Origin of the sequence: Rahnella sp. Larv3_ips (assembly GCF_003697865.1) — a bacterium.
Lineage (GTDB): Bacteria > Pseudomonadota > Gammaproteobacteria > Enterobacterales > Enterobacteriaceae > Rahnella > Rahnella rivi.
The window spans coordinates 1,260,992-1,318,254 of the sequence record NZ_MJIB01000004.1 but is presented as its reverse complement, the minus strand read 5'-3'; the positions used below and the strand labels follow the sequence as shown (position 1 = coordinate 1,318,254).

Here is a 57,263-nt window from a genome sequence, read left to right as displayed (position 1 = left end):
CAGCAGAAGGCGCAACCGGTGTCTGATTGTCCGGCTGCACACTGTTGTGTGAGATACGCCCGGTGTGCCACAGCTGAACGGCGATATGTCCTTTTTTATCATGAACGCCGGCAACGATTTTCTTCCACGCAGCGACCTGCTCAGGCGTGTGCAAACCGGGCGCGCCCGCATAGCCTTTGGCCTGGAAAGAAACCTGCGTCGCTTCAGTGATGATCAGGCCAGAGGTGTGGCGCTGGGCATAGTATTCGCCCATCAGCGGCGTCGGGATATCACCCGGTTCAATGCTGCGCAGACGGGTCAGTGGAGCCATAAATACTCGATTCGGTAAGGTATTTTTACCGACAACAATCGGGGAGAAAAGCTTGGTCATGTCAAAAACTCCAACGTTAATGGACTGATCGGTAAGACGTTAAGGGATCTCACTCACGTCAAACGATCTTAAATAATGGTGTCTTTTTTATCCCATCTTCCTTGCCGGTGACTACGCGCACGGTGCTTTTTCGCGAAATATCTCTCATTGCCGGGTGTGCATGGCGGGTTCAGGAACAGAAAAAGAATAAAAAAGAGCCGGCGGGTGCCGGCTGAGGTGAGGGCAAATTTCTGTTTTCTTAATGAGGGCAGGCGAAACAGTCTGACCATTTCCGACAGGTGAAATGGCTGAACGGACGGTAGCAGATCAGTGTTGCAGTAATTTGAAGAATGAAATGCATGACGTGATTCACCTTGCGGGATGGCGGGAAAACGTCTTGAATAAAAGTTCAGCACTATTTGCGGAGGGCCTGTGGCTCAGCAGCTCGAGTTTTTTGACATCCCCAGCCCGTGCCGTGGCATCTGCCAGGCCGACGAACGGGGCTATTGCCGCGGTTGCCTGCGCAGCCGCGATGAACGCTTTGGCTGGATAAAAATGACCGACACCGAAAAACGCCATGTGCTGCGTTTATGTCAGCAGCGGTTGTTGCGTCAGCAGCGCGCCGGAAAAACACCCGATGAACCTCAGCCGGAGCAGCCGGAGCTGTTTTAATCATCAAAGCGGGCGTCTTAGCTTCACATCCTTCTGTTTCTGCCTGTCAGCATCAATACAGCGCGATGGCCGTTGTGTATTCTGTTGGTCGAAAATATCAAAAAATAAGGAAATGATCATGGATCCACGTACCCCTTTATCGCCACAAGGCCCGGTTTTCTCAACGCTGATTTGCGGTTACTGGCGTCTGATGGAATGGGAGATGACAGCGCAGCAGATTCAGACGTTTATGCAACAGCATATCGAACTGGGCATTACCACCGTCGATCATGCTGACATTTACGGAGGTTATCAGTGTGAAGCGGCATTTGGTGAGGCTCTGCGCTTAAAACCGGCGCTGCGTGAGAAAATGGAGCTGGTCAGTAAATGCGGTATTGCCACCACTGCCGATCCTGACAATAAAATCGGGCATTACATTACCGATGCGCAGTACATCATTGCACGCGCGGAAAAATCTCTGACCAATCTGCACACTGATTATCTGGATCTGCTGTTGATCCACCGTCCGGACCCGCTGATGGATGCCGACGAAGTGGCAGAAGCGTTCACGCAACTGCACAAAAGCGGCAAAGTAAAACACTTCGGCGTTTCTAACTTCACGCCAGCACAGTTCAGCCTGTTACAGTCACGCCTGCCGTTTTCGCTGGTTACTAATCAGGTTGAAATCTCTCCGATCCACCAGCCTGCTATCCTCGACGGAACGCTGGATCAGTGCCAGCAATTGCGCATCAAACCGATGGCCTGGTCTTGTCTGGGAGGCGGACGTTTGTTCAGTGAGGCCGGGTTCCAGCCGCTGCGCGATGAGCTGCAAAACGTGGCGAATGAAACGGGCGCCGACACTATTGAACAGGTGGTGTATGCCTGGATCATGCGTCTGCCGTCGCAGCCGTTGCCGATTATCGGTTCCGGCAAAATTGAACGCGTGCAGTCTGCGTATAAAGCGTTGTCTCTGGAGATGACCCGCCAGCAGTGGTTCCGTATCCGCAAAGCGGCGCTGGGTTACGACGTTCCGTAACCCTTTGCGGGTGAATGGTCAGGCGGGTTTTGTGGTGATTAACGCAGGATCCGCCGGGCCATCTTCCGTCGAAATCGCCTGTTGAAGTTGTGACAGCGAGCAGTACAACCGCCAGATTACCCCCGCCAGTTCACGCGCCGCAGGTTCAGGATGATGTGCCAGCGAGTTGCTCATGCGCAATAATTCCGCAAGTGTCGCATCCAGATTTTCATGACTGACGCCGCGCTCGGTCATTACACCTTTCAGACAATGGATACAGACGTCGCGCACCGCTGACAGCGGATCAGAGCGGGTTTCCCATTCGCGTAACTGCCAGACGATGTGACTGCAGTTGAGCAGCACCACGCCCCAGCGCAGCAGCCATGTGCGGGAAATCTGATCTTTACTCTGACTCAGCTGGTTCATCCTGTGATAAATCAGTGATTCAAACTGGAAATGGCTCAGGGAGGGTTTGCGGCTAAGTTGATCCATGAAATCCCGGCGCAACGCCCGGATTATGCGACGGCTTTTGCGCTTATCAGAGCTTGGCCGCAAAACCTGAAACGCAATGCCGGCTAACATTACGCCCGCGATTTTTGCCACGCCGTCGTTCATGAACGCACCATAGTCATAATCCGGCGGGTTAGTGACCGCAAGAAACGAGCCCATAAATACGATCATCTGCCCCCATAACCCGGCATAGCGTTTATATTGCAGTTTCATCATTTGCATGGTGACCAGCATTGGCAGGAAAAAGGCGCAGAACACCCAGAAGTTATCGATCTGAATCATCAGCCCGAACTTAAGCACAAAGCAGCCGATAAACAGTAACCCCAGGGATTTGATCAGCAATGTCACGCTGCTGATGGGAGACGCGGTGGAGGAGTAAAGCACACAGCTGACCGCCGTCAGCGCCACGGCACCGGCGCCGGAATCCCATTGCGTTGTCATCCAGAACGCGCAACCGATCACAATGCACAGGAACGTTCGCAGGCCGTTATAAGCGGCTTCAACGGTATCCGTATGCTGCGCCAGATGGGTGATTTTTGGTGGCTGGAGCGTTTCGGCTTCGGCCACATTGGCGTTCTCCACGCGGCGTAACCAACGTTCACTGCGCACGTACAGCCAGCAGAAATCGCGCAAACGCGTCCAGAACGCCTGATGGCGAAAATCGGCGGTGTCCTGAGGCTTTATCAGCAGAAGGATCTGCGAAAGCCGGTATTTGTCGGTGTCGGGTTTACGCAGTTCATCGAGCAAAATACTCAGGACTTGAGCAAGATTTTCAGGCGGCTGCGGCCAGTTCAGTAACATGCGGCGCAGGCTGGAAATAAAACTGGTCATGCGCAGTTGCTGGTGCAGCAAATAATTAAGCACATTGTTTTGACGACGTAGCCGGTAATGGCTCCAGACCGCCTGAATACGTAACAGATTCAGCGTCAGTATCTGACCGATCAGGCCCTCGTGAGAACTTCGGATTTGGTCATTGATTTCTGCATTCCATAACAGTTGCGCATGTTCCAGTAACTGGGTGTGCATTTTGCGCAGAGAGGTGAGCAGGGCATCGCCGTCCGACGTGCTGGGCAGCACCATCATCATGAAACCACCGCATAAAATACCGGTGATCACTTCACCCACTCGCGCCTGAGCGATGTCAAAAATTTGGGTAGGATCCGTGACGTCGACGGTTGAAAACGCAATGATTGCCGCCGTGTAACCGGCCAGCGCGAAAGCGTATGAGACGTTGTTTTGATAATGGTTGGAAACGTAAGTACACAGGCCAAGCCAGGTGGCGATGGCCAGCGTGAAAAGCCAGGGTTCATTGAGACAATGACCGGCGATAAAGACGGCCCCCATCGCACCGAGCAGGCTGCCAATAATACGGCCGATACTTTTACTGATCACGCCGCCCACGGTGGGAAAGCTGACTACCGCTGCGGAAGTTAACGCCCAGTAGGGTTCATCCATCTGAAATTCAAAGGCGATATACAGCGCCAGTATCATGGCGATAGAGTTGCGCAGGGCGTACCGCCATTGGCCGCCGGTGGCTTTTCCCCACGGGGTATTCTTCCATTCCAGCCAGGAGAAATTCACGGCATGGCCTTAATTAAGGATTGAAATCGTGCAGGTGGTGCCTGCAACCAGAATGGTGTTTGCGGGGACCGTGTCGAGCTTAATGCGCACGGGCACACGCTGCGCCAGACGCACCCAGGGTACGTTCGGTTTGACGTTCATCAGCAGGTCGTCAGAGGCGTCCAGGCTCTGGTCATAAATCGCCCGCCCAATACTTTCCACATGGCCTTTAAGAGGAATATTACCGTTAAATAAAGTGATGTCCGCCAGATCGCCTTCACGGATATTTTTCAGTTTGGTTTCTTCGAAATAACCCAGCACATAGAAAGAATGAATATCCACCAGGCCGACCAGAGGTGTGCCGGTGGTGGCATAATTGCCTTTGCGGGTTTGCAGATTGGTTATATAACCGTCAGTGGGCGCGACAATATTGGTTTTACTCAAATTCCATTTGGCCTGTTCTAATGAGGACTGCGCCCCCTGATAAGCCGCCTGCATGGCTTTGGCGCTAATATTGGACTCATCCAGTGACTCGGCAGAAATAACGTTGGTGCCCAGACCACGACGGCGCGCGGCTTCATGATTGGCTTTGGCTAAATCCGCTGCCGCTTTCGCCAGCGCCGCTTCGGCATTATCGACGGCAATTTTAAAGGGGACCGGATCCAGGCTGAACAGCGGATCGCCACTTTTAACAAACTGATTATCATGCACATTGATGTCAATGATCCGGCCGGAGACTTCCGGTGTGATATCCACAATTTCAGCCCGCACCTTTCCATCCCGCGTCCACGGGGATTGCATGTAGTAATTCCACATCCACCATCCGGCACATATTGCGACCGCGAAAACCAGCACAGTTGAGAAATATTTAAGGGTTTTGAATTTCATTTTCAGAGGTTCACCATAAGCAACAGTGCGGCGCAAATACAGATCACAAACAGGGATAAATCCATCAGCGTCGGATGCCAGACTTCGCCGGAATAAATCCAGTCACGTACCACCCGATGAATCAAAAGCCAAAAAACCAGTCCCAGTAAAAATGCTTTAAACATCGGGGGGAAATAAAGTGAGGCACCGACGACCAAATCGGGGAGCGGGAAGCCTGCGTGAAACATTTGCGCATTCACAATATTAATCTCTGCCGGTGATTGTGTTATAAACGAGTTTACCTTTGGAAGCATTGTGGCCGCTTCCGGATGCAACAGTACCTACCATTATATATAGAATTGTAATTTCTCGATTAAAGTTCCTAAAACTAAGCTAAACTCTGGGGAGTTATCTTAGCATGCTAATTATAAGGAGGGGATAATTGGAATCGAATCTGGGGTCAGATCTAGCACGATTAGTTCGTGCCTGGCGTGCGTTGATTGACGATCGGCTAAAGCCGTTAGAACTCACGCAAACGCATTGGGTAACATTGCACAATATCAATATGTTACCTCCGGAACAGTCACAAATTCAGCTGGCGAAAGCCATCGGTATCGAGCAGCCTTCTCTGGTCCGCACGCTGGATCAGCTCGAAGAAAAGAAGTTGATCACCCGGCAGACCTGCGCCAGCGATCGCCGCGCCAAACGCATCAAACTCACCGAAGAATCTGCGCCGATCATCCATGAAATGGAGACGGTGATTGACTCAACGCGCAAAGAAATTTTGTCCGGTATGTCTGCTGCTGAAATTGAACAACTGGGTGGGATGTTGTCTCGCCTGGAAAAAAATATTGCTGCATTGCAAAGCAAATCATAAATCACTTTTGTTCTGTTCACGTCACACAGCGTTGCTTTGACTCTTTCTTTAAGGGTTGCCCATAAAAAAACCGAAGCCTTTGGCTTCGGTTTTTTGGTTTCAGGCTGTCTTACAGACTGAGAAACTATCAGGCACCCGGAGAAACCGTGATAGTGCTGCCACTGCTGGCCATGCTGACACGTTGTCCGACGCTGAATTTAGTCGCACCGGCTTTCTGAACAACCTGAATCGTGGACCCGTCATCACGACGGATTTGCAGCTCTACACCGTTAGAACGGTTGAGGGTGCTTTGAACGCCCTGACCCGCCACGCCACCGGCCACTGCGCCCGCAGCGGTTGCCAGACTGCGACCGGTACCGCCACCGACGGTATTACCCAGGAAGCCCCCTAACACGGCACCGCCCAGCGCGCCGATAATGTTGGAATCATCGCCACCCTGAATCTGTACTGCACGGGTAGAAACGATGGTGCCGTAGGTGACCTGCTGGATTTGTTTGGCCTGCGAAGAGGAGTAAACGTCGCCAGACAGAGAATTATCGCTGACGCAGCCAGCAAGGGAAACGCCGGCAAGTGCGACGACCAGTAAACGCTTAATCATAAATAGCTCCTTTATATGCTGCTGCACATCTTTCAGGGTAGAGACAACAACAGAGAAAAACCGATACACAGTTCAACATCACTGTCGAGGCTGTCATATACCATATTCACTTAACTGTCTTCGAGTATACCGAAGTTCGCCTCAACTAATAATAAACGCAGGTTTAAGTTTAAGACAGCTTTGTGTTAAATCAAAAACACCGGCAGTTAACATAGTTAAATGTTGATTTTTACATTGTGGATATTTCTGAAAGAGGAAAACGTGGGATGAAAAACACGAAGTCATCACAAGGCGTAATAAAAATTCAGTAATTCATGGTGTTGTCATCGCAATTCTGCCTACTCTGTGTCAAACCCTGTCGGGCACTTTTTAGTGAGGAGTGAAGGATGTTATCTATAAAGTCGGGTCGCTATATCGGCGTGATGTCCGGCACCAGTCTGGATGGAGTGGATGTGGTGCTGGCGGCCATTGATGAACGCATGGTGGCGCAGCAGGCAAGTTATTCGCATCCCATCCCCATCGCGCTGAAAAATGCCGTGCTGGGAATGTGTCAGGGACAGCATGTGACACTGCAACAGGTCGGTGAGCTGGACACGCAGCTGGGTATTCTCTTCGGGGAAGCGGTGTTGGGCTTACTGAAAAGCGCAGGAATTTCACCCGAGGAAGTCACGGCGATTGGTTGCCACGGCCAGACGGTCTGGCATCAGCCAAAAGGCGACACCACATTTTCCATGCAACTGGGTGATAACAACCGCATTGCGGCCATGACCGGTATCACGACCGTCGGGGATTTCCGCCGCCGAGATATGGCGTGGGGCGGGCAGGGCGCACCGCTGGTGCCTGCGTTCCATCAGGCATTGCTGGCCGATACGGCCGAACGGAGAATGATCCTTAACATCGGCGGCATCGCCAACCTTTCAATGCTTCTGCCCGGACAACCGGTCCGTGGCTATGATACCGGCCCCGGCAACATGCTGATGGATGCCTGGATCTTGCGTCACAAGCATCAGCCTTACGACAAAAACGCGGAATGGGCGACTCAGGGGCGGGTGAATTTACGGTTGCTGCAGCAGATGCTTTCTGATGCCTATTTTGCCGAGCCAGCGCCGAAAAGCACCGGACGCGAATACTTCAACATGGCGTGGCTGGAGAAACAGCTGGCGCGCGGCCACGAAATCTCTCCGGTCGATGTGCAGGCCACGCTGACCGAACTGACGGCCGTCAGTATCGCCGAACAGGTTCAGTTGACCGGCGGCTGCGATCGTCTGATGGTGTGTGGCGGTGGTGCCCGAAATCCGTTGCTGATGGCACGGCTCTCCGCCATGTTGCCAGGCACCGAAGTGTGTACCACGGATGCCTTTGGCATCAGCGGCGATGACATGGAAGCGCTGGCGTTTGCCTGGCTGGCGTTCCGCACGTTATCCGGCCAGTCGGGTAATCTGCCCTCCGTGACCGGTGCCAGCCGCGAAACCGTGCTCGGTGCCATATATCCGGTGGTTTCCCCCCGATCCTGATGCGTTCTCGGTTTTATCTCAATGTGCCGCGCCAGCGGGCGTGGTACATAACTGAGAGAGACTAAAAACAATCAGGGAGCACAAAATGAAAAAGGCGATTTTCGCTGCTTTAGCAGGATTAACGCTGGCCGGATGTAGCCAGTTTCAACATCAGGCTGAGAGCCCGACGCAGGAGTTACATTATCAGTGCGGCACCTTGCCGCTGACCGTCACGCTCGATAAACCGGCGCAGCAGGTGAGCATGGTGCTCGACGGTGAGCAACTGAAACTGAAACAGGTGGAATCCGCCTCCGGCACTAAATACAGCGACAGCCGTTACACCTTCTGGTCGAAAGGCAATCAGGCCTTCGTACAGCGTGGTGATAACGTCATCATTGATGACTGCGTCCAGAAATAAAATCCCCCCTTAGCCTTTCCCAACCCGCCGCGTCAGGAACATTGAGATCCTGACGCGGCGGGTGCACAATGCCATTACCTTTTGTTGAGATGCAATTGAACCCATATGGCTGATAATAATGAATTTGATGTTGCTGACTCGCGCCGGGAATACACGCGCGGCGGGCTGCGTCGCGCCGATCTGACTGCTGAGCCGCTGCCTTTGTTTGAGCACTGGCTGAAACAAGCGTGTGACGCGAAACTGGCGGATCCGACAGCAATGGTCGTGGCGACGGTCGATGAACAGGGTCAGCCTTACCAGCGGATCGTGTTACTCAAGCATTACGATGAAAAAGGGCTGGTGTTCTACACCAATCTGGGCAGCCGCAAAGCACAACAGCTGGCGAACAACTCCCGCATCAGTCTGCTGTTCCCGTGGCATATGCTTGACCGTCAGGTGATTGTGCTCGGTCAGGCTGAGCGCCTTTCCACGCTCGAGGTGATGAAGTATTTCACCAGCCGCCCGAAAGACAGCCAGATCGGCGCGTGGGTTTCACAGCAGTCCAGCCGGATTTCGGCGCGCGGCGTGCTGGAAAGTAAATTCCTCGAACTGAAACAGAAGTTCAGCAAAGGCGAAGTCCCGTTGCCGAGTTTCTGGGGCGGTTTTCGCGTGAAAGTGGATTCGATGGAGTTCTGGCAGGGCGGCGAACACCGTCTGCACGATCGGTTCATTTATCAGCGTGACAGCGCCGAAAGCCAAACTGGCTGGAAAATAGACCGCCTCGCCCCTTAACCACGAAAAAACACGCGATTCCCTAGCGCTCGGGCGACGAGCGCTTTATTCTATGGCGTTCCCCTTAATGGTGAGAGAAAAGGCACATGCGCGGCATGATGCCGGACATGAATCTGCACAGGTTCAGTACTTAATAAATGGAGTCTTTGATGGCGAGCAGCAACCTGATTAAACAATTGCAAGAGCGGGGCCTCGTTGCCCAGGTGACGGATGAAGAAGCGTTAGCAGAGCGACTGGCGCAAGGGCCAATTGCACTCTATTGCGGTTTCGATCCTACCGCAGACAGCTTGCATTTGGGGCATCTGGTGCCATTGCTTTGCCTGAAGCGTTTCCAGCTTAACGGGCATAAGCCTGTTGCACTGGTGGGCGGCGCGACCGGCCTTATCGGCGACCCAAGCTTCAAAGCCACCGAACGTAAGCTGAATACCAACGAAACGGTAAACGAATGGGTTGAGAAAATCCGTCATCAGGTTTCCCCGTTCCTGGATTTCAACTGCGGTGAAAACAGCGCCATTACGGCAAACAACTACGACTGGTTTGGCGGCATGAACGTGCTGACTTTCCTGCGTGACATCGGTAAGCATTTCTCTGTTAACCAGATGATCAACAAAGAAGCGGTGAAACAGCGTCTGAACCGCGATGACAGCGGCATCTCCTTCACCGAATTCTCTTACAACCTGTTGCAGGGTTACGATTTCTCTTCACTGTACGACCTGCACAAGGTGGAACTGCAAATTGGCGGCTCCGATCAGTGGGGCAACATTACGTCAGGTATCGATCTGACGCGTCGTCTGCATCAGAAACAAGTGTTCGGCCTGACCGTTCCGTTAATCACCAAATCTGACGGTACCAAATTCGGTAAAACCGAAGGCGGCGCAGTCTGGCTGGATCCGAAGAAAACCAGCCCGTACAAATTCTACCAGTTCTGGATCAACACCGCCGATGCAGACGTTTATCGCTTCCTGAAGTTCTTCACCTTCATGAGCATTGAAGAGATCAATGCGCTGGAAGAAGAAGATAAAAACAGCGGCAAAGCACCGCGCGCGCAATACGTGCTGGCGGAAGAAGTCACCGGCATGGTGCATGGCGCCGAAGGTCTGGCTGCAGCCAAACGTATCACCCAGAGCCTGTTCTCAGGTTCGCTGAGCGAAATGACCGAAGTCGATTTCGGCCAGCTGGCGCAGGATGGCCTCGAGCTGTTTGAAGTGCCACGTGATACCGATCTGCAACAGGCGCTGGTGATTGCCGGTATGGCCCCGTCAAAAGGCCAGGCGCGTACCATGATTTCCTCAAACGCAGTTTCCATTAACGGCGAAAAACAGACTGACACTGAATACAACTTTACTGACAGTGATCGCCTGTTTGGTCGTTATACCTTGCTGCGTCGCGGTAAAAAGAACTACACCCTGTTGCTCTGGGCGTAAGCGTTACGACCGGCATCACGAGGGGCGTTACAGCCCCTCGTTTTTGTCCTGTGAACTCAGTAATACCGCCATCTCCCGATGACGTTGCTATCGGAAATTCCTCATGAAAAGCATTCTTTCTATCCAGTCACACACCGTTTTTGGTCACGCCGGTAACAGCGCGGCAGAATTTCCTATGCGCCGCATGGGGGCGAATGTCTGGCCTCTTAATACCGTTCAGTTTTCTAACCATACGCAATACGGGCACTGGACCGGTTGTGTGATGCCTGCAACGCACCTGACAGACATCGCTCAGGGCATTGCGGAAATCGATCGTCTGAAAGATTGTGATGCGGTACTGAGTGGGTACATCGGTTCGCCTGAGCAGGGTCAGAGCATTCTGGAGATTGTCCGTCTGGTGAAAGCAGCGAATCCTGATGCCTGGTATTTCTGTGACCCGGTCATGGGGCATCCTGAAAAAGGCTGTATCGTGGCGCCGGGTGTGGCGGAGTTCCATTGTAATCAGGCGCTGGTTAACTGCGATATCATCGCGCCAAACCTGCTGGAGCTGGAATTACTCGGCGGCCATGCGGTGGCGAGTGTTGAAGAAGCCGTTGCGACAGCGCGTGAGCTTATCGCCAAAGGCCCTAAAATTGTGCTGGTGAAACACCTGAGCCGCGCGGGGTATCACAGCGACCGCTTTGAAATGTTGCTGGTTACCGCAAACGAAGCCTGGCATATCGACCGCCCGCTGGTCGATTTCGGCGTACGTCAGCCGGTCGGCGTCGGTGACCTGACCAGCGGATTATTGCTGGTAAATCTGCTGAAAGGTGAAGCGCTGGATAAAGCGCTGGAGCACGTTACCGCAGCGGTTTACGAAGTGATGCTGGCGACCCACGCGATGGGCGAGTACGAACTGCAAATCGTGGCGGCGCAGGACAACATGGTCAAACCTGAACATCATTTCCCGGCCGTTAAGCTGTAATTATCTCTTTAGTTTGTGCCAGTAAAAACGCCCCGTGCTGAGTCAGCCGGGGCGTTTTATTTTTGCCGTCTGTAACCGCGACAAAATTCACATCACAAAAAACTTATTTCAGACCTTCGGCGGTCAGCGCAGCATCAACGGCAGGTCGCGCCGCCACTCTGTCGAGATAGGCGTTCAGCTCGGTCAGTGCGCTCAGGTCGAATTTCAGTGCTTTTGCCCAGCCCATGACGGTAAACAGGTAGGCATCGGCCACGCTGAAACGTGCACCCAGCAGGAAATGATTGTTTTTCAGCGACTCATTCACGTAAGCAAATTTCTTACTCAGCGCTTCACGGGTGACTGTTTTGAAGTCTTCCGGCGTTTTCGGATTGAACAGCGGAGAGAAACCTTTGTGCAACTCGGTCGCAATGTAGTTCAGCCATTCCAGTGCATGATAACGGGCCAGCGTACCCTGTTCCGGCATCAGCTGGCGATCTGGCTTCTGGTCAGCAAGATACTGCACGATCGCCACGCCTTCGGTCAGGATGGTGCCATCATTAAGCAACAGCGTTGGGATCTGTCCTTTCGGGTTCACCGCCAGAAAATCATCGCCGGTTTCCGTTTTCTTGGTTGCCAGATCGACCTTTTCGATACTGAAGTCCAGATCGGCTTCGCGAAGAATAATGTGCGGGGAAAGGGAACAGGCGCCGGACTTATAATACAGTTTCATAGTTACTCCATCTGATGAGGACTCAGGCCAACCCTGGCAATGCATTGGTGCACGGGCAGCGACAGGGCATAGACACGCTGCTTCTATCCTAGAACCGGCGGGAGTAAAAGTCAGTGTTTAAATTGCGCCTGCCGTGCTTATGTCGCCTTTATGGCGAACATTGAGGCGGTTCGCCAGGAGTCAGCAATTAACGCGCGTGCTGATTCAGATAATCGCGGACGACCTGTTCAACAGATTCGGGTGCAGGCAGCATAGGGGAACGTAATTCGTTCGCCATCAGCCCGTCCAGCGACAGAGCAAACTTTATCGCTGCCGGATTGGGTGCGGAGAACATCAGGCGAATCATGGGCAGCAGGCCAAAGAAAGTTTTGCGTGCGGCGACGATATCCTGAGTTTTAAACTCCCGGATAAGCCGGACAAACTCTTCCGGGAAAATATGCGAAGAGGCTGCAATAGCCCCGGCACCGCCGAGACTGAGCGTCGAGAAAATCTGCACATCTTCACCACACAACACATCCAGCTCACCGTCAGCAATCAGCGACAGCGTCAGATCAATGCTGCCGCCGCAATCTTTGATGGCGGTGATCCGCGGATGTTTCGCCAATTGACGCAGCGTGTCGATCTCCATCTGCACACCGGTGCGATAAGGAATGTTATAGATCATCACCGGCACCGTGGCCTGATCGGCAATTTCAGTAAACCACGCCACCAGCGCGGGCTGAGACGGGCGGATGTAATAAGGCGCAGGCACTAACAGCCCGGCCACCGGACGCTGTGAAATCGCATTCTGCATATCGCGGATAACCGGCATATGCGTGCCGGACAACCCCATAATCACCTGATGTCCGGGGACGATTTCCAGCACGGCATCTAACACCTGCAGCTGTTCTTCTTTGGTGAGCATCGGCGCTTCACCGGTTGTTCCACAGACGACAACGCCATCCACGCCCCGTTTGAGCAGCCGGGTGCACAATGATTTCAGTGCGGTAAAGTCGACCTCACCCTGATGGAAAGGTGTGACCAGTGGGACCCAGATACCTGAAAACGATGACATGATGTATTCCTTAAACGGCGTTATTTATCAGCCACGGATCATGTCAGTAAAACAGGGGCCAGTGCCAATTGAATGAATTAATAAGGTGTTTTGAGTTATCTATGGCGCTTATGAGAGCCGCCTCAGGAGCTGGCTAAAATATCCATTTCGGCGCCCAGGAGGTTTCGTAACACCTCAACCGAAACAGGACGGGAGAATAAATACCCCTGGAGATGTGAACAACCTGCTGAAACTAAAAAGGATTTCTGCAACTGATTTTCAACGCCTTCGGCGATGACGTTGAGATGCATTTTATTACCCAGCTGGGAGACGGCGGTCACGATGGCGGCAGTATCGTTCACTTCTGTGACGTACTGCACAAACGAACGGTCAATTTTCACGCTGTCTACCGATATATCTTTCAGCAAACTCAGACTTGAATAACCTGTACCAAAATCATCCAGAGAAATTTTGACCCCAAGCTTACGCAGTTCCATCAGATGGCTGAGGCTGGTGGCGTTCGCATTCATCACCGACGTTTCGGTCAGTTCGAGTTCAAGCCGCGACGGCGGAAAATCCTCTTCCTTCAGCAAAGCCAAAAGCCGCGCGCCGAAGTCGGGTTCACCGAGCTGTACAGCAGAGACGTTAATGGCCAGATTGAGCTTGTCCAGTGGCTTGATGTCGCGACATGCCTGGCGAAGAACAATGTCACCGAGCTGAATCACCAGGCCTGTCTCTTCGGCCAGCGCGATAAATTGCACCGGGGAGACGGCCCCCAGCACGCCGTGGTTCCATCTGGCCAGTGCTTCCACGCACACCACTTTCTCATCGAGGCTGCGCAAAATCGGCTGATAAACGCAGGACAGATCCCCTTCCCGTGAGAGGGATTCTGCCAGCGCTTTCACCATAATGCGTTTGCTGACCGTGCTGGCATCAAGTAATTCGGAATAATAAGAAAAGACATTTTTACCCCGTTGTTTGGCTTCCAGCAGCGCGGTATTTCCACGGCGCATGATCTCACCGGCGGTAATATTCTCGGCGCCAAACATGACTATTCCAAACGACAGGGTGATCAAAGGATTGGCCCGCGTCAGAGCAAATGGCTGGCGCATCATGACCAATATTTCGAGCGCCAGATTTTGCGTCATTTCATTTGTCGGGCTGTCGCGCAGAATAATAGAAAATTCATCCCCCCCGATACGCGAAACAATGCCAGTTGTTCCGACTTCATTGCGCAAACGCTGACCGAATTCACACAAAATAGCGTCGCCTGCCTGATAACCGTAGGTATCGTTGATGTAATTAAAATCATTCAGGTTAAGCAGAAAAAGGGCGTAAGTTTCCGGACGATACATTCTCTGCGCGGCGATCTGGCTGAGTTCTTCATTTAACGCCGTGCGGTTGGGCAGGCCGGTTAATACATCGTGACGGGCCAGATAGCGGATCTGCGCTTCGGAGTTTCGCAGCAAAGAAATATCCATGATCGACGTCAGAATATATTGCCGCTCTTCAAGCGTGACGCGGGATTTACGCACCAGAACATTTCGTCGCTTGCCCGCCGGGTCTATAAGCGTTTCTTCATGAACAGTTTTCTCACCGGTTGCCAGCACGTCGATATCACGTTCGCGCTGGCGCGCAGCCTGCTCCGGGTCGGTAAAAAAGGACACGTCTTCACCGATCAACTCTTCCCTGGGGCGACCATAAAATTCGCTCGCTTTTTGATTAAGAAAGACCAGCTTGCGCGAATCATCTTTTAATACCGTGGCTTCGGGAAGGGCATCAAGAACCGCCTGGCATATCGCAATATCAGTAAGCATGAGTTAACTACCCCGAGCAGAAAATGTAAGTGATGTGGCCCCGTAGGTCAGGCAATAAGCTCATCAGGTTTTTGCAATTATTACTCACAATTGGATGAGAATATTATGGTTGTTTTTAAATTTTAAAATTCAATTGGTTATCATGTGCTAAGTAAAGTATTCGACATTTTATTCGGGTGAATAACGTTCAACTGCCGTCAGCGCGTTTTTTTCAGGACGAAAACGGGATTTCCCCTGCACACAATCGTGCTGAGCGCTGAATAAAATACAAATTAGGATTTTCTTTATCAGGAGAAGGCATATTCACCCGTAAGGCAGGAATGATGACGGTAAAGAAATCAGGCGACCGACGTTAAACTTCAGGTCTTAACTACAGATGTTTCTTCGTACCGAATTTTTTGTCCCACTCACGCCGGTAACCGCGAGACTGTTTACGGCCTTTTAACCACAGTACGGTACAAACGATGCATACCCCCGCCGAGAAGACAATATTACGCATATCCTGATCGTAAAAAATGACCAGCACGCAGTCGAGCGCTGCCACAATCGCAAACCATTTATGCATATGAGACTGACGCCGGGTTTCGGCATTCATGCGTTTTAACTGACGTCCTTCATCCAGGACTTTACGTTTTTCCATCGGCTGTTCCTGGTGAGTCGTTTGAGTTAAGGGAGGCGGGGAGTGACAAAGCGTCTGTTAAGAATAACAAATTGGCGATCTCTTTTCCTCCCCGTTATTTTTGTACAGAGATTGATCTCCCGGTATCGCGTAGAGTATCTTTTAGGAATTATCTTAATTTCCGGTGCGAAAATGAGCGATTCGTCTTCACGAAAGATTGTTGATGGTGCCAACATTTATCAGGATTTCGAAACCCGTTTTTATGAATGGGAAGACGGAATGTCGAGTGCGGGTTTCAAACTGGAACTGCCCGATAAGAACCGGGAAGAGTTTGACTGGGGCGTTACCGGGTATAACTTTGGCCGCGTGATTGGCGGCGTTCTGACGGTGAGTGAGCACGATATCAACCGCCAGTACGGAAACCTGTTCTCCATGCCCGATCATATCGTGATTTTTATTGTGATTATCGGCGGTATGGATTGCCTGTGCTTCGGTGAACGTTTTCAACTGGCACAGGGCGATATCCTGATTCAGGATATGTCGCAGCCGATACAAATCCACGTCTATCCGGGAGACGTCAAACCGCGTCTGGGCACTTATCAGTACATCATTATGCCCAAACACAGCCTGCATTTTAATGTCGATATTGCCTCGCTGCACGGTAAGAGGGTGCCGGCCTCATCTCCGGTGAACATAATTTTGCGCAACCATTTTGCCACCATGGTGCAGGTATTTGACCAGATGACCGAGCAGGAAGTGCTGAGCACGGGTGAAGGTGCTGCCTCGGTGTTTCTGCAAACCTTGCATCTTATTGCCGGGAAAAAGGTGGAACATCCCTTCGAGCAAAGCGCACGCCTCGAGCGTATTTGTCTGCATATTGAAAAACACCTGAGCAAGCCTATCGGCATTGATGCCTTGTGCAAACACTTTGCTATTTCCCGTTCCGGGCTATACCGGTTGTTCGAACCCCTCGGCGGCATCGCTCAGTTTATTCGCAGCCGGCGGGTGTTGCTGGCGAAGCGTTTGTTACGCACTTCGTCGATGTCAGATCAGAGTCTGGCGGCCATTGCCCGCCAGTGCGGACTGGAGCTCAGCGTGCTTCGCCGCTACTTCAATGAGTTCTACGGCGCAACGCCGTCTGAGATGCGCGAACGATTCCGCCGCGATGCGGAGCAGTCTGGTCATCCGGGGGCGACGCACGTCAATTGGGTGAGTTCCCTTTAAAGAATTGATTTAACAACTAATGTTTAAAGGTTGTTAATAAATGAGATTTTTTATGTTCTGTCACTATTCTGATTTTGCCTGCACGTGGCGGAATCAGCGCCGAATTTTGAGGCAAACGCAGTAGACTTGTTGAGATGTCCAACGGTAATGACTGAGAGTCCATTATGTTAGTCCCTCAACAGGCAGTAGATGAACAGGCGCGTCTGACGATACTGGCGTCACTGGGCATACTGGATACGCCCAGGATCGAGGAGATAGACCGCATTACGCGTATGGCGGCCCGGCAGTTTCAGGCTAAGGCGGTCTTAGTCTCGCTGATTGATTCCGACCGGCAGTGGTTTCTCTCCCAAACTGGCCTCAATATTAATCAGTCTCCGCGCGACACCTCTTTTTGCGGTCACACCATTCTTGAAGCAGGGCCGTTAATTGTCAGAGATGCCCGGCTTGATCTGCGGTTTCACGACAATCCCCTGGTCTGCGGCGACCCGCACATTGTGTTTTATGCAGGATGCGCGCTGCATTCCAAAGAAGGTGTTGCACTCGGCGCATTCTGTCTGCTGGATGACCAGCCCCGCGAGTGGAGTGATGAAGATCAGCAAACTTTGCTGGATATGACAGCGCTGGTCCAAAGCTACATTCTGCATCTCGAAAACCGCCAGTACACCGCGACCGTGGAAGATAATCTGGCAAAAAGCGAAGCCCTGTTTGAGCAAACATTTGCCCATGCTGCCGTGGGATTCTCACTCGTCGCGCTCGACTGGCGCTGGCTGCGCATTAATCCGCAGGTCTGCAACATGCTCGGCTATGCGGAGTTTCAGCTGCGCGCCTGTCTGTTGCATGACGTAACGCACGCCGACGACGTCTACGCTGAAAACATCCTTATCCCGCGATTACTGTCGGGTGAAATCAACAGTTTCAGCGTTGAAAAACTCCTGCAACGTGCCAATGGCAGCACCCTTTGGGTCACCCTGACGGCGTCGCTGGTGCGCAATGCCGCGGGGGAAGCGCATCACTATATCGTGGTCATCAGCGACATAACCGAACGCAAACACATCGAACAGGCACTGTACTCCCTGCAGGGCGATCTTGAGCGCCGCGTTGCTGCGCGCACCGTCGAACTGCAGGTCGCGATGGATCAGCTGCATCAGGAGATTGCCCGGCGCCTGACGCGCGAAAGGGAACTGACCGAAAGTAAAAATCGTCTGCGCGCCATCACCGATAATATCCCCGCGCTTATCTGTCACGTGGACGCCAGCGAGCAATACACCTTTGTGAATCATTTTCATGCCAACTGGTATGGCGTGGAGGAGGAGAAGGTCAGAGGTCGGCAGGTGCGTGATGTGGTGGGCTACGCAAGTTATCAGATCATTCAGCCCTACATCAGGCAGGTTTTGCAGGGCATGACGGTCAGTTATGAGATCGAATTGCCGGATAATTCGGGGTTTGGCATGGGGGGCATACTGCATACCACGCTTATTCCCTGCGACGATGTCAGTAACGGTTACTACGGCCTTTCCACCGATATTACTGAGATCAAAAAACTTCAGGGGCAGCTGGAGTTTGAGGCCAATCATGATTCACTGACCGGGCTGCCAAACCGCCGGGCGTTTCAGCAGTCCCTGATGTATGCCGCAAAACAACAAGAAAAAGCAGATAAAGACATCGCATTGCTCTTTTTGGATATTGATAATTTTAAAGCTTACAACGACACCTACGGGCACGAATTTGGCGATCTGGTGCTTAAGTTTTTCGCAGACACCCTGCGAACCCATTTGCGTTCGCAGGATATCGTCGCGCGACTGGCGGGCGATGAATTCACCGTCTTACTCAGCCACCTGGGCAACAGCGAAAATGATGTCAGCCGCATCTGTCTCGGGCTGATAAGCGCCCTCACAACCATCGAAAAAATCGCCGGCGTGCCGGTCGCATTGTCTGCCAGCATCGGTGTCTCCATCGGGCGTGCGCGTCAGCCTATGATGCCCGACACGCTGATGGCACGCGCAGATGCCGCCATGTATCGCGCCAAGCAGGGCGGGAAAGGGCATTATTATCTGGGCTGACTGAAAGCGCGATTTACTCTGTTCTGACAATGATCTTATTGGTTTTTTCGGTATAGCAAACGACATCATCCGGAATGCTTTTATTGATAAAAGACATCGCACCAATCACAACATTATTACCAATCGTGATGTCGTTCCCAATGATGCAGCAGTTCGCGCCAATATCGACATTATCGCCAATGGTCAGGAGCACACCCTCCACATCATCTTTGATTCCAATCGTCGTATTTTGCCGGATGCGGACATTTTTACCTATGTTGCAATAGGGATTAATCACGATACCTGTGAAATGGGGCAGCCTGATCCCTTCACCAATTTGCGTACCCAGCATAATTTCAATGTTGTATTTTTTGATGAGGGAGAAGTTGATCTTCCGCGCACGGCTTTTACAAAAATGGCTGTCGGTTGAGTATAAGTAACTCGCGATCCTCCACCAAAAAATGTATCTGTGCTTAGGCTGTTTAATGCATCGCAGGATGATGCGTCGCCATGAGAACGACTTTTTGTTTTTGAGGATATCAGCAGCTAAACAGCGCGTGAGTCGTTCATATTTGGTGTAACGGTTGCTCATCAGAAAGGGCCATGTCCGCAGGAATAAACTTACACAATCCTAACACAATGAAGACCTTTGCTAAATTAGCACCAAAAAAAACGCCTCCCGACAGGAGGCGCTCTGTAACCATCATCAAACGCTTTCTGTGATTATTGCGCAGAAGCCAAATCAGGTTGTTTTTCGTCAGTGTCACGATCCAGCGTCATGCGGTGCAGCTTAGACGCGGTGATCAGCATCAGCGCGGCAATGACGGCGGTCGCCATACCAATCTGCAGGAACACATGGCTGTAAATGGCCAGCGAAGCGTGCGCATCCTGAATGTCGGAAGGAACGGCGGTCAGGTTAGCCACGTAGCCTGCAATAATCGCAGCGGCTGCGGTCGTCAGGAACCATGCGCCCATGATGAAGCCCATCAGACGTTGTGGAACCAGCTGTGCCACCATGGCCAGACCGAGGCCAGAAATCATCAGCTCACCGATACTCTGCAATGCGTAGCTCAGTACCAGCCAGTTAACAGACACAATACCGTTTTCATTCGCCAGGCTCGCACCCCACGGCAGCACCAGGAACGCACCGGAGCACAGCACCATACCGATAGCAAACTTGTGCGGCATTGGCATACGGTCACCGACTTTGGTGTAAACCGCAGCCAGCAGCGGGCTGGCAACCATGATCCAGAACGGGTTCAGCGCCTGGAACTGCTCAGGCTGGAAGCTGATACCCAGCAGATCATGACCGACGTTATGAATTGCAAAGAAGTTCAGAGACGTTGGCATCTGGCTGTACAGCACGAAGAACACCACAGCTTCCATCATCAGCAGGAAAGCCACGATCATTTTACGGCGTGCAATGCCTTTCATCGCGAACGTTTCTTTCGCAAAAACAATGATGATGCCGACAGAAACCACACCCAGAACCATACGTGCGATGGTTTGGTTATGCAGCAACCAGCTTGAAATGAACACCAGCGCGACAACACCCACCAGCACCATCAACAGTTTCTGGAACTGTAAAGGTTCGAAATCCGGTTTTGAACCCTGACGTTTTACCCATTTGCGGCAGAAAAGGAAGTTCACGATAGTGATAAGCATCCCGACCACGCTCAGAGAGAACGCCACGCTCCAGCCGTATTTGGCTGCCAGCCAAGGCGTTGCCAGCATTGAGAAGAATGAACCAATGTTGACTGACATGTAATACATGGTGAATGCGCCATCAAGACGCGGGTCATCTTTTGCATAGCAGGTAGAAAGCAATGAGGATGGATTTGCTTTAAACAAGCCGCTGCCGACGGCGATGGTCGCCATACCCAGATAAACCCAGAAAACTTCGTGGCCGGAATAGGCAACGAATGAATAACCTAACGCCAGAACAATCGCGCCCAGCACGATCACGCGTTTTGAACCGAGCACTTTATCGCCCAACCAGCCGCCGATGGCCACGAAGCCGTAGACCAGCGCACTGAATGACGAGAACAGGGTAATGGAGTCGGCTTCACTCAGGCCAAGCATTTTGACCAGGTAAACCGCCATGATCCCTTGCAGGCCGTAGTAACCGAAACGTTCCCACAGTTCGATGGAGAAGATCAGATAAAACGCTTTAGGTTGTTTGAAGGCGTTCAGACTCACGCTTTCATTGTTTGGTGTTTTGTTTGCAGTTGACACTCGTACCTCTGTTTATTCCTTCCGGCCGTATGGCGGAAACGCATAAGTGGCGCGAAATAAGCACCCTTTGCATTGTTATAAGATGGGGATGACGGCAGGTAATGTTCACTATCTACGTAAATGAGGCAAGGAGTTTGACATATTCCGTTACATATAACTTATCCGACCTGATTAAACTGTGTTCGAAATGTTATGCAGAATTAACGTTTATGTTTTTGAAATAGGCAACGCGAATATGTTGTATGAATATTCATCTTCAAAGGCATATAAGTTTAATTTTTCCATCGATATCAATGATGGTTTAAATCACTCATTCATCGTGAATAAACAGTGAATAAACCCGGTTAATTTGCGGTTTGTGGCATTTTATTCATTCTTAGTGCGTTCAAAAATCAGCGTTTAAAACGACAACAGGGGTAATGTGATCTACTTCTCGTTTTAACACTAAATTTCCGATTGAAAATAAGATTAGTACGACTTAGGGAGGTTAAACGGCGAGGGTGTTTACATTTGATGTCTCAGGCAGGGGTAAATCCTGCCGGAGTTGACGAATAAAGCATCAGTAGGAAAGCGGGTGATTTAGCCGATCATTTGCTCAGCGTATCGCCAAGCGTCTGAATCAGTCGATTCGACCAGCTGAACAGCGCCGTGGTCAGCAATATATCCAGAGATTGTGTTGCGGTATAACCGGCGTCAGACAAACCGTGCAGCAGACGCGCATCGAAACGTTCCGGTGTACGGGTAAGCGCAATGACACTTTCCAGCAATGCCGCTTCTGCACTGCCGGCCTGTTGTTGTGACACCGCATCCACAATGTCATCACGGTGAGTCGCCTCAAACAACTGTTCGATTAATTCCGGCTTGCCTTCGGCTTCCAGATACAAACGCCCGTGTATGCCCGCGCAGTACAGGCACCCGTTCAGCTCAGACGTAGCCACAGCGGCCAGTTCGCGCCAGGCTGCTTTCGGACGCTCGCCCGCCTGCATGATGTTATTGAACACCGCCGAGAATTCGCTCAGTGCATCGGCATTGTGAACCAACAGCGTGTAAAACGAAGAGGAGCGCGCATCAGGTGCAATCAGATCCAGCACATCCTGCTGATGCTGGCTGGCGCTTTCAGGCGCGACTTCCGGCAGCCGTGATGTCCATTGCAACATCGCCAGTGAAAAGCCCTTTTGCTCACAACCTTCAGGGGAAGGGAAACCCGGCAATACTGCAGCTGCGCGGCCACGTAACCCGTTTAAAATAGCCAGTACTCTCGCCTGATAACTCACAAAACCGATCAGTTGCGTAAAGGTGACAATATCCTGCGTGCTCAGGCCAATATCATTGAGCTGTTTCAGCATTGGCGCGGTGATTAACGTCGGCTGGGTGGCAAGTAATCGCGCGAACTGGGTGATGTGAGTCTGGCGGATGTTACTTTCACGGGAGGCGTCCGGGCTGGAGAGCGGTGCGAGGCGGGCGGCGTAATGGCTACAAAGTGGCTGTACGCCGCTGACCTGGGCCACGGTGAGCGCACTGCTCAGACGGTCATATAAAGAAAGCGTTTCAGTGCGCGACACGCGCAGGCTGTGCGGAAAAAGCACATCGTAACACGCTCGTGAGGCGTTCAGCAGCCCCTGACGTTCGTTGATCAAGGCGCGCAGCGTAGGGTCCAGTTGTGCATCCAGCCCAAGCAAGAAGCGATCCTGAGCCAACGCAGCATGCGGATCGAGCGGCAGATAACCCTGCTGGCTGCATTGTGTCTCGTGATACCAGCCGCTGTGTGCGGCCTTGCGTTGTTGTTCCATGATCGGGTCCTTTGCATCAGGCAAATTAACAGACCCTATCGTTGCCTATCCTGGTGTCGAGATAAAATAATGTTAAGCGATAAATCATAGCGAAAAGGAATAGATAAACGCAGAAATGCCAGCTAAATCTATTTATGACGAATATTTGTACCGCAATGGCTAAAAAAAACGGCATCAGATACCTGACGCCGTTTTTTCACAAACACGCCTGATGAGATTTATCAACGTCCGTTTCCGTCACGCCGCCAGGCGTCGGCGGTCAGCGCTTCACCAAAGTGGCTGGAAATCAGTCTCTTTGTGAGATCGTGCAGCGGTGCTGCCAGCACTTCGGCGGTATTACCACGCTCAACCACTTCCCCTTCATGCATCACCAACACCTGATCGCTGATGTGTTTCATCATGCCGAGATGCTGTGTCACGTAGATATACGAGATCCCCTGTTTTTCCTGTAATTCGAGCATCATGTTGATGACTTGCGATCGCATCGACATATCCAGCGATGCCAGGGCTTCATCGGCCACAATGACTTTAGGTTGCAGGATCAACGCGCGGGCGAGGGCGACGCTCTGCTTTTGCCCGGAGGCCAGCATATGCGGATAATAGTTAGCGTGGTCTGGCAGCATCCCCACCAGACGTAACGTCTGGTTAATGCGCTGCTCCCGTTGCTGAGCATCCATTTCGCTGTTCAGGCGCAGCGGGGCTTCAAGTAACTGGCCGATGCGCTGACGCGGATTGAGTGACGTGCTCGGATCCTGAAAAATCATGCGGATTTGCTGGCTGCGAAAACGGTAGTCACGAAATGCCAGAGGATGATCGTCAATCAGAATCTCACCGCCGCTCGGTTCCACCATGCCGGAAAGCATTTTCGCCAGCGTCGATTTACCCGAGCCGTTTTCACCGATAATCGCCAGCGTCTGTTTTTCCCGCAGCGTAAAGCTGACAGGTTTTACCGCCTCAAGATTCATCTTTCTGAACAGCCCGGTGCGATAGCGGAACGTTTTGCTCAGGTTACGCACTTCGAGGAAAGTTTCGGCCATTATTGCTCCTCCATGTTCAGCGGGAAGTGGCACGCATAAGCATGGGTTTTCGCCAGGCGCAGACGGGGAGTTTCAATGCATTTTTTCTGTGCATAAGGGCAGCGCGGCCCCAGACGGCATCCGATGGGCAGATGCTCAAGCGAAGGGATCGCGCCGGGCAGGGTATTCAGACGACTTTTGTGGGGCAGCGAGCGACCAAAGTCAGGCATCGCGCGGATCAGCGCCTGCGTATAGGGGTGGTGCGGCGTGGCCAGCAGATCTTCGCAGGTGGCGCTTTCGACGGTCTGCCCGCAGTAAAGCACGTTAATGCGGTTTGCCCATTTGCTCATCATTTGCAGGTCATGGCTTATCAGCAAAATGGTGGTGTTATTGTTCTGATTCAGCCGCGCCAGCAGACGAAAAATCTGTGCCTGCGTGGTTGGCTCCATGGCATTGGTCGGCTCATCGGCAATCAACAAACGTGGCTGATTCGCCAGCGCAATGGCAATCATCACTTTCTGGCATTCACCCTCAGTCAGTTCATAAGGATAACTGGCCATGATGTCTTTATGATCTTTGATGCCGACGCGATGCAGCAGCTCGATGGCCCGGTATTTACGCCAGCGAAAACGCTGATACCAGCGGCCTTTATAGGTCCAGCCGGGGATAGCCTGAATCAGCTGGCGTCCGATATTCTCGGAAGGGTCCAGACAGGACTGCGGCTCCTGAAAAATCATCGAGACGTTCTGTCCCACCAGCTTGCGGCGTTCGCGCGGTGTCAGTTGCAACAGATCGATATCGTCAAAGCGCATGCGGTCAGCCGTTACGCGCCAGTTATCTTTGGTCACGCCACAGATGGCTTTGGCGATCAGGCTTTTACCGGAACCCGATTCTCCGACCAGGCCGCGGATTTCCCCGGCACTGAGCGTCATGCTGACGCGGTCGACGGCTTTAACCGGCCCTTCTGAGGTCATAAATTCGATGGTCAGATTGCGGATATCAAGTAATGGCATTATTCCACTCCCGCATTGATCGCCCGACGCACACCGTCACCCAGCAGGTTAATCAGCAATACGCTGATAAGAATAGCGGCCCCCGGCAGCATCACCGTCCACGGCGCGACGTACACCAGTTCGAGCGAATCACCGAGCATGGCACCCCATTCCGGCGAAGGCAGCTGCGCGCCCAAATCGAGAAAACCGAGCGCGGCGATATCCAGAATTGCCATCGACAGCGCGCGGGTAAACTCGGTCGCCAGTACGGCCACAATGTTGGGCAGCACCGCGTAACGCAGAATTTGCCAGGTCGACGCACCGTCGAGGCGCACGGCGACAACGTACTCTTTCTCCAGCTCATCATGCACCGCGCTGTAAATGGTGCGGGAAATACGCGGCAACAACGCCAGCCAGACGGCCAGCATTGCGTGCTCAAGTTTAGGGCCGATAAAAGCCACCACAACAATCGCCAGCAATAAAGAAGGAATGGATAAAAGCGTGTCGAGAATATGGTTAAGAATGGCGGATTTCAGCCCGCGGGAGATCCCCGCCAGAACACCGATAATCACGCCGCACAGAGAGGCTGCCAGCGTAATCACCAGCGCACCGCCGATGGTCGGTGCCGCCCCGGTGAGGATGCGGCTCAATAAATCCCGCCCCAGATCATCTGTGCCGAGGAAGAAAGAGACATTGCCGTAGCGTGACCAGGATGGCGGCAGTAACTGATACCCTAAAAATTGCTGATCCAGCGCGTAAGGAGCCAGAAAGTGCCCGAAAACACACAGGAACAGCAACCCGATAACGCCGTAGAAACCAATCATCGACAATGTGTCGCGATAGAAAATTCCCCACGTATGACGCAACGGGCTGGGTACCTGTTTTTCGCGGTATACGTTATCGAAGGGCATACCATTCCTTATGTTTCAATGGATTCATCAGCGCACCCAGAATGTCTGAGAACACGTTAACCACAATGACCAGCGATCCGACCACCATCACGCCGGCGGAGATCGCCGCGTAATCTTGTTGGCGGATGGCGTTAATCAGCCAGCGCCCGATGCCCGGCCAGTTAAAGACCACTTCAGTGATCATCGCCAGCGTCAGCATGGTGGAGAATTGTAAACCGAGTTTGGGAATGATCGGCGGCAATGCATTGTGCAGCACATGGCGGCGGATAATCGTGAAGCGTGATAATCCCCGCGTCGCGGCAGCTTTCACATAGTTTTTTGTCAGGATCTCGTCGGTTGAAATCCGCATCAGACGGACCACTTCAGTGGTGGGCGCCACCGCCAGCGCGGCGATCGGTAAAACCATATGGCGAATGGCACTGACAATCATTTCATGACGATACGGAGAATCAGACAGCCAGGCGTCGATAAGCGTCAGGCCGGTGACGGTTTTCAACTCATACAACAGATCCAGCCGTCCGGACACCGGCAGCCAGCCAAGTTGTAGCGAGAAGAACAGCATCAGCAACACGGCCAGCCAGAATACGGGGATCGAGAAGCCGAGCAGGGCGAGACTGCTGATCGCGATGTCCGGCCATTTTCCGCGCATTACGCCTGCGAGAATGCCGAACGGAATGCCGACCAGCAGTGCCAGGGCAAAGGCCAGCACACATAGTTCCATGGTCGCCGGGAACACCGCTCTGAGCTGGTAGCGGATGCTTTCACCGTTAATGCTGGAAACGCCAAAGTCCAGCTGGCATAAGCTGGTGAAGTAAAAATGGTAGGCATCCCACAATGACGCCCCGCGCAGCGGTGCGTTTGGGGTGAAATAGCTCAGGCTGAAGGCCACCAGACTGAGAAAAAACAGCGTAACCAGCAGCAAAAGAACGCGACGTAACGTGAAGATGATCATGGTGCTTTCCTTCCTTCGTCATCGCGAAAGACACCGGCAAACGACGAGTTGCCGAACGGGCTTAAAACCAGCCCTTTGATGTCATAACGGTAAGCCTGAAGGCGCAGGGAAGAGGCCAGCGGCAGCACCGGCAGTTGCTGTTCAAGAATTTTTTGCGCCTGCTGATAAAACTCAATGCGTTGCGAAAGCTGCTGGGAAAGCAGGCCCTGACGCAGCAGTTCATCAAACGCCGGGTCACACCAGTGAGCATAGTTGGTCTGTGAAGGGATCGCCGCACAGCTGAGCATCGGCCTGAAGAAACTGTCGGGGTCATTACTGTCGGTGGACCAGCCGGTCAGGGTCAGATCGTGATTCATCTCCATCAGCTTGGCTTCCTGAAAACGTCCCTCGACCGGCACGATGATCACTCTAATCCCCACCTGTGCAAGGTCTGCCTGTAACAGTTCAGCGGTTTTAAGCGGGCTCGGGTTAAACGACTGCGAGGCGGTCGGCACCCATAAATGCAGGGTAAGCTTTTCCTGCCCTAAATCTTTGAGGATTTTCTGCGCTTTCTTCGGATTGTATTCCGTTACCTGTGCGTTGCTGTCATACGCCCACGACGCGCGCGGCAAAATAGAGGCAGCGGTTTCGGCTGTGCCGTAATAGATCGACTGCATCAGGCGTTGATTGTTAATAGATAACGCAACCGCCTGGCGGATCCGCGGATCGTTAAGCGGTGCTTTATTCGTATTGAAGGCCAGATACGCCACGTTCATACCGGGGCGCAGCGACAGGCGCAAACGCGGATCTTCACGCAGAATCGACAACTGGCTGGCGGCAGGATAGGCCAGCACGTCGCATTCACCGGTCAGGAGTTTAGATAAACGCCCGGTGCCGCCAACGCCCATATCGATCACCACCTGCGCCATGCGCGGTTTACCTTTCCAGTATTGCCCGTTACGCATCAGACGCACGTACTGTCCGGTCCGGTATTCACCGAGCTGGAACGGACCGGTGCCCACCGGCTGGCGGTCGATCTCTTCTTCATTGCCTGCTTTTTGCAGGCTGGCGGCATATTCTGCAGACAGCACCGGCGCGTAGTGCGTCGCCAGATGCCAGAGGAAAGAGGCGTCCGGATTGTTCAGGCGAAACTCAACCGTTGAGTCGTCAATTTTTTTGATGCTTTTGATGGTTTTGGCGAATTGCAGGCTGTCGAAGTAGGGATAATCTTCACCGTTGACGCCGTGATAGTGATTGTTTGGATCAATGATGCGCTGGAAGCTGAAGACCACGTCATCGGCATTCATTTTGCGCGAAGGCGCGAACCAGCCTGTCTGCTGGAAAGGCACGTCTTTACGCAGATGGAAGCGGTAGGTCGCGCCGCCATCAAGAACTTCCCAGCTCTGCGCCAGCTCAGGGATAAGACGATAGGTGTAGGGGTCAACATCCAGCAGGCGGTCATACAATTGTGCTGCGAGCGTATCAATGATCAGCCCGCTGCTGGCTTTCTGCGGGTTAAACGTATTGATCATGCCGTTGACACAATAGACAAAGCCACTCTGGCGAATATCTTTCACCGGCGCAGTGACGACCGGCGCGCTGGCGGGTGTTGGGGCAGTCTCAGCAAACACTGCTGTGGACAAACCGCTCAGTAAAAGCATCCACAAGGTTAGACGACGCATAAAGGCTTCAAAGTTAAGGTGCAATGCCTTAAGTGTACCGTACTCTGCGAGGTACCCCAATCCATTGCGCGAAACACCGCGTATTCCTGCGGCACATCGCGCAAATTTTATGCGGATAAAAATAAAACCCTTGAAGTTGGACTGATATTGTTATGTTATAATATAACAATAATCGCAGGCGAAGTATTCCTGCACTCTCCTTCGATAAGAGGTTAACGATGTCCTTACTTCCCGTTACCGTGCTGTCCGGTTTTCTTGGCGCGGGCAAAACCACCGTACTTAATCACATTCTTAATAACCGGCAGGGCATGCGCGTGGCGGTGATCGTCAATGACATGAGCGAAGTGAATATCGATGCCGCGCTGGTCGCCAACGAAATTACCCTCGACCGCCAGCAGGAAAAACTGGTGGAAATGAGCAATGGCTGCATCTGCTGCACGCTGCGCGAAGATCTGCTGATTTCGGTGCGTGAACTGGCGCAGGCGGGGCGGTTTGACTATCTGCTGATTGAGTCGAGCGGTATCTCGGAGCCGCTGCCGGTAGCGGAAACCTTCACTTTTGAAGATGAAAACGGCGAAAGTTTGTCGCATTTTGCCCGGCTGGATACGCTGGTCACCTTGGTCGATGGCGTCAATTTTATGCAGCAATATCAGGAAGCGCGCAGCGTGCAGGAGGCAGGCGAAAGTCTGGGTGAGGAGGATAACCGCAGCGTGACCGATTTGCTGATCGACCAGATAGAGTTTTGCGACGTTCTGCTGGTGAGTAAAACCGACATGCTCGACAGTCAGCAGCAGCGGGAAGTCATCGCGTTGCTGAAAAGCCTCAATCCTGACGCGCACATACTTCCGATTTCGCCAGGCAGTCTGCCGCTGGAAAGCGTGCTGAATACGGGGCGTTTTGATTTCGCCAAAGCGCAGCGGGCACCCGGCTGGCTGAAAGAGCTGCGTGGCGAGCACACGCCGGAGACTGAGGAATATGGCATCAGCAGCTTTGTTTACAGCGCCCGCAGGCCGTTTGATCCGGATAAGTTTTACCGCGTGGTGCACGGCGACTGGGGCGGTGGCAATCTGCTGCGTTCAAAAGGTTTTTTCTGGCTGGCGACGCGGCCACGATTCGCCGGGCAGTGGAGTCAGGCGGGGGGGATTGCCCACTACGGCATGGCGGGTATTTTCTGGCGCGCCCTGCCGGAAAGCGACTGGCCGCAGGATGAGGAAACGCGTGAACAGATCATGGATAAATGGGTGGAACCGTTCGGCGACATGCGCCAGGAACTGGTGTTTATTGGTCAGCATCTCGATAAGGCGGAGATTATCCGCCAGCTGGATGCGTGCCTGTTAAGTGAAGAACAGATGGCAGAGGGCATCGATAACTGGATGGCAATGGCCGATCCGTTCCCCGAATGGTAATCCTTAAGGAGGCTAAGGTTGTTCAATAAGTAGCCATAATGACGTTGTGGTAATGAGAAAAATTCTCAACAAAGTGCTTTACAGACGATACTGATAACCATTATCATTCTTTTCACCGGACGAGAGGTGTCCCGCCAGGGGCGTTAATCGCGAGGTACGACATTGCTCACATTGCTTCCAGAATGACTTAGCCAGCTCGGGTGCTGGCTTTTTTTTGTCTAAAATTCAGTCACTTTCCTGCGTATTTACCTGTATTCCATGCTTCTTCAACATGCCGCGTAACTGATGATAAGTCACGTTCAGTAATTCAGCCGCCTTGCGCTGGTTGAAACGTGCCTGCCGCAGTGCCTGCTCGATCAGATTTTTTTCCTGACCGGTCACCCATTGTTTTAAATCCAGCGGTAAGGCCGGCAGCGCCGGGTTATCAGCGGGCGTCTCCGGCTTTTCCGCCGCGGTGCGTTGTGCGAAAGGATTGAGAATGATGTTGTCGAGCGGAAACTCGCTGGTGCCGTGGCGGTACATCGAGCGTTCGACGACGTTTTTAAGCTCCCGGATATTTCCCGGCCAGCGATAACGCATCAGCGTGTCATGCGCATGTTCAGTGAAACCGGGAAACAACGGCAGTGAAAGTTCGCGGCACATCTGAATGGCGAAATGTTCGGCCAGTAACATGATGTCCTGCTGGCGCTCACGCAGGGGCGGCAACTGAACCACGTCGAAAGCCAGACGGTCGAGCAGGTCGGCGCGGAATTTTCCTGCTTCAGCCAGCGCGGGTAAATCATCATTCGTTGCGCACACCAGCCGCACATCCACCTGCAACGGCTGGCTGCCGCCGACGCGCTCCAGATGACCGTATTCAATCACGCGCAGCAGTTTTTCCTGCACCAGCATCGGCGCGGTCGCCAGCTCATCGAGGAACAGCGTTCCGCCGTCGGCGCGCTCAAAGCGGCCCAGATGGCGTTTCTGCGCGCCGGTAAATGCCCCAGCCTCGTGGCCGAACAACTCGGAATCCAGCAGGTTTTCATTCAGTGCCGCACAGTTAAGAGAAATGAATGGCCCCTGCCAGCGCGGGGACAGATAATGCAGACGATGCGCGATCAGTTCTTTACCGCTGCCGCGTTCGCCGGTGACCAGAACCGGTTTGTTCAGCTTTGCCAGTTGTGACACCTGTTCCAGCACTTCGATGAAGGAGTTGGCTTCGCCAAGTAAATTGTCTGTGTTATCCGTCATTTGGTCTTCCTTGCGTGGTGAAACACACTAACACTTAGTGAAAATCATCATCTTGAAAAATAAGCATAGCAGAGTCGTCATTAAAAAATTCAATTTATTCATGAAGATAAAAATTTTAAAAAGTTGGCACGGATCCTGATATAGGTTTATCGCCGCAGCTGAAAAATTTCCTGCGGATTTGACCGGTAATCATTTGGCCGGAAACCAAACAGAATCAAAGAGGAATTTCGATTATGGGTATTTTTTCTCGCTTCGCTGACATCATTAACGCCAACATCAACACGCTGCTGGATAAAGCAGAAGATCCGCAAAAACTGGTTCGTCTGATGATTCAGGAAATGGAAGACACGCTGGTTGAGTTACGTTCGACCTCCGCCCGTGCGCTGGCAGAAAAGAAACAGCTGATCCGCCGCATCGATCAGGGCGAGTCTCAGCAGGCCGAATGGCAGGACAAAGCCGAGCTGGCGCTGCGTAAAGGAAAAGACGATCTGGCGCGTGCTGCGCTGATTGAAAAACAGAAACTCTCCGACCTGGTCATTGTGCTGAAAAACGAAGTGACCGTCGTGGAAGAAACGCTGGATCGCATGAAGTCAGAAATTGGCGAGCTGGAAAGCAAACTGACCGAAACCCGTGCCCGTCAGCAGGCGCTGACTTTGCGTCATCAGGCCGCGTCATCTTCCCGTGACGTTCGCCGTCAGCTGGACAGCGGTAAAATTGATGAAGCGATGGCGCGTTTTGAGCAGTTTGAACGCCGCATCGATCACATGGAAGCCGAGGCTGAAACGGTCGGTATTGGCAAAAAGAAATCGCTGGATCAGGAATTCGCCGAACTGAAAGCCGACGATGAAATCAGCGCACAGATCGCTGCCCTGAAAGCTAAAATGAACGGTAGCCAGGACGCATAATTGCGCATTGCACCGTTGATTAACCTGCCTGCGGGCGGGTTCACACTGCAGGACAAACGCCTTAACCGGCACAAAAAAGACTCATAAGGAGAGACAATGAGCTTCCTGTTTTTAGCTATTCCGCTGACCATTTTCGTTTTATTCGTGGCGCCCGTGTGGTTGTGGCTTCACTACAGCAATCGCCAGCAAAATGGCACTCAGCTCAGTCAGCATGAGATACAAAATCTCTCCAGCCTTACGCAAGATGCGCAGCGCATGCGTGAACGTATTCAGGCGCTGGAAGAAATTCTGGATTCCGAACATCCGGGCTGGAGGCAATCATAATGACGAGCCGAATATCAGAACGAAAACTCTACCGCGTACCGGAAGAGGGCGTGATAAAAGGCGTCCTTGCCGGTCTGGCACACTACCTGGGCGTACCGGTAAAACTGCTGCGGATCATGGCGGTGCTGTCGATTTTCTTCGGCCTGTTTATGTTCACCGTGGTGGCTTACATCATTCTCAGTTACGTGCTGGATCCGGTACCCGCCAGTGAGTTCGACGGTGAAGCGGCACCCTCGCCACGGACGTTGCTGCAGGAGGCCGATCGTGAACTGAAAGCCAGCGAACAGCGTTTGCGTCAGGTTGAACGCTACGTCACCTCGGAAACCTTCGGCGTACGCAGCCGTTTCCGTCAGCTGTAAAGAACGCTTCTGGCCGCCGGACGTCGCGCCGGTTGCCACCTCCTTTTCACGTCCCCGCTTAAGGAATCTTTATGACCCGTTATCTGCATTCCTCGCTGCCGGGTAAAAGCAGCCTGTTGAAGAAAATTTTCGGCGTGATCGTGACGCTGGCGCTGACTTTTGGCCCTGCCGGGCTGGCGGCGCGCGTGCTGGGCGTGGTAGCAAAAGGACCCGTTCGTTACGTTTTAGCACTATTATTAGAACCGTTATTCAAACGTATTTTGACCGCGCTGTTTGGGCGCTACGCCAGGGAGAGCAATGAAAAGACTACAAAACGAGTTTAATTCACTGATCAATCGCGGCATGGACAGGCATCTGCGGCTGGCCGTCACCGGTTTAAGCCGCAGCGGAAAAACCGCATTTATTACCGCCTTCGTTAACCAGCTTTTACACATGCACAGCGGCGCACGTTTACCGCTGTTTTCGGCTGCCCGCGAGGAGCGACTGCTGGGCGTGAAACGCGTACCCCAGCGGGATCTGGGCGTCTCGCGCTTTGCCTATGATGAAGGGCTGGCGTCGCTTTTCGGCACGCCGCCTGCGTGGCCAACGCCAACCCGTGGCGTCAGCGAAATCCGCCTCGCACTGCGTTACCGCTCCAACGATTCCCTGCTGCGTCACTTCAAAGATACCTCCACGTTATATCTGGAAATTGTCGATTATCCCGGCGAATGGCTGCTGGATTTACCGATGCTCGAGCAACAGTATCTCGACTGGTCGCGCCAGATGGCGGGGCTGTTACAGGGCGATCGCGCAGAATGGGCGAAGCCGTGGCTGACACTGTGCGAACAATGCGATCCGCTGGCGCCGGCGGATGAAAATCTGCTGGGCGCAATTGCACAGGCGTATACCGACTATCTGGTGCGCTGCAAAACCGAAGGTTTGCACTTTATCCAGCCGGGGCGTTTTGTTCTGCCGGGCGATATGGCCGGTGCGCCCGCACTGCAATTTTTCCCGTGGCCTGAACTGAACCGCTATTCTGACGCGCAACTGGCGCAGGCAGATAAAAACAGCAATCTCGGCATGCTGCGCGCGCGGTTCGACTACTACTGTCAGCACATCGTGAAAGGCTTCTATAAAGATCACTTTGTGAAATTTGACCGCCAGATTGTGCTGGTCGATTGCCTGCAACCGCTCAACAGCGGGCCGCAGGCGTTCAATGACATGCGCCTCGCGCTGACTCAGCTGATGCAAAGTTTCCACTACGGTAAACGCACGCTGTTCCGCCGCCTGTTTAATCCCTGCATCGACAAACTGATGTTCGCCGCCACCAAAGCCGATCACATCACCGGCGATCAGCACGCCAATCTGGTGTCGCTGTTACAGCAACTGGTGCAGGAAGCGTGGCAGAACGCGGCGTTTGAAGGCATCAGCATGGATTGCGCCGGACTGGCTTCTGTTCAGGCGACGGAAACCGGCCTGGTGGAATATCAGGGGCAAAGTTTGCCTGCGCTGAAAGGTCACCGTTTGCAGGACGGCGCGCCGCTGACCGTGTTCCCCGGCGAAGTCCCGGCGCGCCTGCCAGGGCACGCGTTCTGGCAAAAACAAGGTTTCCATTTTGACGAGTTTCGTCCGCGGGAAATGAGCGTGGATCAGCCGTTGCCGCACATTCGTCTGGATGCGGTGATGGAGTTTTTACTGGGAGATAAAATGCGATGAGCGAACCTTTAAAACCGCGTATCGATTTTGAAACGGAATTAAAAGCCCCGGCCGAACCGGTGATCAAACCGGCGCTGGCATTTGACGAATTCGCTTCAGAGCGCTTCATTCCGGTCACCACCGAAACGGATGAACAACAGGAAGAGGGCGAGGCCGAAGCGGTACTCAGCCGCGCACTCAAACCGCGCCGCAGCGTGTGGAGTAAACTGGTGCGTCTGGGCGTGGCGGTGCTGGGCATCAGCGTGGTGGCGCAGGGCGTTCAATGGGTACATCAGGCCTGGATCCAACAGGATTGGGTGGCACTCGGTGCCTGCACGGCAGGCGGGCTGATTATCCTCGCGGGTGTCGGCTCAATCGCCACCGAATGGCGGCGCTTATACCGCCTGCGGCAGCGTGCCGACGAGCGCGATAAGGCTCGTGAGTTAATGCACAGTCACGGACTGGGGCAGGGGCGGGCTTTCTGCGAAAAGCTGGCGGCGCAGGCGGGGCTCGATAACAGCCATCCGGCATTACAACGCTGGCAGGCGTCGCTGCATGAAACCCAGAATGACCGTGAAGTGGTCGAGCTTTACGCGCGGTTAGTTCAGCCGGTGCTCGATGCGCAGGCGCGACGTGAGATCAGCCATTCAGCGGCGGAATCGGCGCTGATGATCGCCGTCAGCCCGCTGGCGCTGGTGGATATGGCGTTTATCGCCTGGCGCAACCTGCGTCTGGTCAACCGCATCGCCGTGCTGTACGGCATCGAACTGGGTTATTACAGCCGCATCCGTTTATTCCGTCTGGTGCTGCTGAATATGGCCTTCGCCGGGGCGTCCGAACTGGTGCGCGAAGTGGGGATGGACTGGATGTCACAGGACCTGGCGGCGCGTCTGTCTGCCCGTGCGGCGCAAGGTATCGGTGCCGGATTGCTGACCGCGCGTCTGGGCATCAAAACCATGGAGCTCTGCCGCCCGCTGCCTTGGCTGGAAGGGGATAAACCCAAACTCGGCGATTTCCGCCGTGAGCTCATCGGCAAGCTGAAAAACAGCATGGTGAAGAGCGATAAAACCAGGGCGGGTGTCTGACGTTTATTTTGTCATAAGTAAATCTGCGACAAAAAAAGCCCCCAAATAAATGGGGGCTGGTATAACTCTGATAAACCTTTAAAGACTGTAAACTAGGTTGTCAGATAGTTCTGTGCTTTAGCAAGACCGTCGGAAATTTGTGAATACGCTTTGTTCACCGCATTACCGGTATCACTTACCGCGTCCTGACCAAAGTTTGACAAGCGGTCGGCCACTTTATTCACATCTTCCGACCAACCCGCACCATTAACCATTTCAATATCACGTTCTGTTAATTGTTTCATCTTAGGTCATCCTTTTATCTGTTAAAGCCAGTCCCCGATATTCCGGGGGCGATGAAAACATTGAGTAATGCTATGGAGATAATTTCTACGCAATGTCTTCACAGGGATTAAGCCTAGAGCACCCGGAGAAGAATTTGACTAGGAATAATCTCCTAAGTCGAATTTTAAGTTTAACTATATGTTTTTAATGTGAATTAATACTTAAGCTTATCTGATTTATTCATTTGGCGTGTAAAAAATAACCGGGTGACTGCGAGATATTATTTTTACTACAGAAAGTAAATTAATATTACCGCGTGACTGTCTCCATACGGAAATACCGGCCAGCGATGTTTCAGAGTAATCGCGGTGGCAGGAGGTTTTCGGGCTGCTATCTTTCAAAGATTCTGTTTTTACAGCCTGTTTTTCCGGAACAATAAATATGCTCTTTCGCAAAGAGGTCAATGAACATCAGCAAAATCACTGGACGGGTAAAGCGTTATTACTCGCCGGCTGGCCCCTATGGATTGTGACATCACTGACCGCTGTTTTTCTTATTTCCTTACTCATATTCCTAATCTTCACTAATTACACCCGACGGATTAATGTCAGTGGTGAAATTATCACCCAGCCGCACAGCATTAACTTATTCAGCCCCGAGCAGGGCGTGATCACTGAGCTGTATGTTGATACCGGTAAACCGGTTAAAAAAGGCCAGCCGCTGTATGAAATTGACGTCAGCCGGGTGACGCAGGCGGGCAACGTGAGCACCACCACACTCGCCGCGATTAAAAAACAGCGTGAGCAAATTGATGCCATCGTCGCGCAACTTCAACGCAATAAGCAGGAAACGCTGCAAAACCTGCAACAGCAGTTAGAGCAATATGAGAAGGCCCATCAGGTTTCACAAAGCATGGTGGATTCCGCGCAGGAAGGACTGGATGCGATGAAGAAAAGCATGCAGAACTACGGCGCGTATCAGAAGAAGGGGCTTATCAATACCGATCAGCTGAATAATCAGCGCTATCTGTTTTATCAGCAACAAACGTCATTCCAGAGCCTGAACACCCAGGCGATTCAGGAAGCGTTGCAAATCACCAATCTGCGCAGCGAACTGGTGACGCGCGCCGCCGAGTTCGATAACCAGATTTCGCAGTACGGCTATCAGCGTAATGATCTTGAACGTCAGCTGGCGCAGGCCGATGCCAGAGGTTCGTTGCTGATCACGGCGCCAACCTCCGGCAAAATCTCCTCGCTGAGCGTCACGCCTGGCCAGATGGTCAATGCCGGGGACAGCCTCGCGCAGCTGGTACCTGCCAGCAATTCCCCGTTCTTTCTCGTTGCCTGGTTGCCCAATGAAAGCGTGCCTTACGTGAAAGCGGGCGAGCACATCAATATTCGTTACGAAGCCTATCCGTTTGAAAAATATGGCCAGTTCCCCGGCAAGGTGGAATCGATCTCCTCTGCGCCGGTTTCGGAGCAGGAACTGAATTCCTACGCCAGCGCGCCGCGAAACGCCAGCGGCACGGTCAGCGGGCCGTATTACAAAGTGATTGTGTCACTGGATAAAAAAGCGATGGACTGGCACGGCGAGACGCTGAATTTATCCAGCGGCATGAAAGCCGAATCAACATTATTCCTGGAGAAAAGGCCGCTATATCAGTGGATGTTGTCTCCGTATTACAGCATGAAGAAAAGCGTGGTGGGGCCGATCAATGAATCTCGATAATGTACGGGAGCTGGCTGACCGCCTGCACTTTAGCTGGCGCCAGCGTGTGCCGCAGATTATCCAGACTGAAGCCGCCGAGTGCGGGCTGGCGAGTCTGGCGATGGTGTTTGGTTATCACGGCAAACACGTTGATTTACAGAGTCTGCGCCAGCGCCACGGCATTTCGTCACGCGGTGCGACGCTGCGCACGCTGATGGATATCGCGGCGGCGAATGAGATGAAATCCCGCGCGCTGAAGCTGGACATCGACGAACTTAACGCGCTGAAAACGCCCTGTATTTTACACTGGGATCTCAACCATTTTGTGGTACTGGTCGGTGTTAAACAGGGCAAGGTGATTATTCACGATCCCGCGTTTGGCCGCCGTTCACTGGGGCTGCGCGAAGTTTCCGAGCATTTCACCGGCGTGGCGCTCGAGCTGTGGCCGGACAATGGTTTTACCTCTGAAAAACCACGTGTGCGTCTTAACCTGCGCAAAATGATGGGTAACGTCAGCGGGCTTATTCCGGCGTTGACCAAAATCTTCTGCCTGTCGCTGATGATTGAATCCGTCAATCTGCTGCTGCCGGTGGGGATGCAGCTGGTGATGGACCACGTGATCCCGGCGAAAGACCCGGATTTACTGACGCTGATTTGCCTCGGCCTGCTGTTCTTTATCATTTTCCGCACCGGCGTCAGCATGCTGCGCGCCTGGACTTCGCTGGTGATGAGCACGCTGATTGACGTGCAGTGGAAAGCGCGGCTGTTCGATCATCTGATGAAACTGCCGCTCGACTATTTTGAGAAGCGCAAACTCGGCGACATTCAGTCTCGCTTTACCTCGCTCGACACGCTGCGTACCACGCTGACCACCAACGTGGTGAACAGTATTATCGACGGCATTATGTCGGTGGGGCTGATAGTGATGATGGTGTTGTACGGCGGCTGGCTGATTTGGGTGATCCTCGGCTTCACGGCGGTTTACGTCATTTTCCGTCTGGCAACGTACAACGCGTATCGTCAGGTATCAGAGGAACAAATCGTCAAAGGCGCGCGCGCCGGTTCGCATTTTATGGAAACGCTCTACGGCATCAGCACGCTGAAAGCGCTCGGTTTATCGAAAGCGCGCGCCAATTTCTGGCTGAATCTGAACATTGATAACGCCAATGCGACGGTGCGTAAAACCAAGTTTGAAATGATGTTTACCGGCGGTAATACGCTGATTGCCACGCTGGATCAGGTGGCGCTGCTGTGGCTGGGCGCCACGCAAGTGATCGACGGCCACATGACGCTCGGCATGTTTGTGGCGTTCAACACCTATCGCGGGCAGTTTTCAGAACGTGCGGCCAATCTGCTGAATATGATGTTACAGCTGAAAATGCTGTCGCTGCACCGTGACCGCATCGCGGATATCGCGCTGACCGACACCGAAAAATCGCTGCCGGAGCGTGAGTTGTTACGGGCGGGCGAGGCGGCGTCGCTGGATGTGCGCGATCTGGTGTTTCAGTACGATGGCCTGACCGCGCCGCTGATTAACGGGCTGAATCTGTCGGTGGCAGCGGGGGAGAGTGTGGCGATAACCGGGCCGTCCGGGCAGGGCAAAACCACGCTGATGAAAATCATGACCGGTTTACTGACGCCAACCGAAGGCCGCATTCTGATCAACGGCATGGACATCACCACCGCCGGTCTGAACAATTACCGCAGCTGCATCGCCTGTGTGTTACAGGATGATACGCTGTTCGCCGGATCCATCGCCGAGAACATCGCCAGTTTTGACGAGCAGAAAGACGAGGCGCGCATCATCGATTGCGCCCGCCGTTGCAATATCCATGATGATATTGAACGCATGCCGATGGGCTATGAAACGCTGATAAGCGAGTTGGGCGGCAGCCTGTCCGGCGGTCAGAAACAGCGTGTGCTGATCGCCCGTGCGCTTTACCGCCGTCCGGCCATTCTGTTCCTCGATGAGGCCACCAGCCATCTGGATCTGGACAACGAAATGCGCATTAATCAGGCCATCAGCGAACTGGATATCACGCGAATATTTATCGCGCACCGGCCTTCGACCATTGCCTCCGCCGATCGCGAAATCAGGCTGGGTTAGTGTGTTCAGGCGATCCCTCATCCGGGATCGCCTTGCCAAAAATGCGGCCTCTGTTACATCTCCTCACGGAAAGTTCATCATTTGTTTAAAAGTTATTATAAAATGCGGGCTTCATCGTCTGACGGCGCTGCCATGCCTCCTGCCGTCTGAACTGTCTGCGCTCCTGTTTTTAAAAATTTCAGCGCAACAGATTAATTTTTAGGAGTTTTCATGTCGAATCAGTTCCCGAGCTCACGCCTTCGCCGCCTGAGACAGTCCGAATCCCTGCGTACACTTTTTCAGGAAACTGAATTTAGCGTCAACGATTTGGTGCTGCCGATTTTCGTAGAGGAAGAGTCTTCTGAATACGTACCTATCGAAGCCATGCCCGGTGTGCAACGTATCCCCGAATCCCGTCTGGCGTTTGAAATTGAACGTTATGCCCGCGCCGGTATCCGCTCCGTCATGACCTTCGGGATTTCGCATCATATGGATGCCACCGGCAGCGATACCTGGAACGAAAACGGTCTGGTTGCCCGTATGGCACGCATCTGCAAAGACACCGTGCCTGAAATGATCGTCATGTCTGACACCTGCTTCTGCGAATACACTTCGCACGGCCACTGTGGCGTCCTGCACGATCACGGCGTAGATAACGATGCGACGCTGAAAAACCTCGGCAGACAAGCCGTGGTGGCCGCCGCCGCTGGCGCAGATTTCATCGCGCCTTCCGCTGCACAGGATGGTCAGGTGCAGGCTATCCGCAGCGCCCTGGACGAAGCCGGCTTCATCGACACCTCGATCATGGCGTACTCCACCAAATTCGCGTCTTCGCTCTACGGACCTTTCCGTGAAGCGGGCGGCAGCGTGCTGAAAGGCAACCGCAAACAATATCAGATGAACCCGATGAACCGCCGCGAAGCGGTGCGCGAATCCCTGCTCGATGAACAGGAAGGCGCCGACGCGCTGATGGTGAAACCTGCCGGTGCCTATCTCGATATTATCCGCGACATCCGCGAAGCCTCCCGTCTGCCACTGGCGGCGTATCAGGTCAGCGGCGAATACGCGATGATCAAATTCGCGGCGCAGGCCGGTGCCATCGACGAGCGTGCCGTGGTGCGTGAAAGCCTGGGTGCGATAAAACGTGCAGGCGCAGACATTATCCTGACGTATTTCGCTATGGATATTGCCGAAAACGGGCTGTAATTTCTGCACGTGCTGCAAACGAAAACCGGGCAAAAGCCCGGTTTTTTTATGTCAGCGCGGCGGAATGATGTTCACGAAGAAGCGTCTGCCTCCTGCTTGCAGCGTTCGCGCTTGATGAACAACATGGTGAATCAATTAACCTGCATCAGTTCAGAGAATGAAGTTGATATGTGTTCATGTAGAGGCGGTGGGTAACGTTACCGGCATCTGCCAGTGGAATAAAGCCAGCACCTTCATAGAAGCTGAATGCTGACTGAGGCGCGTTAGTATTGATAAAATCAAACCAGCGCTCAGAACCTTCCAGTATTGTTTTGAGCAGAGTGATACCAGCCCGCATTCTTCTCCACTCGATTCCTACATAGAGATGACGGAGTCGTCCGGCCCGGACTGAAGGCATGTAGGGATCTTGGTTTAATCCACATACGGCAATCAGTAATCCGTCAGCGTAAAAACCTAACAAATTCTCACCGGGTTTATCAAAGCGGTTCTGCCCGTTGAGCCAGTTTTCTTCAAGTCTGCGTAGCATATTAAATCCAGCAGCCATGCTCTCCTCTTTTAACGCCAAAAAACCGTTGTTGTCCGGAGTGATTTTCGCGATAAGAATATTCATGCATCTCTCTTTGTATTCAGCGCGGATAATCCAGACACGCTCAGGTCCTGTTCTTTACAAACTGGACGTCCGTGGATCTTTTGTGTCTGCATACTGGCGGCCTTGTATCAGAAGCCCTGGTTACGTTTAAATCATTTTAGCGAAGCGCCATAAAATGATTAAAGTAATCAGTGCGACTGTCAGAATTTAAAGAGGAGGAACGCCATGTTGCTGGAAAAGCTTACATCGCTCGAATGCACCCTTCACGGTGCCAAAAGGAACGATCGGAAATGGCTTGAACAGATACTTCACCCTGAGTTCATGGAAATCACACGATCAGGTGTAAGGGTGAATCGGCAGGAGACGATAGATTCTCTTACCGCCGAAGAAGGTGCCCCGGCTATTCTCAGCAGCGACTTCCGGCTCATCAGCATCAGGGATGATTTTGCCATATTGCATTACCGGACGATCCATCCGGAGGGTACCAGGGCTTCCCTTCGTACTTCATGTTGGGAGTGTTCTGATAGCAGGCATTGGAGGCTGGTTTTTCATCAGGGAACCCCAGAGGCTGGGAGCCTGGAATAGGGAAAGACGGAGGGCTGCTTCGTGCCAGAAGCGGAAGTTGCACATAGTAAGATTATGACCCCACGGGTAACTTAGTATGTAGTTGGTCAGCCAGTTTTTTTTCCTTCGTTATAAATATCAGGCCTGGCAATTGTCCATGTATAGTTTTTTTGATTGATAGGCTCGTAGCCTAATTTCTCGTAAAGCCAGGGCGCTGTTGTGGTAACTAACATAATCCTGCGAAGCTGCCCAAATGCGGGATGTTTATGTATACATTCCATAATCCATCGTCCTAGCCCTTCGCCCTGATATTCTTCAAGAATATACACGTCACTAAGGTAAGCGAAAGTAGCATAATCCGTTATCAGACGAGCGAAGCCTATCTGGCTATTAGAATGATAAACGCCAAAATTAAGGCTGTTTTTTATTGATTCAGCAACAATGTCCAGGGAAATGCCTTTGGCCCAACTTGATCTCGTCAGATAATTATGGATAGCTTGTAAATCCAGTTTTTCTTTGTCAGTACTGACCACGTAGTTATCTTTCTGCCATTCATACTTCTCAGACATGCTCACTTTTATTTCCTCTCAGGATGGGGACGTAACCTGACCTTATCATTCAGCTTAAACTTGCGTTATTTGATTCGCTCGGGCTGTCTTAATCTCATATCATTGTTCATGAATATTCTGTTTTTTATTTAAGACCCTGTTAAATAACAATTTTTAATTGTTGAGCTATAGGGGTCTTTGGCGCTTCAAGCTTATCACCTACATACACAACGATAATGCTATGAAACTGAGTCAGTAAAATTCATTTTTATGCTGATATCTGTACTCTTGTGTTATACCTGTGTAACCGTATGAAGCGGCCTTGCAATCAATAATATGCACATTTGACTGGGGATGCATGTTTCCAATAGTTTTTTCCATAGCGTTATAAATTTCTTTTTGATACGCCGCCTTCTGGTCTTTGCTACAGGTTTCATCCACGACAGTGACTTCAAGTCTAAATGAGTTTTTTTTCCACTCGACTAGGTTTTTACCATCAATAAACCAGTCTTCCTTATCAACGTATTTAACGATGACCATGGTTTCGAATCTGTTTTTCTTCAAAATGTCGCATGTTATTTGAGTTGCTAAAAGCACGCACTCTTTCGTTAACTTTTCATTTCTTGACCCGGAAAGCGTTAGATTTATACCCGGCATAGAATACCCTTAATATCACGCTGATTTTGACTGAATTTAAAAGGATCACTGAAGTTTCACAGACATCCGAAAAACATTAAAGTGGCATATTCTGGGCCGTGAGCGCAACACATCTATGTCCGCTCCTCACTCAAAGCAGCCCTTGGCTCTGCCTCTGGCTGCTTCGCACCCATGCAGCCCTTGCAAAAACAGGCGTAAATAAGTCAACCGGGAGCGGAAGGTGAGTGTTTGTCAGCCCGGTTTATTCCCATGGGTATAAATATCAGGCCGGGTAATGGTCCATGCATAGTTTTCGCGATTTACAGGCTCATACCCAAGCTTTTCATAAAGCCAGGGAGCTGTTGTTGTGAACAACATTATTCTGCGTAGCTTTTCAAACACAGGGTGAAGGTGTATGCATTCCATCAGCCATCTTCCAAGGCCTTCTCCCTGATATTCTTCAAGCACATAGACATCGCAAAGGTAGGCGAATGTCGCATAGTCCGTTATCAGACGAGCGAAACCTATCTGGATTTCATTATGATAAACGCCAAAGTTAAGGCTGTTTTCAATTGATGCAGACACAATATCCAGATCAATACCTTTAGCCCAGGTTGACCTGGTTAGGTACCGGTGTATAGCCTCTACATCCAATTTCTCTGTGTCTGTGCTTACCAGGTACATATTCTTTTGCCATTCATGTTTCTCTGAAATGTTCACTTTCATTCCTGCCCGGAAGATTTAGGGAAATCTCACCTTATCATCCGATGGAAAAATTGTACTGCCTGAATCGATCTGGACAGGGCATCCATTAACGTCGCTTCCACATGATTAAACAGATGACGACTACGTTTATCTTTCGTAAGGTAAATGCCGATTAAAAGGTTCAAAGGGGCGTAATGATGGGAAGATTTCACGGTAAACGTGTACTTATCACGGGTGGCACGAGCGGTATTGGGCTGGCAGGTGCGCTGCGAATTGTGAAAGAGGGAGGACAGGTTGCCATCACGGGGCTGAGTGACGAACGTCTTGCTCAAACCCGCACGCTGTTGCCGGACACCGCGCTGATCCTGAAAAGTGATGCGGCAAGTGAGGCGGATATTGATGCGCTCGCCACCGCAGTCAGCGGCTGGGGGCAGCTCGACGGATTGTGGCTGAATGCGGGTTACGCAGAAATTGGTGCACCGGAATCCGTTACGGCCGACGCCTTTAACCGCATGATGAATGCCAATGTTCGCGGGCCGATGTTGCAGCTTGCGTCACTTTCCAACATGTTGAACCCAGGTGCATCCGTGTTGGTCACCGCATCGTCTTCGGTCTATGAAGGTGCGCCCATGACGAGCTTATATGCTGCAACCAAAGGCGCCGTGGTTGCCATGGTAAAAAGCTGGGCCGCCTCACTGGCCGCGCGCGACATTCGCGCCAATACGCTGGTGCCAGGACCTGTCGAGACGAATTTCAGGCACTTCATGTCCGAAGAGTCGCGGCAAAAGTTTGAAGATTTTGTGGTAAGCCAGGTGCCTCTCAGGCGAGCCGGTACCGCTGATGAAGCTGCCGCTGTCGCACTTTTCCTGCTCTCAGATGATGCGTCCTACGTAACCGGAAGCCAGTATGCGGTGGACGGCGGGCTGGTTCACTATTGATGTGAAAAACCAATTTAAATCATCATCTTACTAAATTACTGGTCATCGATTCATTTACCCGTTTTGGGTAGGTGGATCATGCTAACGCGACAGACAGCTACTGCGAACGACAGGGTGGTCGGCTGTTACTAAGAAGGTTATAAGATGCTTTTGCCAGAGTTGAGTGTTAAGCAAAACCTATGTCAAACGTCATTTCAACAATGAGTCGTCCGCTGTTTATTTCTCTGGACGGGCCCAAGGGAGTCGGCAAAACCACCCTGCTGGAGGCCATGACGAAAGTGCTCAGGGCAGATAACAAGAAGGTGATCCGACTTAGCGAGAAAAAAAGCGATCCTTACAGGGGGGAAACAATGGCCCTCGTGAACAGGCTCGCCAGACATCCCACCCTGGAATTGGAACGGGAAGTTTGTGAGCGCTTTGCTGATAGCCGTGCCTGGATTTCCGAGCATGTGCTGCCTAAACAGCCACCGGACAGCATTATCTTAATGGATCGCTGGTACCCGTCGGAAGCCGCGTTTCGCCGGAAGGTTCCATTTGCAGAGATCTTACAGCTTAATATTGAACGAAACGTGCGTACGCCAGACCTGCATATCGGGGTGGTTACTGCGCCTGACATTTCATGGGCCAGGGCCGCGGCCAGAACGCGTGGGCTTAGCAGTACTGTCATTCATAAACTGGAAGAGCATGTCGCTTGTAGCAGGGCGTTCGAGCGAGAAGTTGCGGCTCAGGGCTGGGTGTTATGCCGTAATGAAGGAATCATCGAAGACGCAACGATGCAGGTTATTTCTGAGATCTACAAAGTGCTTAAATGCCCGGCAGGCATCGGTTTTACGGGCTGAGCTTCTGCCGCATGTCGCCTGTTATTACAGCAACTTATTCCGTCACCCTCTGTTCGACTTTGCACATTTTCTTTGAGGAGCCCGACATGACCACCTTTCATCAACTCACCGCCACCAGTCTGGGTGGCCAGCTCATCTCTATGGCCGACTATGCAGGTAAGCTGGTTCTGGTGGTGAATACCGCCAGCCATTGTGGCTTCACGCCGCAATACGCAGGCCTTGAATCGCTCTACAAGAAGTTCGCCGCCCAGGGGCTGGTGGTGCTTGGTTTCCCCTGTAACCAGTTCGGTAATCAGGAACCCGGCGGTGCCGACGACATCGCGCAGACCTGCCACATCAACTATGGTGTGAGCTTCCCGATATTCGAAAAAGTGGAGGTCAACGGCCCGGCTACGCACCCGGTGTTTCGTTACCTGAAAGACGAATTACCCGGTGTGCTGGGTGGGCGGATCAAGTGGAACTTCACTAAGTTCCTGATCGGGCGTGACGGCAAACCCCTCAGGCGTTTTGCACCGATCACTACGCCGGAGAAAATGGAAGCCGTCATTCTTGCTGCACTTTAAATCTAGGCGTTCGTGTAATTCGAATCGTCCACATTCAGACAGCTTCTGACTAACTGATTATATCCGGATGCGGTTAACAACCGCTTTCGCCCTAAGCTGCCCATTCATATAAGCATGGCTGCGTTGTGCCAGGAGCTGACATTTCTAACTTTACGATGTACTTATCAATCGGGATGAGGTCAACCCATCTTGTAAGATGACCCGCACCAGTGCTTTCGGACTCACCTTAAATAGAATGCGGATGACTAAAATAGGCATGAACGCGGTATTATAACTTCCAGAGTAAAATATAAAGTAAGTGATGCTAAGGAAGCTATGATGAAGAGAGATGCATTATACAGCTACGCACGAGAACACTTTAAATCTGAACCGGAATATCTCTGGAGCAACCTGCCGGGCTACGCAGTACTCAGGCATCACGACGGAAAGAAATGGTTCGGTATCGTGATGAATGTATCTGGCACTAAGCTGGGTCTAAAGACGGAAGATCAGGTCGATGTACTAGAAGTGAAAGTCAGACCGGAGCACATCGGCTCATTGCGTAAAAAAAAGGGTATCTTTCCCGCTTACCACATGAACAAAGAGCACTGGATAAGCATACTTCTTTCCAGTCCGCTCTCTTCCAAAGAAATATACGAGCTGCTTGAAGATAGCCATGATCTAACAGCCTAATAAAATATATCAGGAAGGGTTCAATGAAAAAGCTGGGCTCACACCCAAAAGCATATACACCAAAGAATCTGCACAAAGTTATGACCGCTATGGTTAGTTGAATATAAAAGCGCTTATGTCTTCTGCGAGAGCTAATCTTCAGCTTTTCGCTCATAGCGGACCATTCATATCTGTATGTCTGCTTCGTGCCAGAAGCGGACATTGATGATTTCCCTACTTCAACATGAGTTAGCCGAACAGATACTATAGTGAATGGAGGCCCTGTCATAACCAGAGGTTAGTGTTGAACAGCACTTAATACGTATTTTAAATTCATTCAGGAAGGCAGTATTCGATTATGCAAAGTGAAAGTTTAATTCCACCCTGTTTTTGAGAGACATTATGAAAAGTAAATCGTCATATTGCGTTGGTGATTGCGAGGTCTTTAAAGTCCTTGAGCTTGAAGCCCCCCTGTCAACGAATATGCTATATCCGGATCAACAGCTGGACAGTAGTTCTCCTGAAAAAATCACCCTTTCCGTTCATAGCTGGATTTTACGTACGCCGAGCAAAACCATTATCATTGATACAGCCAGTGGAAATGGGCGTGAGCGCCCCGGATCCCCGCTTTCTCATCAATTAAATACGCCTTACGAGCATCGTTTACGCGAAACGGACATTGATCCTGATGAGGTTGATTTTGTTTTAATGACCCATTTACACGGCGACCATGTTGGCTGGAATACGCATCTGGTTGAAGGTAAGTGGAGGCCGTTATTCAAGAACGCACATTATTACTGTTCTGATATTGGTTTAAAAAGCTGGCAAAAAGATCCTTCAAGAAAAGGCATTTTAGAAGACAGCATAAATCCGATAATTGATGCAGGTTTACTTAAAACCTTCGATGTCACTGAAAAACCAACTATTGCTGAATTATTAAGCTATGTGCCAACGCCCGGTCATAGCCATGATCATGCTTCGATCATTCTGCACAGTGCTGGAGAATATGCATTATTTACCGGTGACCTTATGCACAACGAAATTCAGGTTAGCCAGCCACATCTGGCATCTCGCTTTTGTGCAGACGCTAATCAGGCAGAGGTTCAACGCCGCTGGGCTATGGAGTGGGCTACCAATCATCAGGCATTATGTTTTAGCTCACATTTCGCCAGTTCTTCGGCAGGCCACATCACCAGAATCAGAAATGGATTTGAATGGCGTTTTATCTGAGTTAGCCGCAGAGCGAGGTAGTCAGTATGTTGCATGCATCAATTGAACTCACAGCTCATAGCGGACTTTACCTTGTGCGCATATCTGAACTGTGCCAGGAACGAACGTTAATATCACAACAGAAAGTTAGCGTATGAGTACTTGTCACTGCACCTAAAAGTTTCAATTCCATTTATGAAGAAAATATCATACTTTTATCAATCACCTGGCACCGTCCAGTCGCTTAGCTACGGCACCGCCCATCGCTATGCTATTGATTAACAACCATGAGGTTGATCATGCAGCATCCCGTTAAATTTGGTCGTATAGCAGCCGTAATACCAGTAAAAAACATCAAAATCTCCAGTGAGTTCTACATCAATGGACTGAATTTCAATGATGTTTTTGCAAATGGAGACCCTGTGGGCTTCATGATATTAAAGCGTGAAGACGCTGAGCTACATTTGACTCTGCAGCCACAGCACAAAGCGCCTTCCTTTCCAGTCGCGCACCTTCTTGTAGATGACGCAAATGCACTTTATGCCCAATGTCAGGATATCGGTGCCAAAATAATCAAAGGCATACAAGATAAAGATTATGGCATTCGGGCATTTGTTTTCGCTGATCCGGATGGAAATCGAATAGACGTTGGACAGATTCTGAGGAAGTAATTAAGAGTAGTATTTACGCAAATCGGTCGCCAACAAATGGCGACCGAACTGACAGGGAAAGATGTAGCTTACTCTCCGCTGATTAAGACACGTTAATGCTATTAATACCTGTTGTTATTCATTACTTCCGCTGTTCGCTCTTTGCGGCCCGTTAGTTCAGTTAGCGTTGCATCGACTCGTTGAACTCACAGCGCGTTGCCGACCTGGGTTTCGTTCAGGCAGTAGGCGGCGGTATCAATCAGGCGATAACCCGTATTGATGGCATCAATAATGGCGCGCTGCATACGGCGGCATCCGTCATCTGAAAAACACCAAAGTCCAGCAGGGGCATGTCGATACCATTGTAAAATTTTACCGTTTGTATGAGGTTATCCTTCAGCTGTTGTGTCGGAAAAGCATAACTCAGAGTGATTTATTTGATTATAGTGGGTAATTCTCTGGGGTTTATTAGGTGAGCTCATTAATTTAGAGAAAGTGATGGTCGGCTTTGTGCTGCGGGTTAAAACCCGGCGAGAGGGCGGAGGGAACCGACTTCCTTTGTTACCCATTCTGATAACTTAATAGGTCGTCCGGGTGTGACAATATTTCGGTAATCATGAGTTTACGCCTTTATCTGACAGAGGTACTTTTGAGTTACCTGTTTTACCTGACAACTGTCCCGAACGCAGCGAGCCTGTGCGGTGTGGTGCGTCAAACTGACACACGAAAACACCGTCTCCATGGGGCCTGGTTTTAAACATCATCCACCACTACGGAAATTCAATATGCTTCAGTCTTCATCCGTTCGCTTCAGGGGGCGGTTATCCTCCGGGTTTGCATGGCACTCACTACTGCTGCCATTGTGGCCATCAGCGCAGGTTCCCCACTGGGCACCTTCCGTGAAATCATGTCCAGTCCGGGGTTATATATTGATCTCTTCTTCCTGCTACTCCTGATTTTTACCTTGGGGAATGTTGCCTGTGTTTTCGTTGACGGACGTCCCCTGAGCGGAGCAATTAACGGCCTCATACTCTGGATCGCTGCAGGTGCATTCGATGTGATGGATGAAATAGTCAGTCAACCGCGATGGGTGGGCTACTTCTGCGAAGATTTGTTAAAGCTGTCCGGAATGCTTCTCACCGTTATTAGCGTCTATTGCATCATCATGCGGATGAATTCACGTTTTTCCGTGGCGCAGACCAGCGCCCTGCATGATGAACTCACCCGGCTTCCGAATCGGCGTTATTTTGTGGAAACCCTCAGCAGCACGACCAGTACACAGCTGTCCATGATGATCATCGATATTGATTTTTTCAAGCACATCAATGACCGGTGGGGGCATGATGCCGGTGATGGTGTTTTGTCCAGATTCGGCGAACAGCTGGCGGGTATCAGTGGGCCTGCACTGAAAGTTTTCCGTATCGGTGGAGAGGAATTTGCGGTAATCGGCGAGGGGCTTTCCCGGTATGAGGTGATTCGCTATGCAGAATCCATCTGCAGGAATGCCCAGAACATCAGACTGGATGATGGTCAGGGTATCTCCGTCAGTATCGGGGTTGCTTTCCGGAAAGTTGGGGAAAGCCAGCAGTCGTTGTTGGGGAAAGCCAGCAGTCGTTAATGAAAAAAACCGACATGGCGCTCTACCGGGCAAAGGAAAACGGACGAAACAGAATTGAGTTGGCCGGCAATGAAAGGTCTGTATCTTAACCCTGTTCAGATATCCTCCTGACATTAAGGTAATTGCCGCCCTTTCGCAGCCTGTCAGTGTCAGTCGTAAAATAGACATGAATATAGTAATCGAAGAGTTTTGCATTAGATAAAAATGTGATTTACATCACAAGTAAACTCTCTATAATCGCCTAAAAATCAAGCTATTAAATTCGACGACAGGGATGAGATGTCACCCTGCCGTTTTTTTATGTGACACAGCGATTTATCGCTGATGTGCAGCGCCAGGCCACAGCACGGAGATATCGTTGCGGCCAGCGTGCAGGGGGAGTTTATGATCAAATGGCTTCTGCGGACGTCGAGACTGACGCTGCAGCCCATGACCCCTCCTGGTCGCCGATTCATGTCTAATGAGATGTATACGCGCGACTCACTCAATACGTTTAACGCCGAGCCGGCAAGGTCAAAAGACTCTGCAGCGCTGATCGGACCTTCTGCTCAGTGAGTCAGTCCGCTCCGTACCAGAACCGGACATGGCAAATGCCACGATGTTTCAATTAACCGGCACCAAATAAATAAGCAGGCTTTCACCCCCTTCGTTTTTCTCATTCACTCAGACATTAGTCAAAATAAGGTTTCAACACTTCTTCAGTCCACTTCATAAAAGCCCTGACTCTTTGCGAAAGATTGCGCCTGTGTGCGACAACGAAAGATGCATTAAGCGGCATGGGCCGCAGATTGGGAAGGATTTCGACCAATGTTCCACGTTGGATATGGGGCAGGAGTGCGGAATACCCTCCCTGAATTAACCCTAAACCCGCCAGTCCTGCTTCGTGGTAGGCCGGTACGCTGTTAACTGTCATCGTGCCGGGTAACATCAGCGACTTGTAGCCATCACCTGACGGATATTCCCATCCGTCAGGTTTCGCGCCAAAATTGCGCCTGTAATGAACCATCCTGTGCCCCTGATTAAGAAGATCATCAATCGTCTGCGGCACATCGAAGCGTTTCAGATAGCCAGGGCTCGCTGCATTGATCATCCGTAATTGTCCTAGCGGTCGGGCGATCAGGGTTTCATCAACAACAGGTCCCAGACGAATGACGCAATCAAATCCTTCCAATACCAAATCAACACGGCGGTCAGTACTCGAAAGCTCAAGTTCGAATTCCGGGTGCGCGTCCAGTAGTTTTGGGAGTGCGGGGATAATCACGCTTTCTGCCAGAATAGCAGGCATATCAACACGCAAACGCCCTCGCAGAGACAATCCGCCAGGTGAAAACATTGACTGCAGTTCGTCTGCTTCCGCCAGCAAGTCTCGCGCACGCGAATAAAAAATGCGGCCATCTTCGGTCAACTGCACCGTCCGGGTGGTGCGGTGCAAAAGTGTAGCGCCTACGTCCTGTTCGAGCTCGCGTACCACGATTGAAGCACGTCCTTTCTGAATACCAAGGCTTTCAGCTGCCTGGGTAAAACTCTTCATTTCCGCAACTCGCGCGAAAATAATCAGTGCCTCAAGATTTTTCATTGTTCCTCTTTAAGATAACAGTGCGTTAATTATTAGGTTATTTATGTCTACTGTAATGCTTAATAGACTGTCTTCACACCGCGTTATCCAGCGCAGACACTTGCTGAAGGCAATTATCATGACTCAACCCCTTTCAATCTGCCGATGCTTTCCCTGAAGAAATGTCATCAGGTGATCTTGAAACAGCACGCCTGTATGGCGCCGGAATAAATCACACCTAACAAAAGAGATAAAGAAATGAACAAAGGTTATTTAATCGCGCATGTCACTGTATCGGACGCTGTTGCCTACGCCGATTATGCTAAGGCTGCCGGAGAAGCAATGCAGGCGTTCAGTCCAAAGGTTATTGCCTGGTCCGGGCAGTATGAAAACCTTGAGGGGGAATCCCATGAAAGGCATGTTGTTTTTGAGTTTGCTTCTTTTGCCGAGGCCAAACGTTTTTATGAGAGTCCTCAATATCAGGCAGCCAAAGCAATACGTGCAGGGGCTGCGACCGGAACTTTTGTGCTGGTTGAAGGAGGCGCTTAATATTCGGCGTAATGCTTGATAGAAAAGTTAACGGCTTTGGCACGAAGGTCTGTCTGATGAAAGACCTTCGTGCCAGATATGATGCTCATTGGGCATCATGGGAATGTTATGAAAGGAAACCACTTCACTATTTACTGCCTGCTGTGAGCTACAACTCTGAGGGTATGACCACCAGGGTTTAAATCCAGGCTTACCGTTATCCTCGCGCCATTTCTATCATCTCTCTTTCAACACGAAATGCAGATGGCGTTCCTCGCGCAGCCCCAGGGGTTCAATGACGTTGACGGGGCGGCAGATGGGCACTATTTTTGAGCCTGGTTCACGAGTACCAGCAGCAAGGTTCAGGTACTGAACATGCATAAGCCAGGCAAATTTACTCAGGCACAGTGCCTGGGTATTTTTGTGATGATCAAACTTTCCGGGACTAATGTTGATGAGATTACGTTCGCTGCAAGTACTCTGTTTGCTCAACTTTTTTATCGCTGATGTCCGCGATGGACTCGGGCCGTTTTTAGGTATCTTTCTGGTGTCCCATCACTGGCGCGCAGAAGAAATTGGTCTGGTGATGACGGTGGGAGGGCTGGCCGGATTGTTAGCCACGTTCCCCGCAGGGATGATCGTCGATGCCACACGTTACAAACGTCTGTTAATTATTACTTCATCCTTGCTCATTACATTTAGCGCGCTGGCCCTCTGGTATTTCCCGACGTCCACCGTGGTGATTTTATCGCAAATCATTACCGGTATCGCGGCCGCTATCGTTGCCCCCGCCATTGCCGGCATAACCTTAGGCATCACCGGTCAGAAAGGCTTTTTGGTGCAGATGGGCCGCAATGAAGCCTTCAACCATAGCGGTAATATGGCGGTTGCCGTGCTGGCGGCCATCACCTGCTGGATCTGGGGCACCGGTTCCGTATTTTTACTGATGACCACGATGGCTGTATGCGCCGTGGTGTGCACATTAGCGATCAATAAAAACGATATAGACCATGATGTGGCGAGAGGGGTTGAAAAACACCAAGGTCCGGCTGTTTCTGTCTCGGTTCTGGCGTTGCTAAAGCGACCTGAACTGGCGGTAACCGGAGTGACTCTGCTCCTCTTCCACCTGGCGAATGCTGCACAACTGCCGATGTTAAGCATGAAGGTCGCTTCCTCTCCCTCGGGTTCTCTGTTCACGCCGGGTACCTATGCGGCCCTTACGGTCGCGATTTCTCAGGCGGTGATGATCCCCGTTGCATTGCTGACGGCCAGATATGCCTCAAAGTATGGCTACGCCAGACTTATCGGCATTGCGCTGATCGTATTACCTTTTCGCGCCGCGATTGCGTCTTTATGGAGCAATGAATTCGTTATATTCCCCGTTCAGGCGTTAGACGGTGTCGGTGCAGGTATTTTGGGCGTGGCCGTACCCGGACTTATTGCTTCGTTATTTAATGGCTCAGGGCATATCAACGCAGCGCTTGGACTCGTGATGTTACTCCAGGGGCTGGGCGCCTCATTCAGTCCGGCGCTGGCGGGTGCCATCGTAAGCCATTCGTCATGGAGCTTCGCCTATATGATTTTGGCGGTCATTGCGCTCTGTGCTCTTTTCATCTGGCTGATTTTTAGCAGGCACATTAGGGTTGTGACTTAATTACCAAATGGTCACTCGTTGTCAATTAAGGTTCATTAAGTTAAGCTGGAAAAATGACTAAAAATATCAATGTACACCCTCCAAGAGGGCCATCGGATCACAGCGTCCGCGATCAGATCGTGGACGCTGCGACAGAGCATTTCGGGCATTTTGGTTATGAGAAAACCACGGTGTCGGAACTGGCTAAATCAATAGGATTTTCAAAATCTTATATCTATAAATTTTTCGATTCCAAGCAGGCGATCGGCGAGGTGATCTGCGCTAACCGGCTGGCGATGATCATGGAAATTGTCAATTCTGCGATTGCAGATGCCCCGTCGGCCTCCGAGAAATTACGGCGTTTATTCCGCGCCCTGACTGAAGCCGGCAGTGATTTGTTTTTTCACGATCGCAAGCTTTATGACATTGCTGCCGTCGCTGCGCGGGATAAGTGGCCTTCGGCGGAGGCGTATGAAAAGCGGTTGCGACTCCTGGTTGAGCACATCATTGTTGAAGGGCGGCAGTCGGGAGAATTTGAACGAAAAACGCCGCTGGACGAGGCCGCACATGCCCTGTATCTGGTGATGCGCCCCTATATCAGCCCGATTCAGTTGCAGCACAATCTGGACACGGCACCGGCTGCGGCGACTCTTCTGTCCTCACTGATACTGAGAAGTCTGTCACCCTGAGTTTGTGACCATTGACATTATTGGTCACTAGTCTGAGAATGCGGTTACTCTCCTGTTAACTGATTTAAGGGAACCCATGCTCAGGCTTAATCCTGCCATCTTTGCTGTCTGCCTGTTGCCGCTTGCCCTTGTGGCCTGCGGCGACACTTCCGGTACTGACGATCCCCGCACACAGCCACCTCTGGTCAGGTCTGCGACCGTGGTGAGTGCTGCAGATACCTCCCGCGCATTTACCGGCGTTGTCGTCGCCCGGGTCCAAAGCGATCTCGGTTTCAGAGTGCAGGGCAAAATCCTTGAGCGCCTGGTCGATACCGGCCAGACGGTGATACGTGGTCAGCCATTGATGCGTCTGGATCCGGTTGACCTGGGCCTGCAGGCGCAGGCTCAACAACAGGCCGTTGCTGCGGAAAGGGCGCGGGCAAAACAAACGACAGTTGAAGAGGCGCGTTACCGCGGGCTGATCGCGTCAGGCGCCGTGTCGGCATCGGCCTACGATCAGATAAAGGCCGCCGCCGACACGGCCAAAGCTGACCTCAGTGCGGCTCAGGCACAGGCCAACGTGGCGCAAAACGCGACGGGCTACGCCGTGCTGCTGGCCGACGCCGACGGCGTGGTGATGGATACGCTGGCTGAACCCGGTCAGGTTGTCAGTGCCGGTCAGCCGGTCGTCCGGCTGGCAAGAGCAGGGCAGCGGGAGGCCACCGTACAGTTACCTGAAACGTTACGTCCGGCTGCCGGAAGCGACGCGCAGGCAACGTTGTACGGCACCGCTCAACAGTCAGTTCCTGCAAAACTGCGCCTCCTTTCAGATGCGGCGGATCCACTAACCCGCACCTTTGAGGCGAGATATGTGCTTGAGGGGGCGCTGGCCAATGCCCCGCTGGGATCCACCGTGACGCTTCATATTGCAGACGAGAAATCACCGGCGCAGGTGATGCAGGTGCCTTTAGCTGCACTTTATGATCCGGGCAAAGGGCCGGGTGTCTGGGAGATTTCGGGTAAACCGGCCAGGGTGTCATGGCGGCCCGTACAGGTGCTGGGATTGGGTGAAGATGCGGCGAGGGTCACCGGGAGCTTAACGCCGGGTGAACAGGTGGTCGCTCTGGGCGCGCATCTGCTGCATGAAGGTGAGGCCGTGCGCATGGCTGAACAGCGCGACGCTCGCGTCGCCGGGAGCCAGCCATGAGCGGGGGGAGATTCAATCTTTCAGCGCTCGCCGTGCGTGAGCGCTCAATCACACTGTTCCTGATTATCCTGATCACCGTGGCCGGTATCCTTTCATTTTTCGAACTGGGGCGGGCTGAAGACCCGCCGTTTACCGTCAAACAGATGACGATTATTTCTGCCTGGCCGGGCGCCACCGCGCAGGAGATGCAGGATCAGGTGGCTGAACCGCTGGAAAAGCGGATGCAGGAGCTGAAGTGGTATGACCGCACTGAGACGTATACGCGTCCCGGCCTGGCTTTTACCATGCTTTCGCTGCAGGACCGCACGCCGCCTTCACAGGTGCAGGAAGAATTTTATCAGGCGCGTAAGAAGCTGGGGGATGAGGCCAAAAATCTGCCGGCAGGCGTCATCGGACCGATGGTCAATGATGAATTCTCCGACGTGACCTTCGCGCTCTTTGCGCTCAAGGCGAAAGGGGAGCCACAGCGACTGCTGGTGCGCGATGCGGAATCATTGCGTCAGCGTCTTTTGCATGTGCCGGGGGTTAAAAAGGTCAATATTATTGGCGAACAGGCTGAACGTATTTTTGTCTCGTTCTCGCATGACCGGCTGGCCACGCTGGGCATTTCGCCTCAGGATATTTTCTCCGCCCTTAACAGCCAGAACGTCCTGACGCCCGCCGGTTCGATTGATACCCAGGGGCCGCAGGTGTTTATCCGCCTTGATGGCGCTTTCGATAAGCTGGAGAAAATCCGCAAAACGCCCGTTGTCGTTCAGGGTAGAACCCTGCAGCTTTCTGATGTGGCAACCGTTGAGCGGGGCTATGAAGATCCGGCGACCTTTATGATCCGTAATCAGGGTGAACCGGCGCTGCTGCTGGGCATCGTGATGCGGGACGGCTGGAACGGTCTGGATCTGGGTAAGGCGCTGGATGCGGAAACGGCCAGCATCAATGAGGGGATGCCGCTGGGCATGACGCTGACCAAAGTCACGGATCAGTCAGTCAACATCAGCTCCGCCGTTGACGAGTTCATGATCAAATTCTTTGTCGCGCTGCTGGTGGTGATGGTGGTGTGCTTCGTCAGTATGGGCTGGCGCGTGGGTGTGGTGGTGGCCGCGGCGGTGCCACTGACGCTGGCGATCGTCTTTGTGGTGATGGAAGCTTCCGGCAAAAACTTTGACCGCATTACTCTGGGCTCACTGATCCTGGCGCTCGGGTTGCTGGTGGATGATGCCATCATCGCCATCGAAATGATGGTGGTGAAAATGGAGGAGGGCTACGACCGCATCAAAGCCTCGGCCTATGCCTGGAGCCACACGGCGGCGCCGATGCTGGCGGGCACGCTGGTCACCGCCGTCGGTTTCATGCCCAACGGGTTTGCGCAGTCCACCGCCGGCGAATACACCAGCAACATGTTCTGGATTGTCGGTATCGCCCTG

At 52.1% G+C, this 57,263-nt stretch carries 57 protein-coding genes and 1 pseudogene (1 of these 58 cut by a window edge); 33 read left to right on the top strand and 25 right to left on the bottom strand.

Going from position 1 to position 57,263, the window contains the following annotated elements; translation table 11 throughout:
- Positions 1–370, bottom strand: partial view of an alkene reductase gene (locus ED901_RS08380; protein ID WP_056773611.1) — the beginning only. The gene continues 722 nt to the left of window position 1, outside the view; 370 of the gene's 1,092 nt are visible here — the first part of the coding sequence; it begins with the start codon at positions 368–370; its stop codon lies beyond the left edge, outside the window.
- A gap of 411 nt (positions 371–781) precedes the next feature.
- Between ED901_RS08380 and ED901_RS08375 the strand changes: the two genes are divergently transcribed.
- Both ED901_RS08375 and ED901_RS08370 read left to right on the top strand, forming a co-directional pair.
- A complete protein-coding gene (locus tag ED901_RS08375) occupies positions 782–1,021 on the top strand; it encodes a DUF1289 domain-containing protein (RefSeq protein WP_056773615.1) in 240 nt (79 codons plus the stop codon).
- A gap of 118 nt (positions 1,022–1,139) precedes the next feature.
- Positions 1,140–2,036, top strand: a complete 897-nt coding sequence (locus ED901_RS08370) for an aldo/keto reductase family oxidoreductase (protein ID WP_122095583.1) — start codon at positions 1,140–1,142, stop codon at positions 2,034–2,036.
- Between the two features lie 18 nt (positions 2,037–2,054).
- Here ED901_RS08370 and ED901_RS08365 read toward each other — a convergent pair whose 3' ends face one another.
- From ED901_RS08365 to ED901_RS08355, 3 genes are read right to left on the bottom strand one after another with little or no spacing between them, the layout of a single operon-like run.
- On the bottom strand, positions 2,055–4,106 hold the full coding sequence (locus ED901_RS08365) for an FUSC family protein (protein WP_122095582.1): 2,052 nt from the start codon (positions 4,104–4,106) through the stop codon (positions 2,055–2,057).
- Between the two features lie 9 nt (positions 4,107–4,115).
- A complete protein-coding gene (locus tag ED901_RS08360; protein WP_056773621.1) occupies positions 4,116–4,973 on the bottom strand; it encodes an HlyD family secretion protein in 858 nt (285 codons plus the stop codon).
- Between the two features lie 2 nt (positions 4,974–4,975).
- The gene (locus ED901_RS08355; protein WP_056773732.1) at positions 4,976–5,200 is read right to left on the bottom strand and encodes a DUF1656 domain-containing protein; all 225 of its coding nucleotides are present in this window, start codon (positions 5,198–5,200) and stop codon (positions 4,976–4,978) included.
- A 194-nt stretch (positions 5,201–5,394) separates the two neighbouring features.
- Between ED901_RS08355 and slyA the strand changes: the two genes are divergently transcribed.
- A complete protein-coding gene (slyA, locus tag ED901_RS08350) occupies positions 5,395–5,829 on the top strand; it encodes a transcriptional regulator SlyA (protein ID WP_056773626.1) in 435 nt (144 codons plus the stop codon).
- Between the two features lie 127 nt (positions 5,830–5,956).
- Here slyA and ED901_RS08345 read toward each other — a convergent pair whose 3' ends face one another.
- Entirely contained in the window at positions 5,957–6,427 is a 471-nt protein-coding gene (locus ED901_RS08345) for a glycine zipper 2TM domain-containing protein (protein ID WP_056773629.1), read from the bottom strand.
- 395 nt (positions 6,428–6,822) lie between these two features.
- Here ED901_RS08345 and anmK point away from each other — a divergent pair, with 395 nt between their 5' ends.
- The 5 genes from anmK (at position 6,823) to pdxY (ending at position 11,497) form a co-directional block, all read left to right on the top strand.
- Positions 6,823–7,941 (top strand): anhydro-N-acetylmuramic acid kinase, encoded by a 1,119-nt coding sequence (gene anmK / locus ED901_RS08340; RefSeq protein ID WP_122095644.1) that lies wholly within the window; start codon positions 6,823–6,825, stop codon positions 7,939–7,941.
- 85 nt (positions 7,942–8,026) lie between these two features.
- Entirely contained in the window at positions 8,027–8,338 is a 312-nt protein-coding gene (locus tag ED901_RS08335; RefSeq protein WP_122095581.1) for an MliC family protein, read from the top strand.
- A 105-nt stretch (positions 8,339–8,443) separates the two neighbouring features.
- Entirely contained in the window at positions 8,444–9,109 is a 666-nt protein-coding gene (gene pdxH / locus ED901_RS08330) for a pyridoxamine 5'-phosphate oxidase (RefSeq protein ID WP_122095580.1), read from the top strand.
- Between the two features lie 149 nt (positions 9,110–9,258).
- A complete protein-coding gene (gene tyrS / locus ED901_RS08325) occupies positions 9,259–10,533 on the top strand; it encodes a tyrosine--tRNA ligase (protein WP_056773644.1) in 1,275 nt (424 codons plus the stop codon).
- A gap of 103 nt (positions 10,534–10,636) precedes the next feature.
- Complete coding sequence (gene pdxY / locus ED901_RS08320; RefSeq protein ID WP_056773648.1) at positions 10,637–11,497, top strand: pyridoxal kinase PdxY; 861 nt, start codon at positions 10,637–10,639, stop codon at positions 11,495–11,497.
- 103 nt (positions 11,498–11,600) lie between these two features.
- Here the strand turns inward: pdxY and gstA are convergent, their stop codons facing one another.
- The 4 genes from gstA to ED901_RS08300 form a co-directional block, all read right to left on the bottom strand.
- Positions 11,601–12,206, bottom strand: coding sequence for a glutathione transferase GstA (gene gstA, locus ED901_RS08315; protein WP_056773651.1), 606 nt, complete (start codon positions 12,204–12,206; stop codon positions 11,601–11,603).
- Between the two features lie 187 nt (positions 12,207–12,393).
- Complete coding sequence (dapA, locus tag ED901_RS08310; RefSeq protein ID WP_122095579.1) at positions 12,394–13,260, bottom strand: 4-hydroxy-tetrahydrodipicolinate synthase; 867 nt, start codon at positions 13,258–13,260, stop codon at positions 12,394–12,396.
- A gap of 122 nt (positions 13,261–13,382) precedes the next feature.
- On the bottom strand, positions 13,383–15,056 hold the full coding sequence (locus tag ED901_RS08305; RefSeq protein ID WP_056773659.1) for a bifunctional diguanylate cyclase/phosphodiesterase: 1,674 nt from the start codon (positions 15,054–15,056) through the stop codon (positions 13,383–13,385).
- Between the two features lie 370 nt (positions 15,057–15,426).
- Positions 15,427–15,696, bottom strand: a complete 270-nt coding sequence (locus ED901_RS08300; protein ID WP_056773662.1) for a hypothetical protein — start codon at positions 15,694–15,696, stop codon at positions 15,427–15,429.
- Between the two features lie 171 nt (positions 15,697–15,867).
- On the opposite strand from ED901_RS08300, the gene ED901_RS08295 reads away from it, so the two are divergent.
- Together ED901_RS08295 and ED901_RS08290 are read left to right on the top strand one after the other, a co-directional pair.
- Positions 15,868–16,899 carry an AraC family transcriptional regulator gene (locus tag ED901_RS08295; protein WP_056773665.1) on the top strand — a complete coding sequence of 344 codons (1,032 nt, stop codon included), beginning with the start codon at positions 15,868–15,870 and terminating at the stop codon, positions 16,897–16,899.
- 164 nt (positions 16,900–17,063) lie between these two features.
- Positions 17,064–18,959 carry a diguanylate cyclase domain-containing protein gene (locus tag ED901_RS08290; protein ID WP_122095578.1) on the top strand — a complete coding sequence of 632 codons (1,896 nt, stop codon included), beginning with the start codon at positions 17,064–17,066 and terminating at the stop codon, positions 18,957–18,959.
- Positions 18,960–18,972: 13 nt separating this feature from the next.
- On the opposite strand, the gene ED901_RS08285 is transcribed toward ED901_RS08290, so the two are convergent.
- The 8 genes from ED901_RS08285 to sapA all read right to left on the bottom strand — a co-directional run bounded on the left by ED901_RS08285 (position 18,973) and on the right by sapA (position 28,495).
- Positions 18,973–19,530, bottom strand: a complete 558-nt coding sequence (locus ED901_RS08285) for a serine acetyltransferase (RefSeq protein WP_122095577.1) — start codon at positions 19,528–19,530, stop codon at positions 18,973–18,975.
- Positions 19,531–19,661: 131 nt separating this feature from the next.
- Positions 19,662–21,173 carry a dipeptide/tripeptide permease DtpA gene (gene dtpA, locus ED901_RS08280; protein ID WP_122095576.1) on the bottom strand — a complete coding sequence of 504 codons (1,512 nt, stop codon included), beginning with the start codon at positions 21,171–21,173 and terminating at the stop codon, positions 19,662–19,664.
- Positions 21,174–21,760: 587 nt separating this feature from the next.
- Positions 21,761–22,963 (bottom strand): peroxidase-related enzyme, encoded by a 1,203-nt coding sequence (locus ED901_RS08275; protein ID WP_056773681.1) that lies wholly within the window; start codon positions 22,961–22,963, stop codon positions 21,761–21,763.
- Between the two features lie 221 nt (positions 22,964–23,184).
- Complete coding sequence (sapF, locus tag ED901_RS08270; RefSeq protein ID WP_056773684.1) at positions 23,185–24,000, bottom strand: putrescine export ABC transporter ATP-binding protein SapF; 816 nt, start codon at positions 23,998–24,000, stop codon at positions 23,185–23,187.
- Positions 24,000–24,992, bottom strand: coding sequence for a putrescine export ABC transporter ATP-binding protein SapD (gene sapD, locus ED901_RS08265; RefSeq protein WP_056773685.1), 993 nt, complete (start codon positions 24,990–24,992; stop codon positions 24,000–24,002). The genes sapF and sapD overlap by 1 nt, the downstream gene beginning before the upstream one ends.
- Entirely contained in the window at positions 24,992–25,882 is an 891-nt protein-coding gene (sapC, locus tag ED901_RS08260) for a putrescine export ABC transporter permease SapC (protein WP_122095575.1), read from the bottom strand. Before sapC ends, sapD begins: the two co-directional genes overlap by 1 nt.
- Positions 25,869–26,834 carry a putrescine export ABC transporter permease SapB gene (gene sapB, locus ED901_RS08255; protein WP_056773694.1) on the bottom strand — a complete coding sequence of 322 codons (966 nt, stop codon included), beginning with the start codon at positions 26,832–26,834 and terminating at the stop codon, positions 25,869–25,871. The genes sapC and sapB overlap by 14 nt, the downstream gene beginning before the upstream one ends.
- Positions 26,831–28,495, bottom strand: coding sequence for an ABC transporter substrate-binding protein SapA (sapA, locus tag ED901_RS08250; RefSeq protein WP_122095574.1), 1,665 nt, complete (start codon positions 28,493–28,495; stop codon positions 26,831–26,833). The genes sapB and sapA overlap by 4 nt, the downstream gene beginning before the upstream one ends.
- Positions 28,496–28,713: 218 nt before the next feature.
- On the opposite strand from sapA, the gene zigA reads away from it, so the two are divergent.
- Positions 28,714–29,901, top strand: a complete 1,188-nt coding sequence (zigA, locus tag ED901_RS08245; RefSeq protein WP_122095573.1) for a zinc metallochaperone GTPase ZigA — start codon at positions 28,714–28,716, stop codon at positions 29,899–29,901.
- Between the two features lie 225 nt (positions 29,902–30,126).
- Here the strand turns inward: zigA and pspF are convergent, their stop codons facing one another.
- Positions 30,127–31,131, bottom strand: coding sequence for a phage shock protein operon transcriptional activator (pspF, locus tag ED901_RS08240; protein WP_122095572.1), 1,005 nt, complete (start codon positions 31,129–31,131; stop codon positions 30,127–30,129).
- Positions 31,132–31,364: 233 nt separating this feature from the next.
- On the opposite strand from pspF, the gene pspA reads away from it, so the two are divergent.
- The 6 genes from pspA to ED901_RS08210 all read left to right on the top strand — a co-directional run bounded on the left by pspA (position 31,365) and on the right by ED901_RS08210 (position 35,478).
- Entirely contained in the window at positions 31,365–32,036 is a 672-nt protein-coding gene (pspA, locus tag ED901_RS08235) for a phage shock protein PspA (protein ID WP_056773707.1), read from the top strand.
- 96 nt (positions 32,037–32,132) lie between these two features.
- Complete coding sequence (gene pspB / locus ED901_RS08230; RefSeq protein ID WP_122095571.1) at positions 32,133–32,360, top strand: envelope stress response membrane protein PspB; 228 nt, start codon at positions 32,133–32,135, stop codon at positions 32,358–32,360.
- On the top strand, positions 32,360–32,719 hold the full coding sequence (gene pspC, locus ED901_RS08225) for an envelope stress response membrane protein PspC (protein ID WP_122095570.1): 360 nt from the start codon (positions 32,360–32,362) through the stop codon (positions 32,717–32,719). Before pspB ends, pspC begins: the two co-directional genes overlap by 1 nt.
- A gap of 71 nt (positions 32,720–32,790) precedes the next feature.
- Positions 32,791–33,042, top strand: coding sequence for a phage shock protein PspD (locus ED901_RS08220; protein WP_056773717.1), 252 nt, complete (start codon positions 32,791–32,793; stop codon positions 33,040–33,042).
- Complete coding sequence (locus ED901_RS08215; RefSeq protein WP_056773721.1) at positions 33,017–34,414, top strand: YcjX family protein; 1,398 nt, start codon at positions 33,017–33,019, stop codon at positions 34,412–34,414. Before ED901_RS08220 ends, ED901_RS08215 begins: the two co-directional genes overlap by 26 nt.
- The gene (locus ED901_RS08210; protein ID WP_122095569.1) at positions 34,411–35,478 is read left to right on the top strand and encodes a YcjF family protein; all 1,068 of its coding nucleotides are present in this window, start codon (positions 34,411–34,413) and stop codon (positions 35,476–35,478) included. The genes ED901_RS08215 and ED901_RS08210 overlap by 4 nt, the downstream gene beginning before the upstream one ends.
- A gap of 92 nt (positions 35,479–35,570) precedes the next feature.
- On the opposite strand, the gene ED901_RS08205 is transcribed toward ED901_RS08210, so the two are convergent.
- Positions 35,571–35,762 (bottom strand): hypothetical protein, encoded by a 192-nt coding sequence (locus ED901_RS08205; RefSeq protein ID WP_056781007.1) that lies wholly within the window; start codon positions 35,760–35,762, stop codon positions 35,571–35,573.
- Between the two features lie 421 nt (positions 35,763–36,183).
- Here ED901_RS08205 and ED901_RS08200 point away from each other — a divergent pair, with 421 nt between their 5' ends.
- From ED901_RS08200 to hemB, 3 genes are all read left to right on the top strand, one after another.
- The gene (locus ED901_RS08200; protein WP_122095568.1) at positions 36,184–37,470 is read left to right on the top strand and encodes an HlyD family secretion protein; all 1,287 of its coding nucleotides are present in this window, start codon (positions 36,184–36,186) and stop codon (positions 37,468–37,470) included.
- The gene (locus tag ED901_RS08195) at positions 37,457–39,556 is read left to right on the top strand and encodes a peptidase domain-containing ABC transporter (protein ID WP_122095567.1); all 2,100 of its coding nucleotides are present in this window, start codon (positions 37,457–37,459) and stop codon (positions 39,554–39,556) included. The genes ED901_RS08200 and ED901_RS08195 overlap by 14 nt, the downstream gene beginning before the upstream one ends.
- Before the next feature lie 210 nt (positions 39,557–39,766).
- On the top strand, positions 39,767–40,741 hold the full coding sequence (hemB, locus tag ED901_RS08190) for a porphobilinogen synthase (RefSeq protein WP_056780997.1): 975 nt from the start codon (positions 39,767–39,769) through the stop codon (positions 40,739–40,741).
- A 145-nt stretch (positions 40,742–40,886) separates the two neighbouring features.
- Here the strand turns inward: hemB and ED901_RS08185 are convergent, their stop codons facing one another.
- On the bottom strand, positions 40,887–41,351 hold the full coding sequence (locus ED901_RS08185) for a GNAT family N-acetyltransferase (RefSeq protein WP_122095566.1): 465 nt from the start codon (positions 41,349–41,351) through the stop codon (positions 40,887–40,889).
- 204 nt (positions 41,352–41,555) lie between these two features.
- Here ED901_RS08185 and ED901_RS08180 point away from each other — a divergent pair, with 204 nt between their 5' ends.
- Entirely contained in the window at positions 41,556–41,915 is a 360-nt protein-coding gene (locus ED901_RS08180) for a DUF4440 domain-containing protein (protein ID WP_122095565.1), read from the top strand.
- Between the two features lie 86 nt (positions 41,916–42,001).
- On the opposite strand, the gene ED901_RS08175 is transcribed toward ED901_RS08180, so the two are convergent.
- The 3 genes from ED901_RS08175 to ED901_RS08165 form a co-directional block, all read right to left on the bottom strand.
- On the bottom strand, positions 42,002–42,469 hold the full coding sequence (locus tag ED901_RS08175) for a GNAT family N-acetyltransferase (protein ID WP_122095564.1): 468 nt from the start codon (positions 42,467–42,469) through the stop codon (positions 42,002–42,004).
- A gap of 225 nt (positions 42,470–42,694) precedes the next feature.
- A complete protein-coding gene (locus ED901_RS08170; protein WP_122095563.1) occupies positions 42,695–43,099 on the bottom strand; it encodes a tautomerase family protein in 405 nt (134 codons plus the stop codon).
- Positions 43,100–43,330: 231 nt separating this feature from the next.
- Positions 43,331–43,804 (bottom strand): GNAT family N-acetyltransferase, encoded by a 474-nt coding sequence (locus ED901_RS08165; RefSeq protein WP_371414293.1) that lies wholly within the window; start codon positions 43,802–43,804, stop codon positions 43,331–43,333.
- 176 nt (positions 43,805–43,980) lie between these two features.
- On the opposite strand from ED901_RS08165, the gene ED901_RS08160 reads away from it, so the two are divergent.
- From ED901_RS08160 to ED901_RS08135, 6 genes are all read left to right on the top strand, one after another.
- Entirely contained in the window at positions 43,981–44,721 is a 741-nt protein-coding gene (locus tag ED901_RS08160; protein ID WP_122095561.1) for an SDR family oxidoreductase, read from the top strand.
- 200 nt (positions 44,722–44,921) lie between these two features.
- Complete coding sequence (locus ED901_RS08155; RefSeq protein WP_122095643.1) at positions 44,922–45,560, top strand: dTMP kinase; 639 nt, start codon at positions 44,922–44,924, stop codon at positions 45,558–45,560.
- Between the two features lie 86 nt (positions 45,561–45,646).
- The gene (locus tag ED901_RS08150) at positions 45,647–46,123 is read left to right on the top strand and encodes a glutathione peroxidase (protein ID WP_122095560.1); all 477 of its coding nucleotides are present in this window, start codon (positions 45,647–45,649) and stop codon (positions 46,121–46,123) included.
- A 318-nt stretch (positions 46,124–46,441) separates the two neighbouring features.
- Positions 46,442–46,795, top strand: coding sequence for an MmcQ/YjbR family DNA-binding protein (locus ED901_RS08145; protein ID WP_122095559.1), 354 nt, complete (start codon positions 46,442–46,444; stop codon positions 46,793–46,795).
- A gap of 381 nt (positions 46,796–47,176) precedes the next feature.
- Positions 47,177–48,004 (top strand): MBL fold metallo-hydrolase, encoded by an 828-nt coding sequence (locus ED901_RS08140; RefSeq protein WP_122095558.1) that lies wholly within the window; start codon positions 47,177–47,179, stop codon positions 48,002–48,004.
- Between the two features lie 278 nt (positions 48,005–48,282).
- Complete coding sequence (locus tag ED901_RS08135) at positions 48,283–48,654, top strand: VOC family protein (RefSeq protein WP_122095557.1); 372 nt, start codon at positions 48,283–48,285, stop codon at positions 48,652–48,654.
- Between the two features lie 188 nt (positions 48,655–48,842).
- Here the strand turns inward: ED901_RS08135 and ED901_RS08130 are convergent.
- A pseudogene (locus tag ED901_RS08130) lies at positions 48,843–49,018 on the bottom strand (aldo/keto reductase); the annotation flags it as partial.
- 453 nt (positions 49,019–49,471) lie between these two features.
- Between ED901_RS08130 and ED901_RS08125 the strand changes: the two are divergent.
- Positions 49,472–50,251, top strand: a complete 780-nt coding sequence (locus ED901_RS08125) for a GGDEF domain-containing protein (RefSeq protein ID WP_240993887.1) — start codon at positions 49,472–49,474, stop codon at positions 50,249–50,251.
- A gap of 670 nt (positions 50,252–50,921) precedes the next feature.
- Here ED901_RS08125 and ED901_RS08115 read toward each other — a convergent pair.
- The gene (locus tag ED901_RS08115; protein ID WP_122095554.1) at positions 50,922–51,827 is read right to left on the bottom strand and encodes a LysR family transcriptional regulator; all 906 of its coding nucleotides are present in this window, start codon (positions 51,825–51,827) and stop codon (positions 50,922–50,924) included.
- Between the two features lie 237 nt (positions 51,828–52,064).
- Here ED901_RS08115 and ED901_RS08105 point away from each other — a divergent pair, with 237 nt between their 5' ends.
- The 5 genes from ED901_RS08105 to ED901_RS08085 form a co-directional block, all read left to right on the top strand.
- On the top strand, positions 52,065–52,355 hold the full coding sequence (locus ED901_RS08105; protein ID WP_122095553.1) for a DUF1330 domain-containing protein: 291 nt from the start codon (positions 52,065–52,067) through the stop codon (positions 52,353–52,355).
- Positions 52,356–52,788: 433 nt separating this feature from the next.
- Positions 52,789–53,988: an MFS transporter gene (locus ED901_RS08100; protein ID WP_122095552.1), complete on the top strand. Its 1,200-nt coding sequence runs from the start codon at positions 52,789–52,791 to the stop codon at positions 53,986–53,988.
- A 53-nt stretch (positions 53,989–54,041) separates the two neighbouring features.
- A complete protein-coding gene (locus tag ED901_RS08095) occupies positions 54,042–54,656 on the top strand; it encodes a TetR/AcrR family transcriptional regulator (RefSeq protein ID WP_056780951.1) in 615 nt (204 codons plus the stop codon).
- Between the two features lie 76 nt (positions 54,657–54,732).
- Positions 54,733–55,842: an efflux RND transporter periplasmic adaptor subunit gene (locus ED901_RS08090; RefSeq protein WP_122095551.1), complete on the top strand. Its 1,110-nt coding sequence runs from the start codon at positions 54,733–54,735 to the stop codon at positions 55,840–55,842.
- A partial coding sequence (locus tag ED901_RS08085) for an efflux RND transporter permease subunit (protein ID WP_162997828.1) occupies positions 55,839–57,263 on the top strand: 1,425 nt, incomplete at its 3' end. The genes ED901_RS08090 and ED901_RS08085, both read left to right, overlap by 4 nt.

Bases quoted from the DNA above. Each gene is read 5' to 3' on its own strand.
- ED901_RS08140 (WP_122095558.1), top strand. From the start codon at position 47,177: ATGAAAAGTAAATCGTCATATTGCGTTGGTGATTGCGAGGTCTTTAAA.
- ED901_RS08370 (WP_122095583.1), top strand. From the start codon at position 1,140: ATGGATCCACGTACCCCTTTATCGCCACAAGGCCCGGTTTTCTCAACG.
- pspA (WP_056773707.1), top strand. From the start codon at position 31,365: ATGGGTATTTTTTCTCGCTTCGCTGACATCATTAACGCCAACATCAAC.
- ED901_RS08160 (WP_122095561.1), top strand. From the start codon at position 43,981: ATGGGAAGATTTCACGGTAAACGTGTACTTATCACGGGTGGCACGAGC.
- pdxH (WP_122095580.1), top strand. From the start codon at position 8,444: ATGGCTGATAATAATGAATTTGATGTTGCTGACTCGCGCCGGGAATAC.
- ED901_RS08195 (WP_122095567.1), top strand. From the start codon at position 37,457: ATGAATCTCGATAATGTACGGGAGCTGGCTGACCGCCTGCACTTTAGC.
- pspF (WP_122095572.1), bottom strand. From the start codon at position 31,131: ATGACGGATAACACAGACAATTTACTTGGCGAAGCCAACTCCTTCATC.
- pspC (WP_122095570.1), top strand. From the start codon at position 32,360: ATGACGAGCCGAATATCAGAACGAAAACTCTACCGCGTACCGGAAGAG.
- ED901_RS08360 (WP_056773621.1), bottom strand. From the start codon at position 4,973: ATGAAATTCAAAACCCTTAAATATTTCTCAACTGTGCTGGTTTTCGCG.
- ED901_RS08355 (WP_056773732.1), bottom strand. From the start codon at position 5,200: ATGTTTCACGCAGGCTTCCCGCTCCCCGATTTGGTCGTCGGTGCCTCA.
- ED901_RS08205 (WP_056781007.1), bottom strand. From the start codon at position 35,762: ATGAAACAATTAACAGAACGTGATATTGAAATGGTTAATGGTGCGGGT.
- ED901_RS08090 (WP_122095551.1), top strand. From the start codon at position 54,733: ATGCTCAGGCTTAATCCTGCCATCTTTGCTGTCTGCCTGTTGCCGCTT.
- hemB (WP_056780997.1), top strand. From the start codon at position 39,767: ATGTCGAATCAGTTCCCGAGCTCACGCCTTCGCCGCCTGAGACAGTCC.
- ED901_RS08215 (WP_056773721.1), top strand. From the start codon at position 33,017: ATGAAAAGACTACAAAACGAGTTTAATTCACTGATCAATCGCGGCATG.
- ED901_RS08285 (WP_122095577.1), bottom strand. From the start codon at position 19,530: ATGAGCAACCGTTACACCAAATATGAACGACTCACGCGCTGTTTAGCT.
- ED901_RS08180 (WP_122095565.1), top strand. From the start codon at position 41,556: ATGTTGCTGGAAAAGCTTACATCGCTCGAATGCACCCTTCACGGTGCC.
- ED901_RS08100 (WP_122095552.1), top strand. From the start codon at position 52,789: ATGAGATTACGTTCGCTGCAAGTACTCTGTTTGCTCAACTTTTTTATC.
- ED901_RS08200 (WP_122095568.1), top strand. From the start codon at position 36,184: ATGCTCTTTCGCAAAGAGGTCAATGAACATCAGCAAAATCACTGGACG.
- ED901_RS08170 (WP_122095563.1), bottom strand. From the start codon at position 43,099: ATGCCGGGTATAAATCTAACGCTTTCCGGGTCAAGAAATGAAAAGTTA.
- ED901_RS08155 (WP_122095643.1), top strand. From the start codon at position 44,922: ATGAGTCGTCCGCTGTTTATTTCTCTGGACGGGCCCAAGGGAGTCGGC.
- sapF (WP_056773684.1), bottom strand. From the start codon at position 24,000: ATGGCCGAAACTTTCCTCGAAGTGCGTAACCTGAGCAAAACGTTCCGC.
- ED901_RS08210 (WP_122095569.1), top strand. From the start codon at position 34,411: ATGAGCGAACCTTTAAAACCGCGTATCGATTTTGAAACGGAATTAAAA.
- ED901_RS08145 (WP_122095559.1), top strand. From the start codon at position 46,442: ATGAAGAGAGATGCATTATACAGCTACGCACGAGAACACTTTAAATCT.
- dapA (WP_122095579.1), bottom strand. From the start codon at position 13,260: ATGTCATCGTTTTCAGGTATCTGGGTCCCACTGGTCACACCTTTCCAT.
- sapC (WP_122095575.1), bottom strand. From the start codon at position 25,882: ATGCCCTTCGATAACGTATACCGCGAAAAACAGGTACCCAGCCCGTTG.
- sapA (WP_122095574.1), bottom strand. From the start codon at position 28,495: ATGCGTCGTCTAACCTTGTGGATGCTTTTACTGAGCGGTTTGTCCACA.
- ED901_RS08095 (WP_056780951.1), top strand. From the start codon at position 54,042: ATGACTAAAAATATCAATGTACACCCTCCAAGAGGGCCATCGGATCAC.
- sapD (WP_056773685.1), bottom strand. From the start codon at position 24,992: ATGCCATTACTTGATATCCGCAATCTGACCATCGAATTTATGACCTCA.
- ED901_RS08300 (WP_056773662.1), bottom strand. From the start codon at position 15,696: ATGGAAAAACGTAAAGTCCTGGATGAAGGACGTCAGTTAAAACGCATG.
- ED901_RS08290 (WP_122095578.1), top strand. From the start codon at position 17,064: ATGTTAGTCCCTCAACAGGCAGTAGATGAACAGGCGCGTCTGACGATA.
- ED901_RS08295 (WP_056773665.1), top strand. From the start codon at position 15,868: ATGAGCGATTCGTCTTCACGAAAGATTGTTGATGGTGCCAACATTTAT.
- ED901_RS08125 (WP_240993887.1), top strand. From the start codon at position 49,472: ATGGCACTCACTACTGCTGCCATTGTGGCCATCAGCGCAGGTTCCCCA.
- ED901_RS08335 (WP_122095581.1), top strand. From the start codon at position 8,027: ATGAAAAAGGCGATTTTCGCTGCTTTAGCAGGATTAACGCTGGCCGGA.
- ED901_RS08165 (WP_371414293.1), bottom strand. From the start codon at position 43,804: ATGAAAGTGAACATTTCAGAGAAACATGAATGGCAAAAGAATATGTAC.
- ED901_RS08305 (WP_056773659.1), bottom strand. From the start codon at position 15,056: ATGCTTACTGATATTGCGATATGCCAGGCGGTTCTTGATGCCCTTCCC.
- pdxY (WP_056773648.1), top strand. From the start codon at position 10,637: ATGAAAAGCATTCTTTCTATCCAGTCACACACCGTTTTTGGTCACGCC.
- ED901_RS08185 (WP_122095566.1), bottom strand. From the start codon at position 41,351: ATGAATATTCTTATCGCGAAAATCACTCCGGACAACAACGGTTTTTTG.
- zigA (WP_122095573.1), top strand. From the start codon at position 28,714: ATGTCCTTACTTCCCGTTACCGTGCTGTCCGGTTTTCTTGGCGCGGGC.
- ED901_RS08115 (WP_122095554.1), bottom strand. From the start codon at position 51,827: ATGAAAAATCTTGAGGCACTGATTATTTTCGCGCGAGTTGCGGAAATG.
- ED901_RS08150 (WP_122095560.1), top strand. From the start codon at position 45,647: ATGACCACCTTTCATCAACTCACCGCCACCAGTCTGGGTGGCCAGCTC.
- tyrS (WP_056773644.1), top strand. From the start codon at position 9,259: ATGGCGAGCAGCAACCTGATTAAACAATTGCAAGAGCGGGGCCTCGTT.
- ED901_RS08105 (WP_122095553.1), top strand. From the start codon at position 52,065: ATGAACAAAGGTTATTTAATCGCGCATGTCACTGTATCGGACGCTGTT.
- pspB (WP_122095571.1), top strand. From the start codon at position 32,133: ATGAGCTTCCTGTTTTTAGCTATTCCGCTGACCATTTTCGTTTTATTC.
- ED901_RS08275 (WP_056773681.1), bottom strand. From the start codon at position 22,963: ATGGAACAACAACGCAAGGCCGCACACAGCGGCTGGTATCACGAGACA.
- ED901_RS08345 (WP_056773629.1), bottom strand. From the start codon at position 6,427: ATGATTAAGCGTTTACTGGTCGTCGCACTTGCCGGCGTTTCCCTTGCT.
- gstA (WP_056773651.1), bottom strand. From the start codon at position 12,206: ATGAAACTGTATTATAAGTCCGGCGCCTGTTCCCTTTCCCCGCACATT.
- sapB (WP_056773694.1), bottom strand. From the start codon at position 26,834: ATGATCATCTTCACGTTACGTCGCGTTCTTTTGCTGCTGGTTACGCTG.
- ED901_RS08220 (WP_056773717.1), top strand. From the start codon at position 32,791: ATGACCCGTTATCTGCATTCCTCGCTGCCGGGTAAAAGCAGCCTGTTG.
- ED901_RS08135 (WP_122095557.1), top strand. From the start codon at position 48,283: ATGCAGCATCCCGTTAAATTTGGTCGTATAGCAGCCGTAATACCAGTA.